Origin of the sequence: Flavobacterium sp. 9, assembly GCF_002754195.1 — a bacterium.
GTDB lineage: Bacteria > Bacteroidota > Bacteroidia > Flavobacteriales > Flavobacteriaceae > Flavobacterium.
Window position 1 is genome coordinate 5,073,772 of record NZ_PEEU01000001.1, and the last position, 57,003, is coordinate 5,130,774.

Below are 57,003 nucleotides of genomic sequence, written 5' to 3' on the forward strand. Positions count from 1 at the left end.
GCTTCCGCCAGGATTATTTCCTTCAAGCTTCAGTAAAAGTTTTACGTTTTTATTTTTAACCAAATTGACAGTTTCCATCAATGGAGTATTTCCAATTAGGTTAAGCAATTTCTGTGGACCCATTTTTATTTCTTTTCTTTTATTTTAACTTCAGTTGTAGTAGTATTCAGAACGACAGAATCTTCGGGAATTGATTTGGTAATCCAGGCGTTTCCTCCAACAATGCTGTTTTTTCCAATAATGGTTTCGCCGCCCAAAATCGTTGCATTGGCATAAATGCAAACATTCGCTTCTACCGTTGGATGTCTTTTGGCATTTTTCATTTCTTTGCTTACGCTTAATGCGCCCAAAGTTACACCTTGATAAATTTTGACATGTTTTTTAATCACGCTCGTTTCGCCAATAACGATTCCGGTTGCGTGATCGATAAAAAATGGTGAAGCAATTTTGGCGCCTGCATGAATATCAGTTCCGGTAATTCTATGCGCATATTCGCTCATTAATCTCGAGAATAGTAATAAATCCAGATTATAAAGTTCATGGCTTAATCTGTAAATTGCAATGGCGTAAAAACCGGGATATGCCAAATAAACTTCGTCGATACTGTTTGATGCAGGATCATTTTCCAGAATATAAGCAGCATCTTCATTTAGTTTTTCTAAGACAATTGGTAATTTTTCCAGAAAGCGATCCCAAATAGATTCGCATAAGTTTTCCGGTTTTTTGCAAGCGAGAACAGCAATCTCTTTAAAACGAATTTCGAGTTCGTCGATGCTTTCATCTAAAGCTGCATTCGAATCAAAAAGGGTATAGAAAAGTTTCTCTGTAAAATCTTCTGTTTTGGTTTTGATCCCGTAATTTATGTTTGAATGGCTTTTTAGAGCTTTTATATTTTGTATGATACTGTCTTTAGTCACAATTGTAAAATTGAGTGGATAATTTAAAACGTTAAAAGTAAGGTGTTTTTTGTAAATAAGGGCACGAATTAACTAAAGAAATTTTGCATAGTAAATTCAATTTGTGATAAAAAAAAGAATAATAAAAGCGATTATTTTATATGATTCTTAAGAAGTTAAATGCGTAAATTAGCCAGTAAAATTTATAAAAATGAAAAATAATTCAACTTTTAAGAGCGCTATTTCTAATCTTGAATTTCCGGAAAGTGAGAAAATTTATGGAAAATCGATACACGATCCTATTTTAGGATTAATTATAAAAGATCATCCTTCTTTTTGCGACGATGATTGTATTGGAGTTAAAGAATTAAATGAATATCGTCAGCAATATGTTTCGGGTTATTTGTCTACCGAAATCGGAGCACTTTCGGATCTTGAAAAAAGTGTTATTGCCTCTTTAAAAGAAGATAAATCAATCGTAAGTATTGTAGAAGACGAACAGGAAGCCAGAAGTTTTGGTCAAAGAATAGCGGATCAGGTGGCAGATTTTGGCGGAAGCTGGACGTTTATTATTTCGTTTTTGCTTTTTATAATTGTTTGGATTGGTGCCAATGTTTATATTTTGGTGAATAAAGGTTTTGATCCATATCCGTTTATTTTGCTGAATTTAATTTTGTCTTGTATTGCAGCTTTGCAAGCTCCGGTAATTATGATGAGTCAAAATCGTCAGGAAGAAAAAGACAGAAACAGAGCCAAAAAAGATTATATGATTAACCTGAAATCTGAATTAGAAATTAGAATGATTCATGATAAAATTGATCACATGATTATGCATCAGCAACAAGAATTAATCGAAATTCAGAAAGTGCAAATCGAAATGATGAATGATATTCTGAACCAAATAAAGAAATAGTTTCAGTCAATTTTGATTCGAAAAAAGTTAAAGATAAAAGTGTTTGTAGTAATATCCTCCAAGCATAAAAACGAGATTTACGAGTGCCATATTCCAAACCAATTTTTTGTAATTTCTTGATTTGTCTAAAAAATATAAAGCTACAAAAGCAAAAAATAAAAGGGTAGTAAAGACAGCCGGATACATCTTGAAAGCGGCCAAAAACTCACCTTGAAAAAGTAAGAATAATGCGCGCTGAAAACCACATCCTAAACACTCGAAACCAAAGAGTGTTTTGAATAAGCAAGGGATCATATATTTTTCTAAATGCAAGTCGATTATTTTTTACAATTTTACAAAAAAAATATTTGATAACATTTCAAAAGGAGCGAACTGCTATTTTAAAGTTTTATACTTTTGAACCCTTATACTTTAAAATATGAAAGCGATTAAAATTATAATAATGATTCTTGCTATTTCGGTTGCATTATACGAGCAGGTTTCACCCGAAAAAAATATCTATATCACGGTAATTGCAATTGCAGTTTTCATGTTTGGAATGATGCAGTTGAGCGCAAAAACACCGAGTAAAAATCAAGAAAAAGAGGAGAACGATGTTGACTAAAGGAGATAAGGTTTCGGTTTTGGACGAAGCTATAAACGGAACGGTGATTTCGGTTAAAAACAATGAAGTTTTGATCGAAACTGAGGATGGATTTATGATGACATTTTTTGTCAACGAATTGCTTAAAATTCAGGATTCCAGTAATTTAATGAATTCTATTAAAAGGATTAATTTAGAAGAGATTACAAAAGAGAAAACAGAGCAAAAAGCAAGGAGTTTTGTAAAAGAAAAGAAAGATAAACGCGAAATTGCGGCTCCGGAATTTGATTTGCATATCGAAAAACTGGTTCCAAATAAACGCGGAATGTCTAATTATGATATTCTGACTTTGCAGACTGAAACTGCCAAAAGACACATTGAGTTTGCGATTAGAAATCGCATTCCTAAAATTGTTTTTATTCACGGTGTTGGCGAAGGAATTTTGAAAGCCGAACTTGATTTTTTATTAGGTCGTTACGACGGAATAGATTTTCAGGATGCTAATTATCAAAAATATGGTTTGGGTGCAACCGAAGTTTATTTTAGACAAAACAACAAATAAAACTGCTTTTTTGATCTAAAGCATTTCATTTTAAAACATAAAAAAACGTCTGTTTTTCTTTCTGATTTTATATGTAAATCAGCTTAGAAAAACAGACGTTTTTTTGTAAGAATTAAACAGGTTTTGAAATAGTGTTTTTTAAAGCCTAATTCTTCGATTTAGTTACAGTTCCTAAAACAAAATTATTACCTAATTTGAAACTGCTATTTCCTTTTACTAGTGTAACATTTCTTAGTGTAATTGTATGCATAACGATATTGTTTGTTACTTGCGTAGCAACTTCAACTGTACCATTAGTGCCGTTCCATGTTTCTTTTATGGCAGGGTTTGTTGGAGTCGCAACCCCTTTACAGAAATAATCTTTATTTAAAGCAACACCCGTAAGTGTACGATAAACGACATTGTTTTCCGTTGATGTAATATCTCGTATTCTTGGTTTATCTGCAGGCGTTGCTTCATTTAGAAACAAAGTAGGATCAAAGTTTTGAACCATAATGTAAAATGCAGCGTTAAAATTGTAAACTTGTTTTTGCTCCGGACATTCTCCTGCTTCCTCTGGTTTAGCAAAAGTTATAGGAGTTGGTGTTATTGTAATTTTATAATCACCAAAAACATAATCTTCCTCAACTTGTGGTCCCGTAGGTTTTAAAAAGGTTATATTTTTAAAGATAATACTGTGATTATAACCCGTAACTCTTGTGCTGCCATCAACTTCGCTTGGAGCTGAAGTAATTTGTGTAGTGGTAATTTCTATTTTTCCCTGAGTTCCCACCCATTCTTCTATAACATTTGGTGTTTTAGGAGGAATAATTCCGCAAATGTTTGGTACCCCAACTTTGCCATCATATGCTCTGTAAACAACACGATATTGACTTTCATTGTCTATGTTGTAAATTACTGGTTTTCCTGCTGGTGTTGGGTCATTTATAAGACTGCTTGGAGGTAATTGTAGTAACAATGACTCTCTGTCTTTAAGTTTATAAAGTAAAGTGTTTGTTGTGTCACAGGTTGTTGAGGCAACAGTATCAAAATCTATAGAATCAACTGTTAAATTGCCATCATCGCAACCATTTAAAAGTAGCGCAAATAAAAGAAGGCATGCATATTTTTTCATCGTAAATTTATTTGGGTCAAAAATAGTGAAAAATTTGGCAATTGATATTTAAGATTTCACAATTGATATTTCTTAACTTTGCAGTAATGAAAAAAGTATATCTCGACAACGCCTCTACGACCGCTATGCGCCCTGAAGTTATTCAGGAAATGACTAAAGTTATGACAGAAGATTTTGGAAATCCGTCTTCTACACATAGCTTTGGACGCAATGGAAAAACTGTTTTAGAACTTTCAAGAAAAAGTATTGCCAAGCATTTAAATTGTTCTGCACAGGAAATTATTTTTACTTCGGGAGGAACCGAAGCGGATAACTGGATACTTCGCTCTGCGGTTGAAGATCTTAAGGTAGAGAGAATCATTACTACAAAAATTGAACATCACGCGGTATTGTATGCAACTTTGGCATTACAATCTGATTACAATATTCAGGTTGATTATGTCAAAATTAACCCTGACGGAAGTATCGATTTGACTCATTTGTCTAATTTATTGTCAGATGAAAAAAAGACGATTGTTAGTTTAATGCATGTAAATAACGAAACCGGAACTATTTTAGATTTAGATAGAGTTGCTGTTATTTGCAAGCAATATAATGCTTTGTTTCACTCTGATACGGTGCAATCTGTAGGGAAAACAGAAATCGATTTGCAAAAGACTTCTGTAGACTTTATTGTGGCAAGTGCGCATAAATTTCACGGTCCAAAAGGAGTTGGTTTTGCTTTTGTTCGAAAAAATTCTGGTTTGCAGCCTTTAATTTTTGGAGGAGAGCAGGAAAAAGGACTTCGCGCAGGAACCGAAGCTGTGCATCAAATTGCCGGAATGGCAAAAGCATTGTCGCTATCGTATGAAAATTTAGATAGCGAGAGAAAATACATTACAGACTTAAAAATGTATCTGATTGAGCAATTAGAAATTCATTTTCCTGGTTTTAGAATCAACGGAAAAAAAGACGATTTCTATAATATCATCAATATAATTCTTCCGTTTTCTTCCGATAAAACTTCTATGCTTTTGTTTAGTCTGGATATGAAAGGAATTGCAGTTTCAAGAGGAAGCGCCTGTCAATCCGGAAGTATAAAACCATCGCATGTATTGAAAGAAATGTTATCGGAGACTGATTTAAAATTACCAAATCTCCGAATTTCATTTAGTCATTATAACACAAAAGAGGATATCGATTGGTTGATTGAGAGTCTTAAAAGTGTTTAAAGTTTCAGGTTTCAGGTTTCAAGGAGAACGTGAAACGTGAAACCTGAAACAAAAATTACTTTCTAATAACTTTAACCTGTGAATCGTTTGTTAATTTGATAATTGTCGATGGTTTTCCTCCAATTCTATCCTGATTTAGTTTTACTACGTAATCAACACCTTTTATGATTTCGGGATTAATATCTTTGAAAGCAATTGGTGTAGGTTGTCCTGAAATATTAGCCGAAGTTGAAACTAAAGGTTTTTTCATTCGCTCTAATAATTTAAAGCAAAATGGTTCTTTTACAATACGAACAGCAAGAGAATTATCTGCAGCGATAATGTTTTTGGCTACATTTCTTGGTTCGTCTAAAATTAAAGTCGTTGGTTTTTCAGATAAATCTAAAATTTGCCATGCAACTTCAGGAATGTTTTTGAAAACATTATACATCATTTTTTCCCCGTTCATTAATACAATCATGCTTTGAGTTTCGGCACGTTGTTTCAATTTGTATATTTTGGCAACAGCTTCTGGATTTGTAGCGTCACAGCCAATTCCCCAAACGGTATCAGTAGGATACAGAATGATTCCGCCTTCTTTAATGACTTCGTAAGCGTTATGGATTTCAGTATTTATATCTTGATTCATATGTTTAGAAATATTTGATTAATAACAGAATGAGTTTGATATTATGCTGTTAGCGTATTTATAATTTGAGTTATTTTTTCCAGTGTTTCTTTTGAAAGACCTACATAAAGAGGTAAACAGACTATTCGTGATGCAATAGATTCTGATATTGGCATTTCAGCTCCTTTTACATAGTCGATCGTATTTAAGGAAGGATAAAAGTAACGTCTTGGCAGAATGTTTTCTTTTAATAAAGCCTCCTGAACTTTTAATAAAGTAGCTTCTGAGTTAAAAATTAAAGGATAATAGCTGTAATTCCACTCCGTATTTTCTCTTATTTTTATAGTGCTTACCGTTTTAAAGTTTAAATTTTCACTATAAAAATCAACTACTTTTTTTCTTTCTGTAATAATATGATTCATATAAGGAAAAACTGCAAGACCCATTGCTGATTGAAGCTCAGAAATTTTAGCGTTAATTCCTAATCCATGAAATTCCAAAGGTCCGTTATGTCCAAAATTATGACTGTAAAACAATTGATGATAAATATCGTCATTGTTGCAAAACATTGCACCACCTTCTCCGGTGTGAAATAATTTTGTTGCGTGAAAACTACAGGTGCTGACATCTCCAAAATTAAATACAGACTTGTTGTTGTATTTAACGCCAAAAGAATGTGCGGCATCATAAATCACTTTTAGATTGTATTTTTTAGCAATACTTTCAATAGCTTCAATGTGACATGGATTTCCAAAAACGTGAGTTGCTAATATTGCCGTTGTTTTTGGCGTTATTGCACTTTCAATTTTGGTTTCATCAATAGTTAGATATTCTGAATTAATATCGACAAAAACAGGTGTGCAATTTTCCCACACAATTGCAGCCGAAGTAGCCACATAAGAAAAAGGAGTTGTGATAATTTCTCCGCCTTTACCAAATAGCTTTAAGGCAATTTGAATAGGAATTGTACCGTTATTAGTAATTATAAGGTGAGAAACATCAAGATGTTTTTTTAGCTTATCTTCTAATTCTATTGTAAGTTCGCCACGATTTGTGAGCCAAGCTTTGTCCCAAGCACGTTTTAGAAAAGAATTGTATTCTTCTTGTGGAGGTAAAAAAGTTTTGGTAACGGGAATCATTTAATTATTGATTAGTGAGTTTAATTTCCTTTAAGGGTAAACTATTGTTATATTTGTGGGGTAAAAATAGGAAAAGAAACCTGAATTTTTGCCATAAGACGGCATTATAACAGTATATGCAATAAGATTAATATCTGAGATGTTTGAATGACAACATTTTAAGTTTTGTTTTCTTATCTGTCTAATGAATATTTTCTATTTGACCTTTTGTAAAAATTAATAAAATAATAAACTCAAAATAAAATTAAGAATACTATGGAAATCAACACTTTTTTGCGAAATTTTGCAGATATTTTAGATGATACAGATGCCGCATTAATTAAACAAGAAACTGTTTTTAGAGATTTGGAAGAATGGGATTCATTAACAGCATTATCATTAATTGCTATGGCTGATGAAGAATACTCGGTAAAATTAACGGGAGATGATATTAAATCTTCTACTTCAATAAATGATATCTTCGAAATAATTAAAAATAAAGGATAATTAAATGGCTACTTTTTCAGTAAAGGATATTGCAATAAAAGGTATTTCGTGTTGTGTTCCAAAAGATGTGGAGCGCAACATTGATTTAGATATACTGACGCAGGAAGAAATTCAAAAATTTATTGAAGTAACCGGAGTTGAAGAACGACGCATTGCAACAAAAGAGATTTGTACTTCTGATTTATGCTGTGAAGCTGCTGAAAAATTAATCAAAGATTTAAACTGGCAAAAAGAAGAAATCGAAATTTTAGTTTTTGTGTCACAAACAGGTGATTATATTTTACCTGTTTCGGCAGCGATACTTCAGGAGAGATTAGGTTTGGCAACAAGCTGTATTGCTTTTGATGTGCCTTTGGGCTGTTCCGGTTATGTTTATGGCTTGTCGATTTTGACAAGCATGATGAAAACAACCGGAATTAAAAAAGGATTATTACTTGCCGGAGATACAATCAGTAAAATTATTTCGAAAACAGATAAAAGTACTTTACCTCTTTTTGGAGATGCGGGATCTGCAACAGCATTGGAATTTTCTGAGGGTGCAGAATTTTCATTTGATTTAGGTTCAGATGGATCGGGATATAAAACGATTATTGTTCCTGACGGAGGTTCAAGAAATAGAATCAATAATGACTCTTTACAAATTCAAACAATAGAAAAAGGAATTGAGAGAACTTCATGCGATCTGGTTTTAGATGGGATGGATGTTTTTAGTTTTGGAATAACACAAGGACCTAAAACAGTCAATAAGTTAATTACTGAATTTGAAATTGATAAAGATCAAATTGATTATTTTGTTTTTCATCAGGCAAATATGATGATGAATAAAATGATTGCGAAAAAACTGAAACTTCCTGCAGAGAAAGTACCTTATTCTCTGAAAAATTTCGGAAATACTTCTTCAGCTACAATTCCGCTAACAATTGTTTCGGAGTTAAAAGAAGCCATTTTAAACAAAACATCAAATATAGTTATGTGCGGTTTTGGTGTTGGATTATCATGGGGAACAATGTTAGCAAAAGATTGCAAGATTGAATCATTAGAATTAATTGAATTGTAAATATGATTACATTAAAGGATAAAAATATTTTAGTTACCGGTGCCTCATCAGGAATAGGAAGGCAAATTGCTATAACAGCTTCTGAATTGGGAGCAAAACTTACAATTATCGGAAGAAATGTCGAGAAACTAGAAGAAACATTGACCTTACTAAATGGTGATGGTCATAAAATACAAGTTGTAGATCTTTCTGATTCGGCTAATCTTACAACATTAATTAGTGAAAGTTTGCCTTATGACGGTGTTGTTTTTAATGCTGGTGTGGTCGAATATTTACCGGTTAAATTCTTGAACGAAAGTAAAATAAATTCGGTTTTTGCTACAAATTTTGACAGTAATGTGGTCTTAAGTCAGAAATTGATAAAAAGTAAATTACTAAAAAAGGGAGGATCTCTTGTTTTTGTTTCCTCAATTTCTTCAAAATTAGGTGTTCCGGGAACTGCAATGTACACTGCATCAAAAGCGGCTTTAAGTGCTTTTTCAAAAGTTTTGGCTTCTGAATTAGCTTCTCAGGGAATACGCTCTAATAGTGTAAGTCCGGGAATTATAAAAACGGCAATGACAGATAAGGCCAGTGATGTGGTTTCTGATGAAGAATTAAAAAAAGCAGAATCAGAATATCCGTTAGGATACGGTGAACCATCAGATGTTGCGGGATTAATCATGTATTTATTAAGTGATATTAGTAAATGGATGACGGGTTCGGATTTAATTATTGACGGAGGATTTACATTGAAATAAAAAAATATGAATTCAAATATACCAGCTATTCATTATCATGACAACGACATTTTTACTCAGGAAAATGATATGTTGTTTAGTAAGGTTTGGCATTTTGTGGGATTTAGATCTGATTTTGAAAATGACAACGATTTTGTTACTGCAAAAATTGCGGATACACCAATTGTTATTCAAAATGTAAGAGGAACCATTAAAGCTTTTTTGAATGTTTGCTCACATAGATTTTCTATAATTCAACAAGAAAAATCAGGTAACAGACCTTTAATGTGTCCTTATCATGGCTGGGCGTACGATAAAGAAGGAATTCCGAGTGGTATTCCTAAAAAACCATTATTCAAGAAGTTTACAAAAGAAGAGCTTTGCGAAATGAAACTGAAAGAATTTCAAGTTTCATTTTGTGGTAATTTATGTTTTGTGACTTTAAACAAAAACATTGAACCTCTGGAGGATTTTATAGGCATTTTTTATAATGAATTAAAAGAAATGTCTTTGGCTTTAGGAGATAGAATTGATGTTAATTCGATGGAAATTACAGCAAACTGGAAGGTAATTGTCGAAAATACTTTAGAAAGTTATCACGTTGGTTTGATTCACGCAGAAACACTAGCTAAGTTAGAACCTTCAGGATTAGATTTTGAATTTGATGAGAATAATTCAAGCTGGACTAGTGATTTAAATATTGTAAAAGATAAAGGAGGATATAAAAAAATTAATAATTATTTTTCGCCTAGAGAATATGATATTGAAGGATATAAACACATTTTGATTTTTCCTAATTTATTGATATCAAGCACGCACGGTATATCGTTTAATTATTCTGTAATCGAACCAATTACCTCAGATGTTTCAAGATTTACAAGTCATGTTTTTACCACAAAAACAGAGAACCCTAATGAAAAATCAATTGTAATTAAAGCTTTTGAGGAATCATTGATTAATTTTAACCGACAAGTATTTGATGAAGACAAAGCAGTTTGTCAGTTGGTTCAGCAAGGTGTAAGACATACTAATTTGTCCGGGAAACTTTCTGACGAAGAAGAGCGTGTACATCATTTTCAAAAAACGTATTTAAAATTTTTACAGCATGAAAGCTAATATTAAAGCTATTTCGTATTATTTGCCTGAAGAAATTTTATCTAATGATTTGATAAATCAGGAATTTCCAGAATGGGACATTGAAAAAATTAGTTCTAAAACGGGAATTAATTCAAGACATATAAGTGCCAAAGATGAGTTTTCATCTGATATGGCGGTAAAAGCAGCCGAAAAATTATTCAAGGAACATAATATTGACAGATCAGAAATTGATTTTCTATTGTTTTGTACCCAAAGTCCCGATTATTTTTTGCCAACAACGGCTTGTATTATTCAGGAAAAATTGGGTTTAAATACAACAATTGGAGCTTTAGATTATAATTTAGGATGTTCTGGTTTTGTTTACGGATTAAGCTTGGCAAAAGGTTTAATTGCTGGTGAAATGGCGAAAAACATTTTACTGATTACATCTGAAACGTATTCAAAATTTATACATCCAAAAGATAAAAGTAATAAAACCATTTTTGGAGATGCAGCCGCTGCAACTTTAATATCCAGCGAGAAAGGTTTTTGTTCTATTGGTAATTTTGTTTTTGGAACGGATGGAAAAGGTGCCGAAAACTTAATCGTAAAACAAGGCGGAATGCGTTTTCCGGTTTTAAACGATAATGAAGATATAAGTGATGAGTTTGGAAATGTTCGAAACGATAAAAATTTGTTTATGAACGGAACTGAAATTTTTAATTTTACAGGAGAATTTGTTCCAAAACTTGTTCAGGGAATGTTAGAAAAGGCAAATCTGAGCCAGGATAATATCGATTTATTTGTTTTTCATCAAGCCAATAAATACATGCTGAATCATCTTAGAAAAAAAATAAAAATCCCGGAAGATAAGTTTTATATCAGTATGGCTCACTGTGGGAATACTGTTTCGTCTACAATACCAATTGCTTTGTATGATGCTTTGAAAGAAGGAAAATTAGAAAATTGCAAAAATATAATATTGGCTGGATTTGGAGTTGGATATTCATGGGGAGCTTGTAATTTAAATATCGACTAATGAAAAACTTAATAATAATAGGAGCAAGAGGTTATGGACGTGAGGTTTATAATTTAGCGTTGCAGTGTGAAGGTTATCAAAAAGACTATATTGTAAAAGGTTTTTTAGATGACAAAAAAGATGCGTTAGAGGGTTTTGAGAATTATCCGGAAATTATTGGTAACGTTGAAGACTATGAAATTCAGGAAAATGATATCTTTTGTTGCGCACTTGGAAGTGTAAAATGGAAAAAACATTACGTTGAATTAATTGAGAGCAAAGAAGGGAAGTTTATTAATTTAGTACATCCAACCGTAATTATTCATTCAAATGTAAAATTAGGTATTGGTCTAATTGCTTTTATGTATTCTAATATTAGTAATGATTGTACGTTAGGTGATTTTGTAACCATTCAGGGGTTTGTAGCTATTGGACACGACTCTAAAATAGGCAAGTGGTGTCATATAAATGCATATAGTTTTACGGGCGGATATGCAATATTAGAGGATGAAGTGTGCCTTAATACCAGATCAACCGTTTTGCCTAATATAATTGTTAGAAAAGGGGCGACTGTTGGAGCTGCAAGTTTAGTAATAAAAAATGTAAAAGAAAATACTACTGTTTTTGGAGTTCCTGCTAAAGTATTAAATTTCTAAAACTTAGATATAATAAAAAAAAGAAGCCTATTATCATTAAAATAATAGGCTTCTTTTTTTGTGGAATAATTTTATCGGTAAAAGAAACTTTTTAGCTTGAATAGTTTTTTCTCGAAAAAGGACATGTCTTTTGATTGAATCTTTTGGATCTGACGATTAATTATTTTTTGAATATCATCATCAAAAAAAGTTTTTAAAGTATTTAGAAAATTAATGATAATAGCTCGTTGTTCTTTATCTTTTTTCGAAGACCAATACGAAGCATCATGTATTCTATAAACTGCCAATACCTTGTCGATATATTTAATTTTTCCGTGTTGCGCATTTAACATGTGCAGGAAATAATCTCCAATTGGAGCTTCTGTAAAATATTTTGGAAATTCCTTAATAAGATGATTTCTATATAAAACGCTCGGCGTGTGTATAAAATTATTTTGGGCAAGTTCTTTAATAGTGGAAACTTCTGGAATCTTCTTTTTTCGATTATCTTCCTTCATTCCGCTACTTGTCAATAAACCTACATTGCTAAAGCAAATACTAAAATCAGGATTGTTTTCTAAGAAATCAGCCTGAATTTGTAGTTTATTGTCATCGCACCAATAATCATCACCTTCGCATAAAGCAATATATTTTCCGGTAGCATTACTAAGTGCAGAAACAAAATTAGGCATCATACCAAGATTAGTTTCATGGTTGATATATTTTGCTTTATGTGCATTTGGGTTTTGCGCAAGAGTTTCTCTTATAACCAGATCTGTATCATCTGTAGATTTATCATTTGAAATAATAAGTTCAAATTCAAAATCAGTAACCTGCGATAAAATGCTCTCAATCGCTTGTTTTATATATAAAGAGTGATTATAAGTAATCATTACAACGCTTACAAACATAGTGCTTAAATTAATTTTTATTAAAAAGTTGTTTTACATCTTCAATCATTCTGCTTTTCTCATTCATGACAAATGTTCTGAAAGAGGATAATTCTTCAAAAACTTCTTCATAATTATTCATTACATGATTAATAAGCTCAGTTACTTTTTCGGTTTGTATCTCATCAGCATGTAATTTATATCTTTCAGGGATTCCCAGATCTTCTTTAAATGCAGATGTTCCGTCACGACCGGTTAATAAGCAAACACCTGAGATTAATGCTTCTCTCGGGATTTTATCTCTCCCTGGGAAGTAACCAAAATCTAAATGCAATTTAGTTTTTCGTAAAGTATCTCTCATTTCTTCTCTTGTCATTCCGCTTAACGGTATCCAATTGTATTGAGGAAGAAGATCCATGTATTTTTCTATCTTATCCAATCCTTTTTTAGGATTATAAGTGATAATATTTTCTTTTGGGAAATTGTTTTGTTCCGGTAAATTTTCAAAGAAAAGTTCCGTTACATAATCACACAAATAAGCAATATCATTGTCTAGTTTTTTGGTCTGTAAAAACTCTTTTGTTCTTTGAGATTGATACCAATGTGTAACAGTTTTGTTGGGTTCAAATCGATATTCTGTATGTTTATAAGGGACAAATATTTGTCGAATCCAATTTTTTTTCTTTTCACGGCTGTTCATTAAAACCTCGTAAAAATCAAGACTTAACCACCAAACTTTTTTCTGTGCCAAAGGATATTTAGCAATAAGGTTTGTCATTGATTCAGGTATAATTATTATATCTTCGGCACTATCCTTTATTTTCATAACGTAAGGAACATTATAATTTTTGTAAAAAGGATGTACAGGATCTTTTTTATACTTAGAATATAGCATTTTAGCATTATATCCAAGTGAATTTAAGATGTAACCTAGTTGATGTAGTGCTTCCGGACCTCCAGTCGCTTTCTTAGGTGGACAAACGATGTATATATTTTGAGCCATTATTTTTTTATTAAATTGTAGGAGTATTATAAACAACATTATCAATCCAGCCTTCTAATGTATATTTATAAAAAATATTATCAGGTAATTTTTCATATTCTGATTCAAAAAATGATAATGGAATATCAGGATTTTCCTCATCGATTACCAAAATATTCTTAGGATTGTAAAAATCATAATTTACAATATCCGGATTTGTGGTAATCAGTTTTTTCTGCAATCCTATGCTTTCAAAGACCCTGAATGTTAGTCCAATTTGACCTTTTCGATTTACATCAAGTAAAACCTGAGAACGATTTATATATTCATTTATTTCCGATAACGGAATATGGTTTGTTATAAATTCAATTGTCGAAGTTTTTTGTCTGTATTTTTTATCAAATACAAAAAACTTATGACTGATGTTTTTTGATTTCAAATCACTTGCAATTCTGGAAAGAATTGGCAACCTTCTGTCTTTTGATATAATATTAAAAACTTTATATTCAAATGGTTTTTGAGGTACGTTGCAGCCAGAATTATAGATCCAATTTGTGGCAGATTTTAAGTTGTATTTTTTGCAGTCTTCTTTTTCAAATGAAAAAACTTCATCAAAATGAGGAATAACTCTAATTATTTTTGGACAACGAGAGGTATTATCATTAAAATATGCGATTGTTTTTTTTCCATATTTCTTTAATTCTAACACACTTTTTGGATCAATAAAGTCGCCTTTGATGACTAATATTATATCTTGTGTCTCATTAATTTCTTTTAGGTTTTCAAGTATTTTTTTTCCAAAATATACCGTTTTTAAGTTTTTCTTAAAAAATGTTTTTAGAATAAAATTATGTATTCGGCAAAGAAAATTAGGATACTTATACTCATATTTATTAAAATTAATATGATGCACATTATGCCCCTTATGTCTTAAAGAGATCGCAATGTGATTGTTAAATCCCCAATTATCGTAGCTTACTAAGGTGATTCGCATAAATTGTTTTGTTGTTGAAATGTAATATTTAATATTAAAATTAAGATTGTCTATTAGGTTGGTTATGAATGTTATTTATAATATAAGGTGTTTCTTAAGTTGGCGAAGATATTAAAAAGAATTTATTGTGCTTTTTTTTCAAAAAAATCTTTAAAAAATTAAAGAAAAATGTGTTCCATTTTTTATATGCACAAGTTTTTTATTAAGATGGCAAAAACGGTTAAAGGTTGCGTGATTTTTTTAAGTTTTTTTTCATGTCTTTTTAAATTTTAATACACAGAATGTGTTTTTTATTACAATCAGGTTAAAATTAGCTTTAGCCTTATTAAAAAAAATATTTACTTTTATTATTTAATAACCCTGGTAATTGTTTATTAGTATTAAAATATTTCTTTTTTTAGAAAAATATAAACATTTTGCAGGATTAATATTATGATAAAATACCTTTATAAATTTTTAAATAGTCAGCAGCAGCACTTTTCCAATCAAAAGATGCCGCTCTCTTTTTGAGAAGCATTTCGTTCTTGAGTTTATTTTTTTCATGATGATCCAATCCCTCAAAAAGTATAGTCTTCATATATTCAGGATCAAAATTAGTCCAATAGTTTGCTTCGTCTCCACCAATTTCTGGTAACGAAGTTTTATCAGATAAAAATACAGGTCTGCCAAAACTCATTGCTTCAATTGGAGGTAATCCAAAACCTTCTCTTATCGAAGGGAACAGGAAAGCAGAACAATTTTTCATGTAAAATTGTTTGCCTTCATCGCTAATTCTACCCGTTAAAAAAACTTGATTGGTTAATTTATTTTTCTCAATTAATTTTTTTATTACACCACCATATTCTTTGGTGTCATTTCCGGAAATTATTAAATTATAATCTTTTATTAACTTCATCATATTAATGATTGAAGTATAATTTTTTCTTTCAATAAAATCTCCAATTGTATAAAAAAATGGTTTATCTAAAGGTACATTACCAATAAAGTTTGACGTGTCTAACAAAGTAGATATCGGGTTTCCATTGTAAATTATATGCTCAGGAACATTAGGAACTTTAAAGTAGTCATGTGTCTGTTTCTTTGCAAATTCAGAAATATAAGTGATTGCAGTAGCTCTTTCCAGTTTTTCCTTAAATAAGCAATTTCTTCTGTGATTCATGTCTGAAGATATTTCCTCGACAAAATTTACATCATGAACAGTTAATAAGTACTTTGTGTTTATTCTTGGTTCTAATTTAGAATTTTGGTTTACAGAATGCCATAAATCAAATTTTTCAAAAGACCTAAAAGCTTTGTATCTGTGAAATGGTCTATATTTATGATATTGAAATTTATTCCCAAATTCACTTTTGAGAAATTCAGGCTGCCCGGAATTAAGATGTAATTCTAAATCATCAAAAGAGAGTTGATCTAGTCCTTTAATTAATTCATAATTAAAAGTTCCTAAACCACTTGCTCTATTATTAATATTATGAGTTTCTAAGAAAACTCTCTTTTGATGCGACATTTTTTAATTTTTGACGAAAATACAATATTAATTTGAAGTCTTAAATTGTATATGTATTTTTGTTGATTATAAAAATAAACTGATGAATTTTAAGGTAAATCCAATTTTTGAAAATAGCACTGTATCAATACTTGATAGTATTAAAACGTTTAATAATTCAGGAACTCTTTTTGGAAATGGTGATCGAAATAAAATTAAATTGTTTGAATTCGGCGGAAAAACAATGAATATTAAGTCGTTTAAAATTCCGAACGTCATTAACAAAATAGCTTACAAATATTTTAGAAAATCAAAAGCCAGACGATCGTTTGAATACGCTACAATTTTATTGGAAAAAGGAATTGGAACTCCACAACCGATCGCATTTCTCGAAAATTTTAATACTCTTGGTTTAAAAGATAGTTATTATGCCAGCGAGCATTTGATAACTGATTTAACATATAGAGAATTGGTTGAAATTCCCGATTATCCGGATCATGACAATATTTTAAGACAGTTTACGAAGTTTACTTTTGATTTGCATGAAAAAGGAGTGGAGTTTCTGGATCACTCTCCAGGAAATACGTTAATCAAAAAAGTAGCTGAAAATCAATATGAATTTTTCTTAGTTGATTTAAACCGAATGAATTTTCACGATTTAATGAGTTTCGAGCAACGTATGAATAACTTCAGTCGTTTAACGCCTCAAAAAGGTATGATTGCAATAATGAGCAACGAATATTCGAAGTTTTATACAGCCAAAACCGAAGCTGAAATTTTTGAAAAAATGTGGCAGGCAACCGCTGATTTCCAAGAAGGATTTGCAAAAAAGAAAAGGCTTAAAAAGAAACTGAAATTCTGGAAAAAATCTTAGTTTTTGGTCTTAATTTTTTTAAGTTCCTGAAAACGTACAGCAACACTCAATGCATTTAAATAGCAAATTATAACTCCTTTTTTACCATCCAGAAAACCAAAGCGAACCAAATATTGATTTAGAAATTGATATATGGGACGAATATAAAAATGGAAAAAATTAGGAGATGTTTTTTTTAAGACCTCTTCCTGAGCTTTTAATTGTCCGTAGAAAACCATTTTTTGTTTGTAATCATCATAATTCGAATAGGAATGATGGATAAGCCTATTTTTTAGTTTACCGATTCTTCCGTTTACGATTAATTTTTCGTGAACGATTTTTTTGATGTTATAACTGGCATCTTCTCGTTTAAAAAGACGAATTATTTTATCTGTTTGCCATCCGCTAAAGCGTAATTTTTTGTTTTCAAACATAAAATTTCTACGCATGAAATAAGCAGAATCACTATTTTTTTTATTGATTACAATAGTAATTTCCTGCTGAAGCTCAGGTGTAAGTCTTTCATCTGCATCCATAAAAAGAATCCATGAATTTGAGGCCAGACTTAGGGCATAATTGCGTTGGGAAGCAAAATTATCAAAAGAACGCTGTACGGTTTTTACGTTCTTGAAGGAAGTTGCTATTTCAAAAGTTTTATCTGTGCTGAAAGAATCTACAACAATAATTTCATCGGCGAAAGCCAAATGATCCAGAACGGTTTTTATATTTTGTTCTTCATTATAGGTAATTACCAATGCCGTTAAAAGTTGTTTTTCCTGTAAAATCATTCTGCAGAAGAGCTAAGATTTTGTTTCAAAAACAATTCGATTTTATCCTTAAAAAAATCAGGTTTAAATTCCTCGTACAAAGACAACGATTCTTTCTTGAGGATCTTTTCTGTTTTTTGTTCGAATAAATCCGGACGATAATCTTTTAAATGTACCGAAAGATGATGAATTCCATCCTCAAAAGTAGCCCAGATTTTCTTTTCGATCCAAGGCGAAAAAATAATAAAAGATGGTTTCTCAAGCGCTTTTGCCATATTTATTGCACCGCCATCATTACCAATAATAATATCACATTGATTTACCAAACCAATAAACGAACGCAAATCTCCTCCTAATAAATCAAAATAGATTTTTTCCTGAGTCGAAGGTTTACATGCATCAAATACAGCTTTTGCTTCTTGGATTTGTTTTGGAAAATAATTGAAAAGAATATTTACATTAGCATTGTCAGCAACATAATCAACTACTTTAGCCATGAATTCTAACGGATATGTTTTTAGCTTTTCACTTCCTAAAAGACTAATCATAACCGTTTTTCGGTCTTTTCGAACATTGTGTTTTTCAAAAAGTGCAATAGCTTCCTGATTTTCTTTCTCAGAAACAAATAATTTAGGAATTGGATCTGTTTTTATCTTTAAATCTAAAGGCTCTAATAATGAAAGACGTCTTTCGATCGCCAAACCTAAATTAGTTTTAGGGAAAGGTTCAAACGGAACATTATCTGTATATAAAAAGCTTCTTCCTGGTTTTTTATACGAGATTTTTTGTTTAGCATTACTTAATAAAACCAGAATCCAGCTTTCGAGTTTAGAATAGGCATCAATTAATAAATCGTACTTTTCTTTTCGAATCTGTAATCCAAGATTTAATAGTTCCTTTTTGCTTTTTCTATGTTTTTCTTCAAATAATATAATATTGTCGATACTCGTATTGCCTTCCAAAACTGGAGTTGTCGAGGCATACACCAAATAATCTATTTGAGCATCAGGATAAGCAGTGCGCAAATTGTTACAAATTATGCTGCTGATCAAAACGTCGCCAATCATTTTTTGCTGAATTACAAGTATCTTCATATAGAAAATTAAAGGATATTAAGAGTGTACAAATTGAAGCAAAAAAAAACCAAATTCCAATTGATAAGATTGGAATTTGGAATTTAAAATATTGGAATTTAAAATTTAAACCGCAACGTCATATTCACGAAGCGCATTATTTAATGATGTTTTTAAATCTGTAGATGGTTTACGTGTACCAATAATTAAAGCACATGGAACCTGAAATTCACCAGCAGCGAATTTTTTAGTATAACTTCCAGGAATTACAACTGAACGAGCAGGAACAAAACCTTTCATTTCAACAGGCTCATCACCAGTTACATCGATGATTTTTGTTGAAGCAGTCAAACAAACGTTAGCACCAAGAACAGCTTCTTTACCAACATGAACTCCTTCGACAACAATACAACGAGAACCAATAAAAGCACCGTCTTCAATAATTACCGGAGCAGCTTGCAATGGTTCTAAAACTCCACCAATACCAACACCACCGCTTAAGTGAACATTTTTACCAATTTGAGCACAACTACCAACAGTAGCCCAAGTATCAACCATTGTTCCTTCGTCTACATAAGCACCAATATTTACATAACTTGGCATCAAAATAACACCACTTGAAATATAAGCTCCGTAACGTGCAACAGCATTTGGTACTACACGAATTCCTTTTTCAGCATAACCTCTTTTTAGCAACATTTTGTCGTGATATTCGAAAATACCAGATTCCCATGTTTCCATTTTTTGAATTGGGAAATACATTACAACTGCTTTCTTAACCCATTCGTTTACTTGCCATTTGTCTCCAACTGGTTCAGCACAACGTAATTTTCCAGCATCAACCAATTCGATAACTTCTCTAATAGCATCAGTTGTAGTAGTTTCTTGTAATAAAGCTCTGTTTTCCCAAGCTTGTTCAATTATAGTTTGTAAAGAATTCATAAGTTTTAATTTTTGGCAAAGATAACGTATTTGAGCAAAAGCAAAAAAGTAAAACCTTTGTAAAATGTTACAGATATAACTTTTTGTTTTTAATTTGATAAATAAAAATCGTTGCGCATAATCATAAAGTGCTGAAAAAAGTTCCCCAAAAAGTTTTTTTAATATCAAAATATGACAAAAATCAGATTTTGAATTTTTTCTTCTCTTTAATTTCGCGGCATAATTCCGGAACAACTTAAAACTGGAATTTCAAAATACCATTCCAAAACAAATCACTTAATCAGTATAAAATGAATCAAGAAAATCAGTTGCGAAACCAAGTTACAGTTATCGATAAAGAAGTCTCGTGGGACAAAACTCAGGTAATTATGAGTAAAACAAATGCTTTTGGCATAATTGAATATGCAAATGAGACATTTGTTGATGTTTCGGGTTATGAAGATTACGAATTGATGGGACAGCCGCACAATATTATTCGCCATCCTGATATGCCAAAAGTTATTTTTAAAGTGCTTTGGGAGAATCTTAAAGCGGGAAAAAATTTCCATGCAATTGTAAAAAATCTGGCTAAATCAGGCCGGTATTATTGGGTTATCACTGATTTTGAAATCGCCCAAGATGAAAACGGTGTGATTGTCAATTATTTTGGACGAAGACAATCAGTTCCGCAAGAAGTAATCACGCAACATATTATTCCTTTATATAAGAAACTTTTGCAAATTGAAGCTGCAAGCGGAGTTGAGTTTAGCGAAAAATATTTGATTGGCTTTCTGGAAGAAAAAAAGAGAAGTTATGTCGAATATATTAAGGAGTTGATTTATGAACACGAAAAAGGTCAGGCAAAATTTTCTCAATATGTAGCAGAAGAAGAGGAGGAAGAAGAGGAAAGAGGTTTTTTCAGAAGGTTATTCAATAGGTAATTTTTAATTGTATTTTTTTTTAGTTTCAGATATTTGGGTGAAGTCCGTTTTGAGTTTTCAAAACGGATTTTTTTATTCGAAAGTTAAATCTAAAAACAACAACTATAAAGTCTATATTTGTATGTTAAATGTTGTATTATGGAAGTGATGAGATTGGAATTTGTTCCTGAGATTAAAGAAGAATTATTAAAAATTTTAGGTTCTTTTTCTCCTGATGAATTGAAAATAACTTTTGAAGATTCTCTTTTTGAAAAAGACAAAAAAAGACTTCAGGCTTCTGATGATAAAATTTTAGATCAAGAATTTCCTTTGTAATGAGTTTAGGCGAGATTTATTTTTACGTTTTAACAGGCTTAATATGCTTTTTTAGCTTTTTTATTGGTATGTCTGTTGAAGATATAAAGTTGGTGTCATTTTTTAAAAAAGCATTAATTGTTTGTTTTTTGATATTAATTTTGGGATTGCTATTTATTACATTCAATTTAAGTTATTTGTCCGTTAATAAGACTATATATCTTTATTCTCTTCCAATACTTTTTTTATTAATAAACCGGATTCTATTTTGGATAAATAATAGATTTTTTGGCGAACCTTTCATTTATGCTAAAGGAAGAGGATTCTTAGAAGGATTTTGGTATGATAAAGTAGTAGATGAAAAAAATGTAACTTTGATTAATAAAATTTATTATTTTTTTTATTCAGCTTTGCATATGTTTAAATTATGTTTGACTATTATTATATTTAAAGAACTATAAAATGCCAAGAATTCTCTCTATAGACTACGGACAAAAACGTACCGGAATTGCCGTTACAGATGAAATGCAAATTATAGCTTCGGGTTTGACAACGATTCCTACAGCAACTGTAATCGATTTTCTGAAAGATTATTTTGCTAAAGAAAAAGTCGAGACAGTTTTAATTGGTGAACCTAAACAAATGAATGGCGAACCTTCACAAAGTGCTTCAATCATTAAAGGCTTTGTGACTCATTTTTCTAATATTTTTCCAGATATGAAAGTTGTTCGTGTAGATGAACGCTTTACTTCAAAGATGGCTTTTCAGACTATGATCGATAGCGGACTGAGTAAAAAGCAACGTCAAAATAAAGGATTAATTGACGAAATTTCGGCTACAATAATGCTTCAGGATTATCTTTCTTCCAAGCGTTTTTAATTTTTTTAACTTTCAAAATAGTAGTCTTTTAATTTTTAGAAAAACATAACTTTTATCATGTAATTTTAGTTTTTTTTTGCAATTATAAAAAGTACCTTTGCACTTTAAAAACAAATTACTGTTATGCCTGACAATACAATACGTTCCAATAGTGAAGTAGTGCTTATTGGAGCTGGAATTATGAGCGCAACCCTTGGATTAATTTTGAAAGAGTTGCAACCGGATATTAAAATTGAAATTTATGAACGTTTAGATGTCGCTGCCGCAGAAAGTTCTGATGCTTGGAATAATGCAGGAACAGGACATTCAGCTTTTTGTGAATTAAATTACACCCCAGAGAAGGCTGATGGAAGTATTGATCCAAAAAAAGCAATAAGTATAGCAGAATCTTTTGAGATTTCTCGTCAATTCTGGTCTTATCTAGTTCAGGAAAATAAAGTACCATCTCCAGATAATTTTATTAAAAGTGTTCCTCATATGAGTTTCGTTTGGGGAGAAAAAAATGTTGAGTATCTTAAAAAGAGATTCGAAGCGTTGCAAAGCAATCCTATTTTTTCTCAAATGGAATTTAGTTCTGATTTCGAAAAACTGAAAGAGTGGATGCCGCTTGTAATGGAAGGTAGAGAAACTACTGAAAAACTTGCAGCGACACACATGGAAATTGGTACCGATGTTAATTTTGGAGCCTTGACCAGAAGCATGTTTGGTTATTTAGAAAAACTAGATGGTGTTTCTATATATTACAATCATGAAGTTGAAAAGTTAAAACAACGCGAGGATAAAAGGTGGAGAATTAAAATAGTAGATCTTTCTACAGGCGAAAAAAGAAAAGCTTACACTAAATTTGTTTTCATTGGTGCTGGTGGAGGTTCATTGCCTTTATTAGAAAAAGCTAACGTTCCAGAAGGAAATGGTTACGGAGGTTTCCCAGTAAGCGGACAATGGTTGAAATGCACAAATCCGGAAGTTATTGCTAAACATCAGGCAAAAGTTTACGGAAAAGCAAGTGTTGGAGCTCCTCCAATGTCTGTTCCTCATATTGATACTCGTGTAATTGATGGAGAAAAAGCGTTGCTTTTTGGACCTTTTGCAGGATTTTCGACTCGTTTCTTAAAAAATGGTTCTTATTTAGATTTACCATTATCTATAAAAGCAAACAATTTAATTCCGATGTTATCAGCGGGATTCCATAATATTCCATTGACTAAATATTTAATTGAGCAAGTACGTCAATCTCCAAAAGACAGAATGAAAGCTTTACGCGAATATTTACCATCGGCACGTTCTAAAGACTGGAAATTAGAAAAAGCAGGACAACGTGTTCAGGTAATCAAGAAAGATGAAAAAGAAGGTGGAGTTTTAGAATTTGGTACAGAAGTTATCAATACGCATGATGGAACTTTGGCAGTATTATTAGGAGCTTCTCCTGGAGCATCAACTGCAGTTGCAATTATGATTGATTTGGTAAGCAGATGTTTTACAGACCAAATTAAAACACCGGAATGGGAAGCAAAAATGAAAAATATGATTCCTTCTTACGGACAAACTTTAAATGATAAACCAGAGCTCTTAGCAGAACTTAGAAAACATACTTCTGAAGTTTTGAAATTAAGAAATTACTAAACTCAGGTTCTATAATAAATAACAAATCCAGATGAATTAATCTGGATTTGTTGCTTTTATCTCTTTTGTAATTTTCAGAATTTTTTCGGCAAGATTACTCATCCAAATCAATTGCTCAATAACCATTTGAGCTTCCTGCATTTTAGCCTGACGTGTTTCTTTGTCGAGTTCGTCATCTGCAGCCAAACGTTTAAAATTAACACGTTTTAGTTCTTCAAATTGTAGCGTGACATCTTCCTTGTCAAAAAAAGTATCTGTTATAACTGCTTCATTTCTTAGAATAGAAATAGAATGATCTAAATTAGATAATATTGTTTTTATAATATAATTAAATGATTCTGAGGCTGATGTTGTTTGGTGTGACTGAATGTAAGTCGATAATGAAGCCAAAGCTGATAATATCGAATGATTTAAAACAACCAATTTATTAACCAGAGGCAAAGTTTTTTGCTTAGATTTTGGTTCCTGCATCATTCGTTGAAAAGAAGTCATTAAATTACCAATTTCAACAAAAGCATTTTTTCGGGCCAATCGGTAAGAGGTTGGGATTTCTCCTTTTTTATTATAGAAATCAGCAATTTCTTTGAGATAATTTCTATTTGCACGAATCGTATTTTCGATATGAATAGGAGTATTTATAAATTCCCAGGCTGGCCATAAAAACTGATTTGCGATAAAGGCTAAAACTGCTCCGGCGAGTGTATCTAAAACTCTAAACTGAATAACTTCAACGACATTAGGTGTTAGGATTCCGTATATAAAAACAACGTACATCGTTACAAAAGTGGCACTTATTTTATAGTTGATTTGTGTAAACGAAATTCCCAGAAGCATACAAATAATAGATAATATACTTAGTGCAACGTGGTTTTGAATAAAAGAAACGATTCCAAAAGCCAATAATCCTCCCAGAATAGTTCCAAAAATTCTATTGTAAGAACGCTCTTTGGTTAATCCATAACCAGGTCGCATAATTACGACGATCGTCAATAAAATCCAATATACGTTTTGAAAGGGTAAAAGCTGTCCAATGAGAAAACCAATCAATATAGTAATCGTAAGACGTAAAGAATGTCTGAAAATAGAAGAGGAAAGACTTAGATTTTCAGTTAATGTACGTAATGGGTAATATTGTGGCGTTAGGAATTTTTCAAGTTCTTTGTCTTTGTCTTTGAGTTTGAAAGATTGCATTGCAAGTGAAAAAGCGCGCTGAATAATTTTGATTTTTCCAACTTGGTTTTTAGCATATTTCAGCATATTGGTTAACATCAAAACACCTTCGGCAGCTTCTTCTTTACCTAATGTTTTTTCGTAATCGAAAATGGCAAATTCAAGAGCATCTAGTTCATTTTTTAAATCATTTTTGTCAACATAAACGGCAATATGATGTACGTTTTTAGATAACTTCTTTAAAGTTGAAGCCAGTTTGTAAGCGACATTTTGATACGTTCTTAAAACGTCAGGATGTTTGGCAAATTTTTCGTGAAGCTTGCTGTGATCAAATGAAGTATAAAGTGCCAGTTCCTGAATTTCGACTAACGTAATAAAAACAAGAAGCATTTTACGATTTTGACTTGTAGTTCCTGATGCATTTTGATTACCAATAAGCATTTTTCTTAAATCTTCATGAATCAGATTCAAATCGACCTGAACAGCCAATTGTTTTTCGATTATAGCTTGTCTGTTAGCTTCAGGACTCCATAAATCACCTCTTAATTTTAAATATTTTGCAGTTAGTTTTATTCCTTCGGCAATTTGTAATTCGACATATTTATAAGGTTGCACAAAATGAAAAATAAGAGATACAACTAAATATAAAATACCACCAATAAATATAAAACCGGAATATTCAAAAGCTTCCCATCCTTCATGTAAATGCCCAAATGATAGAGAAATAGACAATAAAGCCGAAAACGAAACTAATGTTGCACGCTGCCCATAAACTGAAATCATGGAACATAAAAAAAGTAGAAATCCCAGAAACGGATAAAATAGAAATGGATATGGATAAGCAAGATTTACTAACAAATTGACACCAGATACAATAAATGAAGCTACAATAAGCCCTTTGATTTTATGACTTAATGAACTCGGAATATCACTGGGATAAGTATAAAAAGCACCCAAGGCAATTGTAAAGCCAATTTCAAAATGTCCCAAAAAGTTTAAAATCAAAACAGGAACAACAGAAGCAATAGTTACTTTTGAGGCATTTAAGAAAGAAGTACTGTTGGTGAATTTCGAGATACGATCAAGCATATATTGCGGTTTACTAGCAAAGGTAAGAATTGTACGAATTATTTTGGCATAATATTGGATGAGATTTTGCGTGATAAACAAAAAGAAGAGATATTCTATTGTAGAAAATTATTCATTGACTATTTTTTACTATTTTTGCCACCTGAATTAAGGAGGACTAAATTTAGGTTTTTCAGTAGATAATACATTAAAATAATACAAATGATTTTACCAATTGTAGGATATGGTGATCCTGTTTTAAGAAAAGTGGGTGAGGCGATTACGCCAGATTACCCAAACTTAAAAGAAACGATAGCAAACATGTATGAAACCATGTACAACGCTTATGGTGTTGGACTTGCTGCACCGCAAGTAGGTATGGCAATTCGTTTGTTTGTGATTGATACGACTCCTTTTAGCGATGATGAAGATTTACCGTCAGAAGAGCAAGAAGATTTAAAAGGCTTTAAGAAGACTTTTATCAATGCTAAGATAGTTAAAGAAGAAGGTGAGGAGTGGAGTTTTAACGAAGGATGCTTAAGTATTCCGGATGTTCGCGAAGATGTTTATAGAAAACCAACTGTTACGATCGAATATTGTGAAGAAGATTTCGTAATGAAAACAGAGGTTTTTGATGGTTTAATAGCAAGAGTTATTCAGCACGAATATGATCATATCGAAGGCGTTTTATTTACGGATAAAATATCTTCATTGAAAAAACGTTTGATTCAAAAGAAATTGAAAAATATTACTGAAGGTAAGACTTTTCAAGAGTACAGAATGAAATTTGCTGCTGCTAAAAAAGGAAGATAAGTATTCTAAAGTAAGTTTAGAATCGACAAAATATAATAAATCAAATTCTTAATACTAATTTTAATAAACATGAATTTAGAGAAAATTTTAGCCATTTCTGGGAAACCAGGTTTATATGTATTGAAAGTACAAACTCGTACAGGTTTTGTGGCAGAATCATTATTAGATGGAAAAAAAATCACAGTAAACTTAAAAAGTAATGTAAGCTTATTGTCTGAAATTTCAATTTATACACACGATGGCGAGAAACCATTAACTGAAGTAATGCAACGTATTGCAACTAAAGAAAATAAAGGTCAAGCTATTTCGCACAAAGAAGACAATGCTACATTAGCAGCTTATTTCAAAGAAATTTTACCTGATTATGATGAAGAAAGAGTTTATCCTTCTGATATTAAAAAAGTATTAAACTGGTACAATACACTTGAGGCAAAAGGTTTAGTTACTGATGAAGCTCCAGCTGCTGCTGAAACTACTGAGGAAGCTCCAGTTGTTGAAGAGAAACCAAAAAAAGCTCCAGCTGCTAAAAAAGCAAAAGCTAAAAAAGAAGAATAGTAAATTTTTACATTCAAAATATATTAATCCTGTTGAGATGTTTTCTTAACAGGATTTTTTTTGTAAGTATTATTTGTATTTTATTTATGATTTCTGATAGTGTGAAACTAAATTTAAAATTTAATTTTGTAAGAAAATATATCTATTAATTATTGATTTAAAGAAAAGGATTATGTCACGTACATAATTCTTGATTTTAGGAAGTAATTGTAAATCGAGATTATTTTAAATTAAATTTTAAATAAAAAAAATGAAAAGAGTTACCGCAAAAATTTTGTTTGCTTCAGTTCTGATGATGTTTATTGCATGTACAGATAAAAATAATACAAAAGAAGTAGAAAAAAAACATTGGAATTACGAAGGTGAAACCGGACCGGAACATTGGTCAGAAATTGATCAGAATGATTGTGGAGGAAGAGCACAATCGCCGATAGATATAATGGAGACGGAAACTGATAAAACTTTATTGCCAATTGAATTTCATTACAATGAAAAAACAAAAATCCATGATATTATAAATAATGGACATTCTATTCAGGTTGATTTTGAGCCGGACGATTATATTATGGTCGATGGTGATAAATATGAGTTAAAACAATTTCATTTTCACGAACCTGCAGAACATACCATTCGTGGCGTGAGATATCCATTAGTTATTCATATGGTTCATATGAACAAAGAAGGAAAGTATGTCGTACTTGCAATTATGGCTCAGGAAGATAAACAAATCAATGAGGCTTTTGAATTTCTTGATAAATTTTTGCCTCTAAAAGTTAATGAGAGTATAAAAGTAAATGAAGATTTTAATATAAATAAAGTACTGCCGGAAAATCAAGCATATTACACGTATACAGGCTCGCTTACTACACCACCTTGTACCGAAGGAGTTCAATGGTATATTTTTAAAAACCCTGTAGGTGTTTCTTTAAAAATAATTGAAGACTTAAGAAAGATAATGCCAGTTAATAATTTTAGGAATGTACAGCCTTTAAATGGGCGAATAATTAAGGAATCAATATAATATTTTTATTTAATAAAAAAGAAGGTCATAATAGACCTTCTTTTTTGTTTTTATACATCATTTAATTAATAAAATATTTAATTTTGATTTAACAATAGAAAAAATGAGCAAAGAACTTCAACTTAAGGCCTTCGAAAGATTATTAATTATAATGGATGAGCTTCGTGAGCAATGTCCTTGGGATAAAAAGCAAACTTTGCAGACGCTCAGACATCTTACAATTGAAGAAACTTATGAATTAGGTGATGCCATTTTGGATAATGATCTGAATGAAGTTAAAAAAGAATTAGGTGATTTATTACTACATATTGTTTTTTATGCTAAAATTGGTTCTGAAACCAATGATTTTGATATTGCAGATGTTTGTAATGAGATTTGTGATAAGTTAATCCACCGTCATCCTCATATTTATAGCGATACAGTTGTTAAAGACGAAGAAGAAGTCAAACAAAATTGGGAAAAGTTAAAGCTTAAAGAAGGTAAAAAATCAGTTTTAGAAGGTGTTCCAAGAAGTTTGCCGGCATTAGTAAAAGCAAGCCGAATTCAGGATAAAGTAAAAGGAGTAGGTTTTGACTGGGAAGAACCACATCAGGTTTGGGATAAAGTGCAGGAAGAACTTGAAGAATTACAAGTTGAGGTAGAATCCGGTGATCAGGATAAAATTGAAGCCGAATTTGGAGATGTTTTATTCTCGATGATTAATTATGCACGATTTCTAAATGTAAATCCCGAAGATGCTTTAGAGCGTACAAACAAAAAGTTTATAAAGCGTTTTCAATATCTTGAAAGTAAAGCTGGTGAATTGGGAAAACCTTTGATGGATATGACTTTGGCAGAAATGGACGTGTTTTGGAACGAAGCTAAAAAACTATAACTATTCAGCTAGTTTTTTTAATGCTTTTATGTTTTTAAGGATTATTTTTTTACCTAGTAATTCAATCAATTCCAGTTTATTAAAGTCAGATAACAATCGAATGCAGCTTTCTGTTGCGGTTCCAATCATTCCGGCTAATTCTTCTCTGCTAAGTTGTACTTTTAGAGTTTTATCTGTATTTTCTCCAAATGCATCATACAAGTACAGCAAAGTTTCTGCTAATCGTTGTTTTACGGTTTTTTGAACTAACGCAATTTTTTCGTTTTCAGATTCTTTCAAATCTTCACAGACAGATTGCATCAGGTTCATTGAGAATTGATTGTTAGTATTGAAGAAATGTATGATTTCGCTTTTCGGAATAAAGCAAACTTCCATATCAGCAACAGCTTTTGCAGTCAAATTTGCAGGCTCATTACTAATCATAGAGCGTTGTCCTAAAAGTTCACCTGATTTTACCAGCTTAATAATCTGATCTTTTCCGTTGGCGCTTAATTTAGAAAGTTTTCCAACACCATCTTTTATACAAAAAACACCATTTGTTAATTCGCCTTCTTCAAAAATAGCTTCGCCTTTTTTAATGTTGTAAGTAGATTTGCTATTAGCCAACTTTATAACCTCGTCTTTATTCAGTGCTTTAAGAGAAGATAACTGTCTTACGATACATTGGTCACATTTATTCATAGCAAAAATATTTAATGCAAAATTAACTATTATTAGCTTTCGAAGGTGTTATTATTACTGAAAAATCATATAAAAAGTCTTATGTTGTTATTTACCAGATTTATTTGGTACATTAGAATTCGATTTAAATGCAATATGATAAATGTCATATTTAAATTCGCTTCTTATTTGGAATATTTGTTACACTAAAAAAAACAAATTATGAGTGAGCAGGGTTGCTTTCATTGTGGACTTACCATTCCTAAAAATGAAGAAATCAATTTTGATGAAAAAAAGTTTTGTTGCAACGGTTGTAAAACAGTTTACGAAATTTTTAGTCTTCATGATTTAACCTGTTATTATGATTTTGAAAAATCGCCGGGAGCTACTCCTCAAGATATACAAGGTAAATATGATTTCCTGGATAATGAAGCTATTTTATCAAAAGTATTAGAATTCCAAGAAGGAAACACCGCAATAGTTTCTTTAAATATTCCTCATATTCATTGTAGTTCTTGTATTTGGATTCTTGAAAATCTAAATCGAATTCAATCCGGAATAAGCACTTCTCAGGTTAATTTTCCTGAAAAAAGAGTTCGAATTACTTTCAATTCAGATCTTGTTTCCCTTAAGGATATTGTTAATTTGCTTAGCTCAATCGGTTATGAACCTTATATAAGTTTAGAAAATTACGAGACAGGAAAAAATAGTGTTGATCGTAGTTTAACCTACAAACTTGGTGTTGCCTTTTTTTGTTTTGGAAACATTATGTTGCTTTCTTTTCCGGAATACTTTGAAATCAAAGAGTTCTGGCTTGATAATTATAAACCTTTTTTTAGAATTTTAATCTTTGTTTTGGCATTGCCAAGCTTTTTATATTCAGCAAGCGGTTATTATGTTTCTGCTTATAAAAGTATAAAATCGAGAATGTTAAACATCGATATTCCAATTGCTTTAGGAATTATTGTAATGTTTGTGCGAAGTACGTTTGACATTGTTATGAATTATGGATCCGGTTTTTTTGACAGTTTAACAGGATTGGTATTTTTCATGTTACTCGGAAAAATGTTTCAAATAAAGACTTATAGTTTTTTAAGTTTCGAAAGAGATTTTAAATCTTATTTTCCAATTGCTGTTACTAGAATTAATTCAGATACTTCTGAAGAAAGCGTACCTATTTATGATATTTTAAAAGGTAATCGTCTACTAATAAGAAATCAGGAATTAATTCCAGTTGACGGTATTTTAATAAGTGAAAGTACCGAAATTGATTATAGTTTTGTTACAGGTGAAGCGGTTCCGATAACAAAAAAATCTGGAGACAAGGTATTTGCTGGCGGAAAACAAATAGGTAAAGTTGTAGAGATGGAAGTTTTACATTCTGTTTCGCAAAGCTATCTGACGCAATTATGGAGCAATGAAATTTTTCAGAAAAAGGTATTTCAAAAACACAAAACCATTACAGATGCAATTAGTCGTTATTTCACACCTATATTATTATTAATTGCTTTTGGAGGATTTGGGTATTGGATATTTATTGATGCCAATACCGCTTTCAATGTTTTTACAGCAGTTTTAATTGTAGCTTGTCCTTGTGCATTGGCTCTTACAGCACCGTTTACTTTTGGAAATATTCTTCGAATAATGGGTAAGCAGAAAATGTACCTTAAAAATGCTTTAGTAATTGAACAATTAGCAAGAGTTGATACGATAGTTTTTGATAAAACCGGAACAATTACAACCAACAAAAAATCAAATATTCAATATGAAGGTGATAAATTGAGTGAAGAAGATTTTATACTTATTAAAAATGTTCTTCGCGGCTCAAATCATCCTTTAAGCCGAATGTTATATGATTTTTTACCCGAATCAAAAAGGCTTGCAATAGATGATTTTCAGGAGATAACAGGAAGAGGAATTCAAGCTTTTACAGAAAATAAATTAATTAAAATTGGTTCTGCAGAGTTTGTAGATAGTCCAGTTTCGGATCTTTCAGAAATTGAAAAAACAGGCCTGCATATTAGGATCAATGATACTTATTATGGGAAATTCACATTCCAGAATCAATATCGAGAAGGCTTAGAAAAACTATTTCTCACATTGAGTAAAGACTATCAAATAAAAGTACTTTCGGGAGATAATGATGGAGAACGTTCTAATTTGGAAGCGATTTTGCCAAAAAATACAGAATTGATTTTTAATCAAAAACCAGAACAGAAACTGGAGTTTATCAAAAAACTACAAGAAAGTGGTCAAAATGTGATGATGGTTGGAGACGGTTTAAATGATGCCGGAGCATTAGCGCAGAGTAATGTTGGGATCTCTATTTCTGAAAATGTGAATGTGTTTTCTCCTGCTTGTGATGCGATTTTAGCAGCAAGTGAATTTTCGCGACTGGATTATTTTTTAAGATTATCGCAAAAATCAATTACAATAATAAAGATGAGTTTTGTCTTATCATTACTTTATAATATTGTAGGACTTTCCTTTGCTATTACTGGCAATCTACTTCCTTTAGTTGCGGCGATTATCATGCCTTTAAGTACTATTACGATAGTAAGTTTTGTGACTTTTATGTCTAACTATTTCAGTGCTAGTAATTTAAAACGATTATAAATAATTCAATGTTATTTTTAGTTAAATTTAACTTATCTCCTTATAGTATGATAATTATCATATTTTACCCGCCTCTAACGTATTAATTTTGTTAACATAAATTTATGGTATGAGTGTTATTTATCTATTAATTTCAGTAAGTATTTTCGTCGCAATTGGGTTTTTTATTGCTTTTATTGTGGCTGTTAAATCCGGACAATATGATGACGATTATACTCCTTCAGTCAGAATGCTTTTTGACGACGAAACCAAAATTACCCCACAAAATAATAATTCACCAACCGAAGAAAAACAAGTATAATTATGGAAATGGAACAGTTTTACTACGACAACAAAATTGTAAAAAAATTCATTTATGCCACTATCCTTTTTGGAGTAGTAGGTATGTTAGTGGGGCTAACCTTAGCGGTTATGTACCTTTTTCCCAACATAACAGATGGGATTTCATGGCTTAGTTACGGTCGTTTAAGACCATTACATACCAATGCAGTTATTTTTGCCTTTGTCGGAAATGCGTTTTTTGCCGGTATGTATTATTCGCTACAGCGCTTGTTAAAAGCCAGAATGTTCAGTGATTTTTTAAGTAACTTACATTTTTGGGGTTGGCAGCTTATTATTGTAGCGGCAGCTATAACATTACCATTAGGTTATACTTCATCAAAAGAATATGCCGAATTAGAATGGCCAATTGATATTGCGATTGCGCTTATTTGGGTTGTAATGGGAATCAATATGATTGGTACGATGTTACGTCGTAGAGAGCGTCATTTATATGTTGCAATCTGGTTCTATCTTGCAACATTTGTAACAGTTGCTGTTTTGCATATTTTCAATAATATTGAGCTTCCGGTTTCAGCTTTAAAAAGTTATTCTGTTTATGCGGGAGTTCAGGATGCTTTGGTACAATGGTGGTACGGTCATAATGCGGTTGCATTTTTCTTAACGACACCATTTTTAGGATTAATGTATTACTTCATCCCTAAAGTAGCTAATCGTCCTATTTACTCGTATCGTTTATCAATTATTCACTTTTGGTCTTTGATATTTATTTATATCTGGGCGGGACCACACCATCTATTATACTCAGCTTTACCAAACTGGGCTCAGAATTTAGGAGTTGCATTTTCAGTAATGTTAATTGCTCCTTCTTGGGGAGGAATGATCAACGGATTATTGACATTAAGAGGTGCTTGGGACAAGGTTCGTGAAGAACCAGTTTTGAAATTCTTTGTAGTAGCAATTACAGGTTACGGAATGGCGACTTTTGAAGGTCCTATGCTTTCTTTAAAAAATGTAAATGCGATAGCGCATTACACAGATTGGATTATTGCACACGTTCACGTAGGAGCATTAGCATGGAATGGATTTATGTCATTTGGTATCATTTACTGGTTGATTCCCCGAATGACGAAAAGCACATTATTCTCTAAGAAGTTAGCCAATTTCCATTTCTGGATTGGGACTTTAGGAATTATTTTATACGCTTTACCAATGTATGTAGCTGGTTTTCAACAAGCATCAATGTGGAAACAATTTAATCCAGACGGGACATTAACGTATGGTAATTTCCTTGAGACTGTTACAGCTATTATGCCATTATATTGGATGAGAGCAATTGGAGGTAGTTTGTATTTAATTGGTATGCTAACGCTGGTTTATAATATAATAATGACCGTTAGAGCTGGTCATACTATCGAAGATGAATTAGCTCAGGCTCCAGCTTTACAAAGAATAAGCAGTAATAGATTAAGTGGAGAAAAATTCCATACCTGGTTAGAAAGAAAGCCAATTCAATTAACCATTTTGGCTACAATAGCTATTCTGATTGGTGGTATTATTCAAATCGTACCAACAATTATGGTTAAATCAAATATACCAACAATTTCTAGTGTTAAACCATATTCACCTTTAGAGCTTGAAGGTCGTGATCTATATATCAGAGAAGGTTGTGTAGGTTGTCACTCACAGTCAGTTCGTCCTTTTAGAAGTGAAGTAGAACGTTATGGACCACAATCAAAAGCGGGAGAGTTTGTATATGATCATCCATTCCTTTGGGGATCAAAACGTACAGGTCCTGATTTGTTAAGAGTAGGAGGCAAGTATAATGATAACTGGCATTTTAATCACTTCTGGAATCCGCAAAGTATTTCTGCAGGTTCAATTATGCCGGGTTATAAGTGGTTGTTTGATAATGAGCCAATGGATATTTCCCTAACTCAAAAGAAAATGCAAGCCATGGTTACACTTGGAGTTCCTTATACAGAAGCAGAGGTTGCAAATGCACAAAAAACGTTAAGAACTCAGGCACTTGCAATAGAGAAAAGCTTAGAAAACGATCCGGATTATGTAAAAAGTTACGAGGAGAGCAAGAAAAAAGCAGCTGCAAAAGGCGAAAAATTTGTTCCTATGAATGAAAGAGAAATCGTTGCGATGATTGCTTATATACAAAGACTTGGAACTGATATAAAAGTAAAAGAGACATCTAAATAACAGCATTATGTTTGAACAGATAAAACACAATATGGAGACTATTTCGGGTATTGCCATTTACCCGATACTTTCTCTCTTGATATTTTTCTTCTTTTTTGTTGGCTTAGGCTTTTGGGTGTTCTCCTATAAAAAAGAAAAAATCCAGGAAATGAGTGAAATACCTTTGGATGAAGGATATGGTATAATTTCAAAAGATATTTAATATGAAAAAATTTTTCCCAGTATATGTAAGAGTACCGCTGATTTTCTTCATCGTCTTTGGATTGATGGAATATTTTATAGATTCAGGCGATAAACCGGCTTTTATAAAATATCCAATGGTTTCTGTCTTTTTACTTGTCTTTTTATTTATACTGATAGCAATCGAGATTACATTAAGTGCTGTCAATCGTGTCATGTATCAATTGATGTCACCGGAAGAAAAGGCGAAATTGGAACATGAAAATAGTTTGAGCTTAACAGAAAGTACTTGGTATAAAGATTTAATGCTTAAGCTTACCCAAACACAGCCTATTGAAAAAGAAGGTGACTTGCTAATGGATCATGATTATGATGGAATTAAAGAGTTAGACAATAATTTACCGCCATGGTGGGTATATTTATTTTATATCTGTATTGTTTTTGGAGTAATCTATGTAGCGCGTTATGAACTTTTTGGAGGAGACGATCAGGAAACAGAACTTAAAAAAGAAATGGCTCAGGCAAAAATAGATGTAGACGAATATCTTAAAACTGCTCCGGATTTAATGGATGAAAAAACAGTTGTTTTACTTACCGATCCGGAAAATTTAGCAATTGGAAAAGAAATATTCACAACCAATTGTGCTGCTTGTCACCGTGCTGATGCTGGTGGGCAAATTGGACCAAACTTAACGGATGATCGTTGGATTCTAGGAGGAGGAATTAAAAATCTTTTTCATACTATAACAAATGGAGGTCGAGATGGTAAAGGAATGATTGCCTGGAAAGGAACCTTAAAACCTAAGGAAATTCAAAAAGTAGCAAGTTACATTCTTTCCTTACAAGGAAGTAATCCAAAAGACCCAAAAGAAGCAGAAGGAGAAGTTTGGGTAGATGATAGTGCTCCAGCAAAAGATACCACAGCAAGTACAGCAAAAGATAGTACTGAAGTTAAAAAATAATTATAATAGATCATGTCAAATTTACCAGACGAAGCTTTTAGAGATACCATCGGAACTATTGATGAAGGGGGTAATCGAAAATTTATTTTCCCTAAAAAACCGTCTGGTAAATTCTATGAATACAGGAAAATAGTTAGTTATGTTTTGCTGGCTATTTTAGTTGCCAATCCGTTTATAAAAGTAAATGGAAACCAATTTATGATGTTCAATGTTATGGAACGTCGATTTAATATTTTTGGATTTCCATTTTGGCCGCAGGATTTTTATCTCTTTGTAATTTCAATGCTTGTTGGAATTGTATTTATTATCTTGTTTACAGTTGTATTTGGCAGAATTTTTTGCGGTTGGATTTGTCCACAAACTATTTTTCTTGAAATGGTTTTTCGCCGAATTGAATATTGGATTGATGGTGATCGCGGTGCTCAATTGCGATTATCAAGACAAGAATGGAACGCAGAAAAAATACGAAAGAGATCGATCAAATGGATCATTTTTTTCTTGATTTCATTTGGCATCGCCAATGTTTTTCTTGCTTATTTGGTAGGAAGTGATCAACTATTTTTGATGGTTAAGGAAGGACCAATTAAACAAGCAAGTAATTTTATTGCCTTATTGATCTTTACCGGAGTTTTCTATTTTGTTTTTGTTTGGTTTCGTGAACAGGTTTGTATTATTGCTTGTCCATACGGAAGATTGCAAGGTGTACTTTTAGACGATAAATCGATTAATGTAGCCTACGATTTTGTACGAGGTGAAAAAGAAGTTGGGCGCGCAAAATTCAATAAAAAAGAAGATAGGATTGCAACCGGAAAAGGTGATTGTATTGATTGTCATCAATGTGTACACGTTTGTCCAATGGGAATCGACATTAGAAACGGAACGCAATTAGAATGTACCAATTGTACCGCTTGTATTGACGAATGCGATACAATTATGGAAAGTGTTGGTTTGCCTAAAGGACTTATTAGATATGCATCTGAAGATGAAATTGTAAAAAAAGCACCTTTCAAGTTTACTGCAAGAATGAAAGGCTACACGGCTGTTTTATTTATTTTGCTAAGTGTTTTTGTTGGAATGCTATTTTTAAGAACAGATGTTCAGGCGATTGTTTTACGTTTACCAGGGCAGTTATTTCAGCACAAAGGAGATAAAATTAGCAATGTATATACTTATAAGATTGTTAATAAGACAATGAAAGATTATCACGACATTCATTTCGAATTAATTGACCAAAAAGGAACTATTAAAAATGTCGGAAATCAACATTTTAAAGTTTTAAAAGAAGGGATTTCGCAAGGAACCTTATTTATAGAAATTGATCAGGCTCTTTTGGAAAGTGATAAAACCAAAGTTGAAATTGGAGTTTACAACGGCAAAGAGTTGATTGAAACTACCACAACTAATTTTTTAGGACCAAGAAGTTTTAATTAAAAACATACTAAGATGAAAATAAATTGGGGAACAGGAATTGTCATTGCATTCGCATTGTTTATGACTTTTATTTTATATTTTGTTTTTGAAGTACAATCAAATAATAAATACGACAATGACTTAGTTGTCGAAGAATATTACAAACATGATTCTCATTTTCAGGACGAAATGGCTCGAATTCAAAATGCTCATGATTTACAGCAAAAACCTTCGATTACTTATACTGAAAGCGGTGTAAAAATTGCTTTTCCTGCCACTTTTGAAAATGATAAAGTAAAAGGAAATGTATTATTGTACAGACCTTCAAACAAGAAATTTGATTTTGATACCCAAATAGCTTTGACCAATTCAGCTTTGCTTATTCCGCAAAAGAAGTTGATTAAAGGACGTTGGGATGTTAATATGGAATGGGAATATAAAGGAACAAAATACCTTTCGAAAGAAGTGATTTATGTGAATTAAATAGATTCTTTTTAAACAGTTTTTTTAATCTAATTTAATCTGTGGCAAAAAGAAAAATATATAGCAAATGTTGTACTCAACTTTTATATTAGGATTAATTAGTAGTTTGCACTGCATAGGAATGTGTGGTCCAATTGCTATGATGTTACCGGTAGATAGACAAAATGAAGCTAAGCGAGTAACTCAAATTATAACCTATCATTTAGGTCGTTTGACAGCTTATGCAACAATAGGTTTGATTTTTGGTTTATTAGGAAGAGGTTTTTTTCTGGCGGGGTTGCAACAAAAAATGTCCATTTTTATTGGTGTAGCAATGATAATCGTGGTTTTAATTCCGGAGAGAGTTTTTTCTAAGTATAATTTCTCAAAACCTATTTACAAAATCATCTCAAAAATAAAATCAAGCTTAGGAAATCAATTTAAAAAGAAAACTTATAAATCTCTTTTTACAATTGGATTATTAAATGGCTTTTTGCCTTGCGGAATGGTATATGTAGCTTTGTTTGGCGCTATTGCCATGCAAAGTGCCAGTTTTGGAGTTTTGTATATGATCTTATTCGGCTTGGGAACAATGCCGCTTATGACAATTGTAGTGTATGTCAATTCGTTGATAAAACTTCCTTTTAGAAATAAAATTCAAAAAGCAATTCCCTATGTTGCTGTTATTATTGGAGTACTATTCATCCTTAGAGGACTTGGTTTAGGAATTCCTTATATTTCTCCATCAAATATGAGTTTGTTTGTACAAGGAACTCCTAATTGTCATTAAACCGTCATTGAAAACAAATTAGTTTCCGGTGATTTTCTTTTTAGATGCAAATCAAATGCCATACAAATATTTCGAACGAATGGTTTTCCAGCTTCTGTGATTTTAATCTTATTTTCTTCAATTATAATTAATTGATCTTTTTCTATTTCTTTTAAATCTAATAAAACACTTGGAAGTTCTTGGAAGTATAATGATTCATTAGACCAGGAAGTTTCAAATTCACAAGTTAAGTTCAAAATATGTTTTCGAATAATTAAATCTTCATTATCTAAGATATGACCTTTAACAATTGGAAGTTTATCCCATTCTAATAACTGGTAATAATCTTCCAGATTTTTTGTGTTTTGAGCAAAACTATACCAACTGTCACTAATAGAAGAAACTCCTAAACCAATCATCAATTGAGTTTTTGAAGCACTATATCCCATAAAATTTCGATGTAGCTTTTTGTTTTGTGTTGCTTTATGTAAACTATCAGATTCTAAAGCAAAATGGTCCATTCCAATTTCGTCATAGCCATTTTTAGAAAGTAGTTGTTTTCCAACTTCGTATAATTGTCTTTTTTCGGCATCTTTTGGAAGGTTTTCATCATTGAAACCACGTTGTCCGTTTCCTTTTATCCAAGGCACATGAGCATAACTGTAAAATGCCAGACGATCTGGTTTAAGAGAATTTGTTTTTTCGATCGTATCGATAACATCTTCAATAGTTTGAAAAGGTAATCCAAATATAATATCGTGACCGATAGAAGTATAGCCAATTTCTTTTGCCCAAAAAGTCACTTTGGCAACATTATGAAAAGGTTGGATTCGGTGTATTGCTTTTTGTACTTTTTCGGAATAATCCTGAACACCAAAACTTACTCGGCGAAAGCCTAAATCGTATAGTTTTTTGAGTTGTTCGTAAGTGGTATTATTAGGATGACCTTCAAAACTGAATTCATAGTTTTCGGCCTTATTGGCAAAACTGAAAATGCCATTTATAAGATGTTCTAAATTATTTTTTGAAAAAAAAGTTGGAGTTCCTCCGCCTAAATGTATTTCTTTTATAATTGGCTTTTCGGGTAATAATTTACAATATAAGCTCCATTCTTTTAAAAGTGCTTTTATATAGGTTTCTTCTACAGAATGGTTTTTTGTAATTCGTTTATTGCAACCGCAAAAAGTACACATGCTTTCGCAGAATGGTAAATGAATATATAAACTTATTCCGCTTTGTGAATTGCTTTCTGTGAATGCTTTTTGAAAAGATTCTATCCATTTTTCTGTTGTAAAACAGGCTTCATTCCAATACGGAACCGTTGGATAACTCGTATATCTAGGACCTGGGACATTGTATTTTTGGGTCAGTGAGATTTTCATAAAAGACGGATTTTGTGTCTTTCAAAATTAGAGTTTAACTTCAAGGGATAAAATGACAAATGTCATGTAATTAACAAAAAAAAGAGACTCATAATGAGCCTCTTTTCTGAATTAAATAACTAACGTGAAATAGAATCTTGGATGATTTTAAGCCATTTTTTAGCAAACATATGATCCTGATAAGCGCTTATTTGTTTGATGCGATCATCGTCAAAATCATAGAATGGAATTGTAATTTTTTTAGAAGTTTCCTTTTCCTGAAATTCAAAATCAATTTTCAGGATTGTATCTGAATTTCCATCATTGGTTAAAACTATTTTACAAGAAGAAACACTTTTTAAATCTAAATAAGTTGATTCCTGTTGATTTGGATTAAAGTTCATTAAAATAAAACGTCTGTTCTTTTGATCTATTGTAAGTGTTTTGTTGCTTTGAGATTCTGTTAAATCAAAATCCTCTGGATGAGTTGGGTTGAACTTCTTTTTTATGTTTAAAATCTTTGATTTGTTTGCAGCGCTCGATCGAGCAGAAAAATATACAGGTACGGCTACTATGATAGCAATCACGAGACCAATTATGGTTACACTTGTTTCCATTTTTGTTTTTAAAATTTGATAAATAATATGAAATGATAAATTGTTTTCAGAAAGAAAATAATCTACTTAGTTTAGAAGAAATAGTTTCTTCTGATTAGAATTTCATGTATTTGTCTACCAAAAAAAATGGAAAGGATAGAGCATAAGTAAGACCTTTTTGCTCTGAGTCAGAAATTGATTTGCAAAGTTTGATGTTGATTTTACTGCTTTGTGCTGCGGAATCACCATCAATACAGTATCAAACCATTTATTTAGAATAGATGGATTTGTTTTTAAATTTGCTGCAAATTGATAACTGGTTTGTGGCTGAATAAAAGCCAAAGAATCTGAAGAATCAATAGAGAAATTGGAATCCGTTTTTTGATTTTCGGTTTCTTGATAGTCACTTTTTTGCACAGCCAATTCGTTTGCTTGACAAGCAAAGAAGGCAATGATCACAAGTGATACAAAAATAACGCTTTTACGAATCCAATTCATGGTGGCGAATTTAACTCATAAATGACAATTAAAGAAATTTTAAAGAATTAATTAACTTTAAAAGTAAGGTTATTATTTTATCCTCAAGATTTTACTAGTACCATTGAGGATAAAATAAGGTTATTGTTGCATTTTGAAATAATAATCAGCTGAACGTTTTCCACTTCCATAGAACAAGAAAAATACGCAAATTAATAAAACTACAATTGCCAGAATTAAGTTTTCTGAGTGCATATGTCCCATGAAATTTATTAGAATTGCTCCAAAAAGTATTGGAAGCTGAGCTGCAATTGCCCATCTGGTGAGTAAACCCAAAACAATCATAATACCTCCAATCATGTGAGCCGGCGCGATATAATGTAGTAAAAACATTCCGCCTCCGAATCTATCAATTGGAGAAATTAAATCATGCAGATATTGAACGTTTGTTACAAATGAAACTCCTTTCATAAATAAAAAAACACCCAATACAATACGTACTAAATCTACAGGTAAATAAGTGTGCGCATTTGCCCATTTATTCAAACTTTTTACATTTTCCATGATACTACGTGATTAAAAATTATAAATAAAGTTACTAATTTTTAATGATATATTTATTTTTAAGTACCTGAAAATAAGTTTTTTACTTTTTATTTAACGTATTTTGATATTATCTGAAAATCTAAACTTGTATAACGCCCAAATTAAATGGTTTTTGAATAGGAGCGTGGTTAGCAGCTTCGATTCCCATAGAAATCCATGTTCTGGTATCTAAAGGATCAATAATAGCATCTGTCCATAATCTTGAAGCTGCATAATAAGGTGAAGTTTGCTCATCGTAGCGTGCTTTAATTTTATTGAAAAGCTCAGTTTCTTTGGCTTCGTCTACAATTTCTCCTTTTGCTTTAAGCGAAGAAGCCTCGATTTGTGCCAAAACTTTTGCAGCCTGAGTTCCTCCCATAACGGCAAGTTCTGCACTTGGCCACGCAAAAATTAATCTTGGATCATAAGCTTTACCGCACATTGCATAATTTCCTGCTCCGTATGAATTTCCAACGATTACAGTAAATTTTGGTACAACTGAATTACTTACTGCATTTACCATTTTTGCACCGTCTTTTATAATTCCGCCTTGCTCAGATTTCGATCCAACCATGAAACCTGTAACGTCTTGTAGAAATACTAATGGAATTTTCTTTTGGTTACAATTAGCAATAAAACGAGTTGCTTTATCGGCGCTATCTGAGTAGATCACGCCACCAAATTGCATTTCGCCTTTTTTGGTTTTTACGACTTTTCGTTGATTGGCAACAATTCCAACTGCCCAACCGTCGATTCTCGCATAACCGGTAATTATAGTTTGACCATAACCATCTTTGTAAGGTTCAAATTCTGAATTATCGACCAAACGATTGATGATTTCCATCATGTCGTATTGTTCGTTTCTTGCTTTTGGCAAGATTCCATAAATATCTTTAGGCTCAAGCGTTGGTTTTTCTGCTTTTATTCGGCTATAGCCGGCTTTGTCAAAATCACCAATTTTATCAACTATATTTTTTATTTTATCCAGAGCGTCTTTGTCGTCTTTTGCTTTATAATCTGTCACGCCTGAGATTTCGCAATGTGTCGTTGCACCGCCTAAAGTTTCATTGTCGATTGTTTCTCCAATTGCAGCTTTAACCAAATAACTTCCGGCAAGGAAAATACTTCCGGTTTTATCTACAATTAGAGCTTCATCGCTCATAATTGGCAAATAGGCACCTCCGGCAACACAACTTCCCATAACGGCCGCAATTTGGGTAATTCCCATGCTGCTCATTTGGGCATTATTTCTAAAAATACGTCCAAAGTGTTCTTTATCCGGAAAAATTTCATCCTGAAGCGGTAAATAAACGCCTGCGCTATCAACTAAATAAATAATTGGTAATCTATTTTCCATTGCAATTTCTTGTGCACGCAGATTTTTCTTTCCTGTGATCGGAAACCACGCTCCGGCTTTAACAGTTGCATCATTAGCAACAACAATGCATTGTTTACCTTTTATGTATCCTATTTTTATAACAACACCACCAGATGGACATCCGCCGTGTTCTGCGTACATTCCTTCGCCAACGAAACCTCCAATTTCTATACTTTTAGAATTTTCATCTAATAAATACTCTATACGTTCGCGAGCAGTCATTTTACCTTCGGCATGTAGCTTTTCAATGCGTTTTTCACCTCCGCCTAATTTTACTTTGGCAAATTTTTGTTTTAGTTCAGAAAGTAATAGTTTATTGTGATCTTCGTTTTTATTGAAGTTTAAATCCATAATATATTGATGTTTTTACAAAATAGTGTTGGCTAATTTACAAAATCAATTGAAACTGACATCATAAAATATATTCTTCGGATGAAATAAAACTGAGTTTCTGATATTAAAAAAACGAATAATTTATGCGGGAAAGCCAAATAGAGAATAAGTCGTTTTTTTTATCTTAATTTGTTGTTTCATACTAATTAGTATCTTTTATGTCAAAAGCAGCAAATACAAGACTTACAATTCTCCAGAAAGCATTTGAATTGATTTATTCGAAAGGATATCAAACCACGAGCATTGATGAAATTATTGCGACAACTCAAGTAACAAAAGGTGCTTTTTATTACCATTTTAAAACAAAAGATGAAATGGGAGTTGCTATTATTGAAGAGATTTTGAAACCTACAATGCTGGGAAGCTTTATAAAACCAATAGAAAATTCAGAAAACCCAATTGAGGATTTTTATAATATGATTTATTATTTGTTGCTTGAAGATCCTTTATTGGAAGTAAAATATGGTTGCCCAGTTGGAAATCTGACTCAGGAAATGACGCCTTGGAACAATCAATTTAGTCTGGCTTTGTCAGAATTGGTAAATCAATGGATGATGACAATAGAAAAAGCAATTGTAAGAGCACAAACTTTAGGATTAGTCAGAAAAGAAGTAAATGGTGAACAAGTAGCTTTTTTTGTCATGTCCGGCTATTGGGGAATACGTAATTTTGGAAAACTACAGGATAGTAATTTATGTTATATTGTTTATTTAAAGGAGTTTAGGAATTATCTAAATAGCTTAAAATAAATTCACATTCAAAAACATACTAGTTAGTATGTTTTTGAATATATTTGCATTGTCTTAATCAAAAAACAATGTATCAATCACTTTTATTTTGCCATTCTGCTTTGCGATGGTTTGTGTTAATAAGCTTAATATACTCCATTTTTCGAGCTTATAAAGGTTATAACTTAAAACAACCTTTTACTAAAACTGATAATTCGGTCCGACATTGGACTGCTACAATCGCACATATTCAGCTTACTTTCGGAATTCTTATTTATGTACAAAGTCCGATAGTGAAATACTTTTGGAAAAACTTTAGAGAAGGAATAAAAAATACTGATGCCGCTTTTTTTGGAATTCTCCATATTCTCTTAATGCTGTCCGCAATTGTTTTGATCACGATTGGTTCGGCTTTAGCCAAAAGAAAACAAAATGACAGTGATAAGTTTAGAACCATGTTAATTTGGTTTTCTATCGCTTTACTGATCATTTTTATTGCAATTCCATGGCCATTTTCTCCTTTAGCAAACAGACCTTATTTTAGATAACATTTTATGAAAAATTTACTGCAAACAAATACCGGAAGATTACGAATTATTGGATTTCTGGAAGGAACATCTTTATTGATATTATTATTTATAGCTGTTCCGCTGAAATATATTTTTGGAATGCCGTTTTTAACAAGACCCGTTGGTACAGTTCATGGCGCTTTATTTTTACTCTTTGTTTTTAATACTTTAAGCGTAGGAGTAGAACAAAATTGGAGATTTGCAACGACGACCTGGAAAGTGCTTTTGGCTTGTATTATTCCGTTTGGAACCTTTTATATTGATCATAAAATTTTAAGTAAAATAAAGATAAAATCTGAAAATTAAATCAACTCAAAAGAATTCAAAAGATGGTTTTAGTATTTAAAACAAATGTAGATTCTGTTTCGAAAGTGAAAAGAATTGCTCCAAAACTAAATAAGTTATTTCCAAAAACAAAGTGGAATTTTGATCTTGAAGATTGTGATCGTATTTTACGACTTGAATCGGATAATGATATTATAAAAGAGATTATTGTTCTAATGAAAGTACTAGGTTTTAACTGTGAAGCTTTGTAAATAGTCTTTTTTAGAATCAATACAAAAACTTGTAGAGCTATAAAAATTAAGGACGAATTTAACCGCAAAGCGCGCAAAGGTTTTTATCCCATAAATATACATAGTAAAGTAAAGTTCGCAAAGCTTTGTGTTGATAAAGCTTTGCGAACTTTGTGTTTGTATAAAACCACGTAATAAAAAAAACTTTGCGCGCTTTGCGGTTAAAATAATTAGTCAATACAAAATGTTTTATGTTTCTGCACAGGTTGATCCCTTTTTATAATTGTGAAATAAGCATAAAAAAACCAGAAGATAGCTTCTGGTTTTATATATAAATATTATTTAGATTATTTTTTAGAATCGCAAACCATTCGTTTTAAAATCGCCCATTGTTTTAGAGCATCACGAGCTTCAACAGCTGGATAACCCAACATGGTTTTTCCTGCAGGAACATCACCAACAACACCTGAACCAGCTCCAACAATTGCTCCATCACCAATAGTTGTATGATCTTTTATAGAAGCGCTTCCGCCAATAATAACACCATTTCCTAAAGTTACAGAACCTGCTAAACCACTATTTCCGGCCATAATACAAAATTTACCTAATTTACTATTATGTCCAATTTGTACTAAATTGTCGATTTTGCAACCGTCACCAAGAACGGTAGAACTAAATTTACCACGGTCAACACAAGTGTTAGCGCCAATTTCAACTCCGTTTCCGATAATTACATTTCCGATTTGTGGAATTTTCACCAAACCTTTTTCGCTACAAGGACGGAATCCAAAACCATCTGCTCCAATTGTTGCATTTGGATGAATAATACAATCGGTACCAATATGACAACGTTCACGAACTACTGTTCCTGACCAAATGATTGTGTTTTTACCAATAGTACATTCGTCCAGAATAGTTACGTTTGGATAAATAGTAGCAAAAGCACCAATTTCAACTTTTGGACCAATATAACAACCGGCACCAATTCTTGCACCTTCGCCAATAATTGCAGTTTCGTCTACAACTGCTGTTCTGTGAATGTCATTGTGGAATAAAGGAGTAGGAGGGGCAAAAAGGGCCAAAATTTGAGACATTGCTAAATCGGCATTTTTTACTTTTATAAAAGCGCGATTTTCTCCCGGTTCTATCGAAATATCTTCGTTAACTACAGCAATAGATGCATTTGAAGCAGACCAAAATTTTTCGTATTTTTTGTTTCCTATAAATGAAATTTCTGAAGTTGTAGCTTTTTCTAATTGCTCTGTTGCAGTAATGCTTTGTGAAGTATTGCCGTAAATTACGCCATTTATAACTTCATTGATTTCTTGAATTGAATAGGATTTCATTGAGTGAATTTAATTGACTTAGGGTTAATTTTTGCCAAATAAAATCAATTAGATTCTAATTACCTAATATTTTTTTTGTGTTTGTTAAAAAGTGTTTAAAATAATGCTCCAAATATTACAAATTTAACATTAAATCTATCAATTTATTAATTGTTTTCCAGTTTCTGGTGGTTGCTTTTACTTTCAGTTTACTCTCGATTATGCTATTTGTAAGTTTTGAATTTCCTGTTGGATTAGGGTAAAAAATATACATTACTTTGTTGATTGTTATGTGTTTATCTTCTTTGAAATCGATTGATTTAAAAAGGTCAAGATCTGTAATTGCTGGTTCTTTTGATAAAAAAGTAACATATGGCTGCGTCGGATCATTTATTTTATCATCAGAATATGGATTTTGTTGTGCACATTTTTGTAATTCCTCCAGAGTCAAAATTAACACAGGAACCTGATAGCCAAAATGTTTTTCGATACTATTTGCGATCTGATTTTCTAAATCGGAAATATTAGTAAGATTACTAGTAAAAATAATATTTCCGCTCTGAATATAAGTGCTGATGTTTTCAATGGGAAGCTCTGTTAATATGGATCTTAAAGTTTCCATTTTAATAAGTTTTTGTCCACTGACATTAATACCACGCAAAAAAGCAATATAGGTTTGCATTGTTTTTGAAACTTAGATTAAAATAAAAAAAGCGATTCACTTTTGATAAAAGGAATCGCTTTTTTTTAAATATTTATTCTGTTATTTTGGATAACGAAATAGCATTAATGCAATATCGCAAACCGCTTGGCTCTGGTCCATCAGGAAAAACATGTCCCAGATGTGCGTCACAAGTATTACAAACTACTTCAACGCGAATCATTCCGTATGATTTATCGGCATGATAAGCGATTGCATTTTCTTTTAAAGGTTGTGTAAAAGAAGGCCAGCCTGTTCCTGATTCAAACTTTTCTGAAGCATCAAAAAGCAAAGTTCCACAACATTTACACTCGTAGATTCCGGGATCAAACAAACTGCAAAGCTCAGAACTAAAAGACCTTTCGGTACCTTTTAAGCGTGTTACCTGAAATTCTTCGGGTGTTAAGATCTGTTTCCATTCTTCAGGTGTTTTTTCAACTCTTTTCTCCGGAACCGGATTTCCTTTATTTGTATAACGAATTATGTCTGCCCATTTTATCATAACTTTTTCTTTTAGTTTGAGGTTTCACGTTTCAGGTTTACTTTGACTGAACACTAAAAACTGAATACTGACATTTTATCTATTCTTCTTCTTTTTGCCCCATCATCATCAGGAATGCTTTCAGGAATGGGTCAATATTTCCGTTCATAACGCCATCAACATCGCTGGTTTCGTAACCGGTGCGAACGTCTTTTACTAATTTATAAGGCTGCATTACATAATTACGTATTTGCGAACCCCATTCGATTTTCATTTTTCCGGCTTCAATATCGGCACGTTGTGCTTGTTGTTTTTTCAATTCGATTTCATACAATTGAGAACGTAGCATTTGCATGGCACGCTGTCTGTTGTCTTGCTGTGATCTGGTTTCAGAACACTGAATCTGAATTCCGGTAGGTTTGTGTACTAATTGTACTTTGGTCTCTACCTTATTTACGTTTTGTCCTCCGGCTCCACTAGAGCGAGAAGTTGTAATTTCGATATCGGCAGGATTAATGTCAATTTCGATACTATCATCAACAAGCGGATAAACATAAACTGAAGCAAATGAAGTGTGACGTTTCGCATTACTATCAAAAGGTGAGATTCTGACTAAACGGTGTACACCATTTTCTCCTTTTAAATATCCAAAAGAATAATCTCCTTCAAACTCGAGCGTTACGGTTTTGATACCGGCAACCTCACCAGCCTGAAAGTTCAGTTCTTTTATTTTGTAGCCGTAACTTTCTCCCCACATCATATACATACGCATCAGCATTCCGGCCCAATCACAACTTTCAGTTCCTCCGGCGCCGGCAGTAATTTGAACTACGGCACTTAAACTGTCACCTTCGTCAGAAAGCATGTTTTTGAACTCAATGTTTTCGATATGAGTTTGTGTAATCTTGTAATGTTCGTCTAATTCTTCTGCAGAAAGTTCTCCTTCTTTATAAAAATCATGCGCCAGTTGCAATTCGTCTGTAAGTTCAATGGCTTTGTTGTAATCTTCGATCCATTTTTTCTTGTTTCGAAGGTTTTTTACAATGACTTCAGCTTCTTTTGCATTGTTCCAAAAGTCGGGTGCGAACGTTTTTTCTTCTTCGTTGGCAATTTCGATTAGCTTGGCATCAACGTCAAAGATACCTCCTCAACGCACCAAGGCGCTCCACAATACCTTTTATTTGTTCGGTAGTTGTCATAAATTAATAGTAGTTTTTTAGGTTTTTTATAAATATTACGTAATTATTTAAAAGCTGAATTTTGATCAAATTGAACGATTTGTAAATACGTAATTTTGTTGTACAAAAATAAGATATAGTTTTCAGAATATTGAAAATATTTTAACATAAGAAGAAAGTATATTCAAAAGTATTAAGTGATGAATAATATTGTTGCTTTCATAAGCAAATTCAACTTATGTAGAGATGATTTGGTTTAAGAATATGAGAAGATACCATGTTACTTATAAAAATATCCAGGTCAATGAGACTATATAGTATTGTGTATGTGTGAAGTAGATTTATTATTTTGGTAAACAAAATAGTTTCTAAAATTATAAGTTAGATTTAGAATATTATATTAGTTTTATATGTTTTTTGCAAATATTACGTTAATTTGGTTTTATAGTATGTCACAAGTTAAATTTTAGTAAAACTTGCCAAGAATAACTATTAGTAATACGTAATTTTGCTGCACAAAAAAGATACACTTTTTAGAATATGGAAATAAATTTAATTAGCGATACCATTACCAAACCAACATACGAAATGTTGCAGTATATGTTTAACGCTCATGTTGGCGATGACGTATACAGGCAAGATCCTACAGTTATTGAGTTGGAGACTAAAGTTGCTGAATTTTTTGGAATGGAGGCCGGACTTTTTTTTCCGTCAGGAACTATGGCAAACCAAACCGCTATTAAATTACACACACAACCAGGAGAGCAATTAATTGCCGATAAATATGCACACGTTTATCATTATGAAGGAGGAGGAGTTTCTTTTAACAGTGGCGTTTCATGCTGCTTGTTAGACGGACATCGCGGAATGATAAATGCAGCTCAGGTTGCAGCAGCGATTAATGATCCTGAGTTTTACCACAGTCCGTTGACGAGTTTAGTTTGTGTAGAAAACACGACAAATAAAGGCGGTGGAGCTTGTTATGAATTAGAAGATTTAAAAGAGATAAAAAAGGTTTGTGATGCCAATAATCTGAAGTTTCATTTAGATGGAGCCAGAATTTGGAATGCATTGGTTGCGAAGAGACAAAACCCGAAAGAATTTGGAGCAATTTTCGATACCATTTCGGTTTGTTTGTCAAAAGGATTAGGTGCGCCAATTGGTTCTATTTTGCTTGGGACTAAAGATGATATTCGCAGGGCGTTGAGAATCAGGAAGATATTAGGCGGAGGAATGCGTCAAGTTGGATATTTGGCTGCAGCTGGATTGTTTGCTTTGGCTAATAATATCGAAAGACTTGCAGAAGATCATAGAAGAGCCAAAGAAATTGCAGCAATTTTAAGCACAAAACCGTGGGTATCTCATATTGAGCCAGTTGAAACCAATATTTTGATTTTCTCATTGGCCGAAGGTTATAGCGATCAGCTTTTGATTGAAAAATTAAAACTCAAGAACATTTTAATAAGTTCAATGGGACACAATAAACTAAGAATTGTGACGCATTTAGATTATAAAGAAGTAATGCATACGTATGTAATTGAAACGCTTCAGAAGTTTTAAAAAAAGGTTCTGAGGTACTAAGATTCTAAGGTTCTGAGTTTTTTCCAATTGGAGACTTAGCGCCTTAGAATCTTAGTTTCTTAGGATCTTATTTAAACAAATTATCCATCCCTGGAATCATTGGCATATCCATTTTTGCAACAGCGTCAAGTTCTTGCTCGTTAACGCTTGTAGCTCTTTCTATTGCTTTATTTAGCGTTACTACAAGGTAATCTTCCAATTGTTCTTTGTCTTCAAGTAAAGAGTCGTCGATAGAGATTGTTTTTACTTTTCTATTTGCAGTAAGCGTTACTTTTAATAATCCATCAGCGCTTTGTTCGTCAATTAAAACTGTATCTAAACGCTTTTTTGTATCTTCAATTTTTTGTTGGGTTTCTTTAAGTTTACCCATCATTCCCATTAAATCCATTTTTTGTTGATTTTTAAATTATTTCATACAAAATTAGTATATTGCTGTATTATATCAATAGAATATTTTATGAAAAAATTAATTCTGTTCTATTGTGATTGTAGTATTTTTGCAACTCCGAATTTACAAACCAATGCTTAATCAATGCAAAACGATATAATGGCTCCAAAGGCCAAAGAAATTCCTAAAACACTAAAAAAACATAAAGAAGCCCGAATAGATAATTATTTTTGGCTTAACGATCGCGAAAATCCTGAGGTTATCGATTATTTAAATCAGGAAAATGCGTACTACCAAAGCATGACAACGCATACAAAAAATCTTCAGGGAGATTTGTATGAAGAAATGAAAGGCAGAATCAAAGAAGACGATTCGTCTGTTCCTTATTTTTATAATGGATATTTCTATATCACCCGTTTCGAAACAGGAAAAGATTATCCAATTTTCGCCAGAAAAAAAGGAAGCCTTTCGGCAGAAGAAGAAATTATGTTCAACTGTAATGAATTGTCAGTGGGACACGCTTATTTTAAATTAGGCGGTTTGAGTATAAGTCCAGATAACAAATTTGCCAGTTTTGGTGTTGATATTGTTGGAAGAAGAATTTATACCATTCAGTTTAAAAACTTAGAAACAGGAGAAATTCTGTCAGATAAAATCGAAAATGCTACAGGCGCATCTGTTTGGGCAAACGATAATAAAACGGTTTTTTATACCAAACAAGACGAAGTTACTTTAAGAGCTGATAAAATTTTCAAGCATAAATTAAACACAGATTCAGTAAATGATGTTTTGGTTTTTGATGAAACCGATGATACTTTTAATGTTTCTGTAGGGAAAGAAAAATCCAGAAAATATATTGTTATTAGTTCAGGAAGTACTTTGACGACTGAATATAGAATTTTGAACTCAGATAATCCTGATGGAGAATTCGAAGTGTTTCAGAAACGTGTTCGTGGTTTAGAATATAGTATTTCGCATTTTGAAGATTCGTTTTATGTCTTGACTAATAAAGATAAGGCGACTAACTTTAAGTTGATGAAAACGCCTGAGAATAAAACAGGAAAGAAAAATTGGGTAGATCTTATTCCGCATCGTGAAGATGTTTTGTTAGAAGATATCGAAATCTTTAAAAACTATTTAGTTGTTGAAGAACGCTCAAACGGATTAAATCATATTCGTATAATGCCGTGGAATGGTGAACCTGACTATTATCTTCCGTTTGGCAGCGAAACTTACAATGCTTTTACGACTTCGAATATTGATTTTGATACAGATGTTTTACGTTATAGTTATCAATCTCTTGCAACGCCATCGTCTGTAATTGATTTTAATATGAAAACTAAAACCAAAGAAATCTTAAAGGAACAACAGGTTTTAGGTGGTAAATTTGATAAAGAAAATTACGTCGAAGAACGCGTTTGGGCAACAGCGAGAGATGGAGTAAAAGTGCCGATTTCGATGATTTATCGCAAAGGATTGAATAAAGATGGTAAAAATCCGTTATTGCTTTACGCATATGGTTCATACGGAATCACAATGGATACTTATTTTTCATCAACAAGACTTTCATTGTTAGACCGCGGATTTGTTTATGCAATTGCCCATATTCGAGGAGGAGAAGATTTAGGAAGACAATGGTATGAAGACGGAAAACTGTTAAAAAAGAAAAATACCTTTACAGATTTCATCGATTGCTCTAAATTTGTAATTAACGAAAAATATACTTCTTCGAAACATTTGTATGCAGAAGGAGGATCAGCAGGAGGACTTTTAATGGGAGTTATCATAAATGAAGCTCCTGAATTATACAACGGAGTTATCGCTCAGGTGCCTTTTGTTGATGTTATTACAACAATGTTAGACGATAGCATTCCGTTGACAACTGGAGAATACGACGAATGGGGAAACCCAAACAAGAAAGAATATTATGATTATATGTTATCGTATTCACCTTACGATAACGTAAAAGCGCAAAATTATCCAAATATGTATGTATCAACCGGATTGCACGATTCGCAGGTACAATATTGGGAGCCAGCCAAATGGGTAGCCAAATTGAGAAATGTAAAAACAAATAATAATCTTTTGTTTTTAGATACCAATATGGATGCTGGACATGGTGGAGCTTCAGGACGTTTTGAGGCTTTAAAAGACTTAGCAAAAGAATTTAGTTTTTTATTAGATTTAGAAAAAATTAAAAGCTAATTAGAAATTTTTTGTTAAATTTGCAACCTATCAAGGTTATTTTAAAATGCCTTTGATTAACTATTTTTTTATGAAAGAAGAAATAAACGCTTATAATAATGTTTTAGAATTAATAGGTAACACCCCACTTATTAAACTAAATAAAATTACCGACGACTTAGAAGGAAATTTCTACGCAAAGGTGGAAGCTTTTAATCCAGGACATTCCTCAAAAGATAGAATAGCGTTATATATTATTGAAGAAGCCGAGAAAAAGGGAATTCTGTCACCGGGAGACACCATTATAGAAACAACATCTGGTAATACAGGTTTTAGTCTGGCAATGGTAAGCATTATTAAAGGTTACAATTGTATTTTGGCAGTAAGTTCAAAATCATCGAAAGACAAGATTGACATGTTGAGAAGTTTGGGAGCAAAGGTATATGTTTGTCCGGCGCACGTTTCTGCAGATGATGAAAGATCATACTATAACGTAGCCAAACGTTTACACGAAGAAACAAAAGGCTCAGTTTATATTAATCAATATTTTAACCAATTAAATATTGATGCACATTATAACACTACCGGTCCTGAAATTTGGGAACAGACAAAAGGACAAATTACACACCTTGTTGCTTGTAGCGGAACAGGAGGAACTATCTCAGGAACTGCGAAATTCTTAAAAGAGCAAAATCCAAATATTAGAATTTTAGGAGTAGATGCTTTTGGATCAGTATTGAAGAAATACCACGAAACAAAAGAATTCGATAACAAAGAAATTTATCCTTATCGTATAGAAGGTTTGGGTAAAAACCTGATACCATCGGCTACGGATTTTGATATTATAGATAAATTCATGAAAGTAACCGATGAAGAAAGTGCTCACTCAGCAAGAGAGATCACCAGAAAAGAAGGTTTATTTGTTGGATATACTTCTGGAGCTGTAATGCAAGCGATCAGACAATATGCAGAAGAAGGAGAGTTTACAAAAGATAGTAATATTATTGCAATCTTCCCTGATCACGGATCACGCTATATGAGTAAAGTATTTAGCGATGATTGGATGAATGAACAAGGATTCTTTGATAGTATCAATGAAGAAGAAGTTCAAAAAATTGAATTCGTAAAGTAGTAAATAAATTACTTTAAAAATATAGAACTCCATTTGTTTCGGCAAATGGAGTTTTTTTTGTAAAAATGTTTTTACAAAAAAGAGGTCTAAATTGTGTTTTATTGCTACAAAATTTTATTTTTATGAGAATACTGTATTTAAATTTAAATAACGTTTGTTAAGTTGAATAAAATTTATAGTTTTAACAAATTTTACAATTGTATAAGTAAATTTAATCGAAAATTTTAAAGCATCAATTTTGATTATTTGAGTTCGTTGCTGAATAAATCTCGACTAGATATATTATAATAGTATTATTAAATAAACGCCGTTTTAAATGCCTCTAAAATCTGTCAATATGAATAAATTATTACTGACATTAATGTTTGTAAGTTTCTTTAATGTGAATGCTCAAAATCCCGTTCAGCAATTTGATTTCGACGGAAACACAAGTAATAGCGATAAAACAATTTCTTTTTTAGGATCTTCGACTTTTGCTAATGACAGAAATGGAGTTGCTAACGGCGCCATCCGACTTACAAATAAGTTTTTGCAGACGGTTGTTGGCGACCTTCCACAGGATAATAAACCAAGATCAATTTCAGTTTGGGTAAAATTTAATGCAATTGCTACAGTAAATTATATTTTTGGTTATGGAAGTCCGGTAAATGGACAATATTTTGGTTTGGTACAACAAGCTACAACTGGATCAACATCTGATTTAAGTTTAGCAGGTTGGGGAACCACTAATAATGTAATAGTTGCAACGCCACTTGCAAAAGGTGTTTGGTATCAATATAGTGTTACTTATGACGGAACCACATCTAAAATATATCGTAATGGTGAATTATTAAAATCATCAGATGCAATTGCACGCTCAACAAAAGGATATATTCTTAAGTTAGGACAAATGAATACTGCACTTGGTATTAATGCTGATATAGACGATCTTAAAATTTATAATGTTGCAATGACAGACGAGCAGGTTATGGAATCTTATACCAGTTCGAAGCCATCAGAGGTTGCGGCTGAAAAGGTTGCAACAGTAAAAAAAGGAAATGTAGATACAAAAACAGACCTTAAAAATGCACCTGAAGGTAATGTTGTTGCAAAAAAGGTTGAGGTTTTCTCACAAGGAAAGAAAATAATCAGAAACAATACTACTAATATTAGTGACTTACCGGAAGGCACTTATTTGTTGAAAATAACAAATGGGCAAAACTAAGAATTGCCATTTATAAGAAACTAATAATAAATATTGCTTTCTAAAATATATAGCTCCATTCGTTTCTGCGAATGGAGTTTTTTTTGAAGTATTACTGAACTTCCACAGAATTGGTATGTATTTAATATTCAGATATTTTTGATTTTAAGCGAATGTTAAATTTTCTGATTTAATTGTAAATAACGTATTTATACGTAAGATTATTTGGTTTTGATTGAAGTAATATTATTATTTTAATATTATTAGTGAAAGTATAAATAAATGCAATTAAGCGTTTAAAATCATCAATTTTGGTTATTTAAACGATTATTTAGGTTAGTTATCGAAAAAATTTTCGCTCAAATGCATAATAATATAGTTTAGCAGTGTTAAAATGACACAGAGTTTTTTAATACCCTAAATCTACTATTATGAAAAAATTACTACTCACATTAATGTTTGTAAGTTATTTGAATGTTAATGCACAAAATCCAATTCAGGAGTTTAATTTCAATGGTACTTTAAATAATACCAATAATACAACTTCATTCATGGGAACGAATAATTTCGTGAACGATAGAGCAGGAGTTGTAAAAGGAGCACAACGACTAAGCAATAAAGCGCTTGAAGCTGTAATTGATAATCTTCCTCAGGAAAATAGTGCAAGAACTGTAAGTATCTGGGTTAAGCTAAATGATATTTCGTCAGCGAACTATATTTGGGGATACGGAACGGCTTATAGTGCTCAATATTGCGGTTTATTGCAGCAAGGAACAGCTTCATCAAACTCAGACTTAAGTTTGGCTGGTTGGGGAGCTACAAATGACGTTATTGTTTCGACGCCGCTTGTAAAAGATACTTGGTACAACTATACAATAGCTTACGATGGTAAAGTTTCGAAGATTTATAGAAATGGACAATTGCTTAAATCTGTTAATGGAATCAGTCGTTCTACTAAAGGAAACATCTTTAGATTAGGCGAAATAAATACAACTGTTGGAATTAATGCTGACATAGACGATTTAAAAATATATGATGTTGCGCTTACAGATAGTCAGGTTGCAGAACTTTATGATAGTTCTAAACCTATAGTAAATATTGTAGAGCCAGTGGTTGCTGCAAAAGCTACTACAGTCGGAAAAGGAAAAACGAGCGCAAAGCCTGTGACATCAAATAGCACTATTATTGCTTCGAGTGATGTAAACGCAGTTGCAAAAAATGTTGAGGTTTTCTCACAAGGACAAAAAATAATAGGTAATAATTCGATGAACATAAGTGATTTACCGGAAGGAACTTATTTGCTAAAAATAACAAATGCTCCATCTAAAAAAATCACTTCAAAATAAGGTTAAGGATAATTTTTAAATAGTTAGTTAGTTTTTTATGTTGTTTAGTAGAGTTAAATTTTTTGGAATAGTGAAAAAGACCTTCTAAAGATCCTCCTTTCAGAAGGTTTTTTTGTACTTACTGCTTTTTTTT

The 57,003-nt window shown here is 32.0% G+C and carries 61 protein-coding genes (1 of these 61 only partly in view); 36 read left to right on the forward strand and 25 right to left on the reverse strand.

Going from position 1 to position 57,003, the window contains the following annotated elements; genetic code table 11:
• Positions 1-123, reverse strand: the start of a protein-coding gene (cysM, locus tag CLU81_RS21130; protein ID WP_099711615.1) for a cysteine synthase CysM. 765 nt of this gene lie to the left of the window's left edge; the window shows 123 of its 888 coding nt (coding positions 1-123); the start codon lies at positions 121-123; the stop codon falls past the left edge of the window.
• 2 nt (positions 124-125) lie between these two features.
• The gene (gene epsC / locus CLU81_RS21135) at positions 126-917 is read right to left on the reverse strand and encodes a serine O-acetyltransferase EpsC (RefSeq protein ID WP_099711616.1); all 792 of its coding nucleotides are present in this window, start codon (positions 915-917) and stop codon (positions 126-128) included.
• A gap of 190 nt (positions 918-1,107) precedes the next feature.
• Here epsC and CLU81_RS21140 point away from each other — a divergent pair, with 190 nt between their 5' ends.
• Entirely contained in the window at positions 1,108-1,809 is a 702-nt protein-coding gene (locus CLU81_RS21140; protein ID WP_099711617.1) for a DUF1003 domain-containing protein, read from the forward strand.
• Positions 1,810-1,836: 27 nt separating this feature from the next.
• Here the strand turns inward: CLU81_RS21140 and CLU81_RS21145 are convergent, their stop codons facing one another.
• Complete coding sequence (locus CLU81_RS21145) at positions 1,837-2,103, reverse strand: DUF2752 domain-containing protein (protein WP_369804819.1); 267 nt, start codon at positions 2,101-2,103, stop codon at positions 1,837-1,839.
• Between the two features lie 124 nt (positions 2,104-2,227).
• Between CLU81_RS21145 and CLU81_RS21150 the strand changes: the two genes are divergently transcribed.
• Together CLU81_RS21150 and CLU81_RS21155 are read left to right on the forward strand one after the other, a co-directional pair.
• Complete coding sequence (locus CLU81_RS21150) at positions 2,228-2,413, forward strand: hypothetical protein (RefSeq protein ID WP_099711619.1); 186 nt, start codon at positions 2,228-2,230, stop codon at positions 2,411-2,413.
• The gene (locus CLU81_RS21155; protein ID WP_099711620.1) at positions 2,403-2,954 is read left to right on the forward strand and encodes a Smr/MutS family protein; all 552 of its coding nucleotides are present in this window, start codon (positions 2,403-2,405) and stop codon (positions 2,952-2,954) included. The genes CLU81_RS21150 and CLU81_RS21155 overlap by 11 nt, the downstream gene beginning before the upstream one ends.
• A gap of 145 nt (positions 2,955-3,099) precedes the next feature.
• On the opposite strand, the gene CLU81_RS21160 is transcribed toward CLU81_RS21155, so the two are convergent.
• Positions 3,100-4,068: a hypothetical protein gene (locus CLU81_RS21160; RefSeq protein WP_099711621.1), complete on the reverse strand. Its 969-nt coding sequence runs from the start codon at positions 4,066-4,068 to the stop codon at positions 3,100-3,102.
• Positions 4,069-4,154: 86 nt separating this feature from the next.
• Here CLU81_RS21160 and CLU81_RS21165 point away from each other — a divergent pair, with 86 nt between their 5' ends.
• Positions 4,155-5,279 (forward strand): cysteine desulfurase family protein, encoded by a 1,125-nt coding sequence (locus CLU81_RS21165; RefSeq protein ID WP_099711622.1) that lies wholly within the window; start codon positions 4,155-4,157, stop codon positions 5,277-5,279.
• A gap of 55 nt (positions 5,280-5,334) precedes the next feature.
• Here CLU81_RS21165 and CLU81_RS21170 read toward each other — a convergent pair whose 3' ends face one another.
• Complete coding sequence (locus CLU81_RS21170; RefSeq protein WP_099711623.1) at positions 5,335-5,907, reverse strand: L-threonylcarbamoyladenylate synthase; 573 nt, start codon at positions 5,905-5,907, stop codon at positions 5,335-5,337.
• A gap of 41 nt (positions 5,908-5,948) precedes the next feature.
• Positions 5,949-7,025, reverse strand: a complete 1,077-nt coding sequence (locus tag CLU81_RS21175) for a DegT/DnrJ/EryC1/StrS aminotransferase family protein (protein WP_099711624.1) — start codon at positions 7,023-7,025, stop codon at positions 5,949-5,951.
• Between the two features lie 255 nt (positions 7,026-7,280).
• On the opposite strand from CLU81_RS21175, the gene CLU81_RS21180 reads away from it, so the two are divergent.
• Genes CLU81_RS21180 through CLU81_RS21205 form a run of 6 tightly spaced genes read left to right on the forward strand, consistent with a single transcriptional unit; the run spans position 7,281 to position 12,038 of the window.
• A complete protein-coding gene (locus CLU81_RS21180) occupies positions 7,281-7,511 on the forward strand; it encodes a phosphopantetheine-binding protein (protein ID WP_099711625.1) in 231 nt (76 codons plus the stop codon).
• A gap of 4 nt (positions 7,512-7,515) precedes the next feature.
• Positions 7,516-8,568: a 3-oxoacyl-ACP synthase III family protein gene (locus CLU81_RS21185; protein ID WP_099711626.1), complete on the forward strand. Its 1,053-nt coding sequence runs from the start codon at positions 7,516-7,518 to the stop codon at positions 8,566-8,568.
• Between the two features lie 2 nt (positions 8,569-8,570).
• A complete protein-coding gene (locus tag CLU81_RS21190) occupies positions 8,571-9,308 on the forward strand; it encodes an SDR family NAD(P)-dependent oxidoreductase (RefSeq protein ID WP_099711627.1) in 738 nt (245 codons plus the stop codon).
• A 6-nt stretch (positions 9,309-9,314) separates the two neighbouring features.
• Positions 9,315-10,403: an aromatic ring-hydroxylating dioxygenase subunit alpha gene (locus CLU81_RS21195; RefSeq protein WP_099711628.1), complete on the forward strand. Its 1,089-nt coding sequence runs from the start codon at positions 9,315-9,317 to the stop codon at positions 10,401-10,403.
• The gene (locus CLU81_RS21200; protein ID WP_099711629.1) at positions 10,393-11,403 is read left to right on the forward strand and encodes a 3-oxoacyl-ACP synthase III family protein; all 1,011 of its coding nucleotides are present in this window, start codon (positions 10,393-10,395) and stop codon (positions 11,401-11,403) included. The genes CLU81_RS21195 and CLU81_RS21200 overlap by 11 nt, the downstream gene beginning before the upstream one ends.
• Positions 11,403-12,038 (forward strand): sialic acid O-acetyltransferase, encoded by a 636-nt coding sequence (locus tag CLU81_RS21205; RefSeq protein ID WP_099711630.1) that lies wholly within the window; start codon positions 11,403-11,405, stop codon positions 12,036-12,038. Before CLU81_RS21200 ends, CLU81_RS21205 begins: the two co-directional genes overlap by 1 nt.
• Positions 12,039-12,109: 71 nt before the next feature.
• Here CLU81_RS21205 and CLU81_RS21210 read toward each other — a convergent pair whose 3' ends face one another.
• The 4 genes from CLU81_RS21210 to CLU81_RS21225 all read right to left on the reverse strand — a co-directional run bounded on the left by CLU81_RS21210 (position 12,110) and on the right by CLU81_RS21225 (position 16,390).
• The gene (locus CLU81_RS21210; RefSeq protein WP_099711631.1) at positions 12,110-12,928 is read right to left on the reverse strand and encodes a glycosyltransferase; all 819 of its coding nucleotides are present in this window, start codon (positions 12,926-12,928) and stop codon (positions 12,110-12,112) included.
• A 10-nt stretch (positions 12,929-12,938) separates the two neighbouring features.
• Positions 12,939-13,910 carry a hypothetical protein gene (locus tag CLU81_RS21215; RefSeq protein ID WP_144444535.1) on the reverse strand — a complete coding sequence of 324 codons (972 nt, stop codon included), beginning with the start codon at positions 13,908-13,910 and terminating at the stop codon, positions 12,939-12,941.
• 10 nt (positions 13,911-13,920) lie between these two features.
• The gene (locus CLU81_RS21220; protein ID WP_099711633.1) at positions 13,921-14,883 is read right to left on the reverse strand and encodes a hypothetical protein; all 963 of its coding nucleotides are present in this window, start codon (positions 14,881-14,883) and stop codon (positions 13,921-13,923) included.
• Positions 14,884-15,313: 430 nt separating this feature from the next.
• The gene (locus CLU81_RS21225) at positions 15,314-16,390 is read right to left on the reverse strand and encodes a glycosyltransferase family 1 protein (RefSeq protein ID WP_099711634.1); all 1,077 of its coding nucleotides are present in this window, start codon (positions 16,388-16,390) and stop codon (positions 15,314-15,316) included.
• Positions 16,391-16,472: 82 nt separating this feature from the next.
• Between CLU81_RS21225 and CLU81_RS21230 the strand changes: the two genes are divergently transcribed.
• Positions 16,473-17,243 (forward strand): Kdo domain containing protein, encoded by a 771-nt coding sequence (locus tag CLU81_RS21230; protein ID WP_099711635.1) that lies wholly within the window; start codon positions 16,473-16,475, stop codon positions 17,241-17,243.
• Here CLU81_RS21230 and CLU81_RS21235 read toward each other — a convergent pair.
• The 3 genes from CLU81_RS21235 to CLU81_RS21245 all read right to left on the reverse strand — a co-directional run bounded on the left by CLU81_RS21235 (position 17,240) and on the right by CLU81_RS21245 (position 20,004).
• Complete coding sequence (locus tag CLU81_RS21235; protein ID WP_099711636.1) at positions 17,240-18,010, reverse strand: glycosyltransferase family 2 protein; 771 nt, start codon at positions 18,008-18,010, stop codon at positions 17,240-17,242. The genes CLU81_RS21230 and CLU81_RS21235 overlap by 4 nt on opposite strands.
• Positions 18,007-19,083, reverse strand: coding sequence for a glycosyltransferase family 9 protein (locus tag CLU81_RS21240; RefSeq protein WP_099711637.1), 1,077 nt, complete (start codon positions 19,081-19,083; stop codon positions 18,007-18,009). The genes CLU81_RS21235 and CLU81_RS21240 overlap by 4 nt, the downstream gene beginning before the upstream one ends.
• A 105-nt stretch (positions 19,084-19,188) precedes the next feature.
• Positions 19,189-20,004, reverse strand: coding sequence for a 2,3,4,5-tetrahydropyridine-2,6-dicarboxylate N-succinyltransferase (locus CLU81_RS21245; RefSeq protein WP_026982140.1), 816 nt, complete (start codon positions 20,002-20,004; stop codon positions 19,189-19,191).
• Positions 20,005-20,294: 290 nt separating this feature from the next.
• On the opposite strand from CLU81_RS21245, the gene CLU81_RS21250 reads away from it, so the two are divergent.
• From CLU81_RS21250 to CLU81_RS21265, 4 genes are all read left to right on the forward strand, one after another.
• Positions 20,295-20,924 (forward strand): PAS domain-containing protein, encoded by a 630-nt coding sequence (locus CLU81_RS21250; RefSeq protein WP_099711638.1) that lies wholly within the window; start codon positions 20,295-20,297, stop codon positions 20,922-20,924.
• A gap of 138 nt (positions 20,925-21,062) precedes the next feature.
• Complete coding sequence (locus CLU81_RS26875; protein WP_158235355.1) at positions 21,063-21,239, forward strand: hypothetical protein; 177 nt, start codon at positions 21,063-21,065, stop codon at positions 21,237-21,239.
• A 441-nt stretch (positions 21,240-21,680) separates the two neighbouring features.
• Complete coding sequence (gene ruvX / locus CLU81_RS21260; protein ID WP_099711640.1) at positions 21,681-22,097, forward strand: Holliday junction resolvase RuvX; 417 nt, start codon at positions 21,681-21,683, stop codon at positions 22,095-22,097.
• Positions 22,098-22,220: 123 nt separating this feature from the next.
• Positions 22,221-23,720 (forward strand): malate:quinone oxidoreductase, encoded by a 1,500-nt coding sequence (locus tag CLU81_RS21265; RefSeq protein ID WP_099711641.1) that lies wholly within the window; start codon positions 22,221-22,223, stop codon positions 23,718-23,720.
• 36 nt (positions 23,721-23,756) lie between these two features.
• On the opposite strand, the gene CLU81_RS21270 is transcribed toward CLU81_RS21265, so the two are convergent.
• Entirely contained in the window at positions 23,757-25,979 is a 2,223-nt protein-coding gene (locus CLU81_RS21270; RefSeq protein WP_099711642.1) for an FUSC family membrane protein, read from the reverse strand.
• Positions 25,980-26,180: 201 nt separating this feature from the next.
• Here CLU81_RS21270 and def point away from each other — a divergent pair, with 201 nt between their 5' ends.
• The 4 genes from def (at position 26,181) to mazG (ending at position 29,221) form a co-directional block, all read left to right on the forward strand.
• Positions 26,181-26,771 (forward strand): peptide deformylase, encoded by a 591-nt coding sequence (gene def, locus CLU81_RS21275; protein ID WP_099711643.1) that lies wholly within the window; start codon positions 26,181-26,183, stop codon positions 26,769-26,771.
• Between the two features lie 69 nt (positions 26,772-26,840).
• Complete coding sequence (locus CLU81_RS21280) at positions 26,841-27,326, forward strand: DUF5606 domain-containing protein (protein WP_099711644.1); 486 nt, start codon at positions 26,841-26,843, stop codon at positions 27,324-27,326.
• Positions 27,327-27,576: 250 nt separating this feature from the next.
• Positions 27,577-28,347, forward strand: coding sequence for a carbonic anhydrase (locus tag CLU81_RS21285; RefSeq protein ID WP_099711645.1), 771 nt, complete (start codon positions 27,577-27,579; stop codon positions 28,345-28,347).
• Positions 28,348-28,450: 103 nt separating this feature from the next.
• Complete coding sequence (mazG, locus tag CLU81_RS21290; RefSeq protein WP_099711646.1) at positions 28,451-29,221, forward strand: nucleoside triphosphate pyrophosphohydrolase; 771 nt, start codon at positions 28,451-28,453, stop codon at positions 29,219-29,221.
• Here the strand turns inward: mazG and CLU81_RS21295 are convergent, their stop codons facing one another.
• Positions 29,222-29,902: a Crp/Fnr family transcriptional regulator gene (locus CLU81_RS21295; RefSeq protein WP_099711647.1), complete on the reverse strand. Its 681-nt coding sequence runs from the start codon at positions 29,900-29,902 to the stop codon at positions 29,222-29,224.
• Between the two features lie 201 nt (positions 29,903-30,103).
• Here CLU81_RS21295 and CLU81_RS21300 point away from each other — a divergent pair, with 201 nt between their 5' ends.
• From CLU81_RS21300 to CLU81_RS21335, 8 genes are all read left to right on the forward strand, one after another.
• Positions 30,104-32,497: a heavy metal translocating P-type ATPase metal-binding domain-containing protein gene (locus CLU81_RS21300; protein ID WP_099711648.1), complete on the forward strand. Its 2,394-nt coding sequence runs from the start codon at positions 30,104-30,106 to the stop codon at positions 32,495-32,497.
• Positions 32,498-32,606: 109 nt separating this feature from the next.
• Positions 32,607-32,798 (forward strand): cbb3-type cytochrome oxidase assembly protein CcoS, encoded by a 192-nt coding sequence (gene ccoS, locus CLU81_RS21305; protein ID WP_041517968.1) that lies wholly within the window; start codon positions 32,607-32,609, stop codon positions 32,796-32,798.
• Between the two features lie 2 nt (positions 32,799-32,800).
• Positions 32,801-34,987, forward strand: a complete 2,187-nt coding sequence (gene ccoN, locus CLU81_RS21310; protein ID WP_099711649.1) for a cytochrome-c oxidase, cbb3-type subunit I — start codon at positions 32,801-32,803, stop codon at positions 34,985-34,987.
• Positions 34,988-34,994: 7 nt separating this feature from the next.
• Complete coding sequence (locus CLU81_RS21315; RefSeq protein WP_099711650.1) at positions 34,995-35,189, forward strand: CcoQ/FixQ family Cbb3-type cytochrome c oxidase assembly chaperone; 195 nt, start codon at positions 34,995-34,997, stop codon at positions 35,187-35,189.
• 1 nt (position 35,190) lies between these two features.
• Positions 35,191-36,129: a cbb3-type cytochrome c oxidase N-terminal domain-containing protein gene (locus CLU81_RS21320; RefSeq protein ID WP_099711651.1), complete on the forward strand. Its 939-nt coding sequence runs from the start codon at positions 35,191-35,193 to the stop codon at positions 36,127-36,129.
• Positions 36,130-36,141: 12 nt separating this feature from the next.
• Complete coding sequence (gene ccoG / locus CLU81_RS21325) at positions 36,142-37,560, forward strand: cytochrome c oxidase accessory protein CcoG (RefSeq protein ID WP_099711652.1); 1,419 nt, start codon at positions 36,142-36,144, stop codon at positions 37,558-37,560.
• Between the two features lie 12 nt (positions 37,561-37,572).
• Complete coding sequence (locus tag CLU81_RS21330) at positions 37,573-38,022, forward strand: FixH family protein (protein ID WP_099711653.1); 450 nt, start codon at positions 37,573-37,575, stop codon at positions 38,020-38,022.
• Positions 38,023-38,089: 67 nt separating this feature from the next.
• Positions 38,090-38,791 (forward strand): sulfite exporter TauE/SafE family protein, encoded by a 702-nt coding sequence (locus CLU81_RS21335; protein ID WP_099711654.1) that lies wholly within the window; start codon positions 38,090-38,092, stop codon positions 38,789-38,791.
• On the opposite strand, the gene hemN is transcribed toward CLU81_RS21335, so the two are convergent.
• The 5 genes from hemN to CLU81_RS21360 form a co-directional block, all read right to left on the reverse strand.
• Positions 38,788-40,152 carry an oxygen-independent coproporphyrinogen III oxidase gene (gene hemN / locus CLU81_RS21340; RefSeq protein WP_099711655.1) on the reverse strand — a complete coding sequence of 455 codons (1,365 nt, stop codon included), beginning with the start codon at positions 40,150-40,152 and terminating at the stop codon, positions 38,788-38,790. The two genes, CLU81_RS21335 and hemN, sit on opposite strands and share 4 nt — an antisense overlap.
• A gap of 119 nt (positions 40,153-40,271) precedes the next feature.
• On the reverse strand, positions 40,272-40,748 hold the full coding sequence (locus CLU81_RS21345; protein ID WP_099711656.1) for a hypothetical protein: 477 nt from the start codon (positions 40,746-40,748) through the stop codon (positions 40,272-40,274).
• 114 nt (positions 40,749-40,862) lie between these two features.
• A complete protein-coding gene (locus CLU81_RS21350) occupies positions 40,863-41,225 on the reverse strand; it encodes a hypothetical protein (RefSeq protein WP_099711657.1) in 363 nt (120 codons plus the stop codon).
• A gap of 120 nt (positions 41,226-41,345) precedes the next feature.
• Positions 41,346-41,768, reverse strand: coding sequence for a DoxX family protein (locus CLU81_RS21355; RefSeq protein ID WP_099711658.1), 423 nt, complete (start codon positions 41,766-41,768; stop codon positions 41,346-41,348).
• A gap of 121 nt (positions 41,769-41,889) precedes the next feature.
• Complete coding sequence (locus tag CLU81_RS21360; protein ID WP_099711659.1) at positions 41,890-43,518, reverse strand: acyl-CoA carboxylase subunit beta; 1,629 nt, start codon at positions 43,516-43,518, stop codon at positions 41,890-41,892.
• Positions 43,519-43,718: 200 nt separating this feature from the next.
• Between CLU81_RS21360 and CLU81_RS21365 the strand changes: the two genes are divergently transcribed.
• From CLU81_RS21365 to CLU81_RS21380, 4 genes are all read left to right on the forward strand, one after another.
• A complete protein-coding gene (locus CLU81_RS21365) occupies positions 43,719-44,309 on the forward strand; it encodes a TetR/AcrR family transcriptional regulator (RefSeq protein ID WP_099711660.1) in 591 nt (196 codons plus the stop codon).
• A gap of 68 nt (positions 44,310-44,377) precedes the next feature.
• Positions 44,378-44,836, forward strand: a complete 459-nt coding sequence (locus CLU81_RS21370) for a hypothetical protein (protein WP_099711661.1) — start codon at positions 44,378-44,380, stop codon at positions 44,834-44,836.
• Between the two features lie 6 nt (positions 44,837-44,842).
• Positions 44,843-45,163: a DUF3817 domain-containing protein gene (locus CLU81_RS21375; RefSeq protein WP_099711662.1), complete on the forward strand. Its 321-nt coding sequence runs from the start codon at positions 44,843-44,845 to the stop codon at positions 45,161-45,163.
• A gap of 23 nt (positions 45,164-45,186) precedes the next feature.
• Positions 45,187-45,393, forward strand: a complete 207-nt coding sequence (locus CLU81_RS21380) for a hypothetical protein (protein ID WP_099711663.1) — start codon at positions 45,187-45,189, stop codon at positions 45,391-45,393.
• A gap of 326 nt (positions 45,394-45,719) precedes the next feature.
• On the opposite strand, the gene lpxD is transcribed toward CLU81_RS21380, so the two are convergent.
• From lpxD to prfB, 4 genes are all read right to left on the reverse strand, one after another.
• Positions 45,720-46,718: a UDP-3-O-(3-hydroxymyristoyl)glucosamine N-acyltransferase gene (gene lpxD / locus CLU81_RS21385; protein ID WP_099711664.1), complete on the reverse strand. Its 999-nt coding sequence runs from the start codon at positions 46,716-46,718 to the stop codon at positions 45,720-45,722.
• A gap of 115 nt (positions 46,719-46,833) precedes the next feature.
• Entirely contained in the window at positions 46,834-47,379 is a 546-nt protein-coding gene (locus tag CLU81_RS21390; protein WP_099711665.1) for a DUF1697 domain-containing protein, read from the reverse strand.
• Positions 47,380-47,452: 73 nt separating this feature from the next.
• A complete protein-coding gene (gene msrB / locus CLU81_RS21395; protein ID WP_099711666.1) occupies positions 47,453-47,899 on the reverse strand; it encodes a peptide-methionine (R)-S-oxide reductase MsrB in 447 nt (148 codons plus the stop codon).
• A 79-nt stretch (positions 47,900-47,978) separates the two neighbouring features.
• A protein-coding gene (gene prfB, locus CLU81_RS21400; RefSeq protein WP_144444536.1) for a peptide chain release factor 2 occupies positions 47,979-49,077 on the reverse strand; the annotation gives its coding sequence in 2 pieces (ribosomal slippage) (positions 47,979-49,013 and positions 49,015-49,077; 1,098 coding nt in all).
• Positions 49,078-49,596: 519 nt separating this feature from the next.
• Here prfB and CLU81_RS21405 point away from each other — a divergent pair.
• Entirely contained in the window at positions 49,597-50,616 is a 1,020-nt protein-coding gene (locus CLU81_RS21405) for a low specificity L-threonine aldolase (protein ID WP_099711668.1), read from the forward strand.
• 88 nt (positions 50,617-50,704) lie between these two features.
• Here the strand turns inward: CLU81_RS21405 and CLU81_RS21410 are convergent, their stop codons facing one another.
• Positions 50,705-51,025, reverse strand: a complete 321-nt coding sequence (locus tag CLU81_RS21410) for a YbaB/EbfC family nucleoid-associated protein (RefSeq protein WP_099711669.1) — start codon at positions 51,023-51,025, stop codon at positions 50,705-50,707.
• Positions 51,026-51,169: 144 nt separating this feature from the next.
• Here CLU81_RS21410 and CLU81_RS21415 point away from each other — a divergent pair, with 144 nt between their 5' ends.
• The 4 genes from CLU81_RS21415 (at position 51,170) to CLU81_RS21430 (ending at position 56,870) form a co-directional block, all read left to right on the forward strand.
• Positions 51,170-53,230, forward strand: a complete 2,061-nt coding sequence (locus CLU81_RS21415) for a S9 family peptidase (protein ID WP_099711670.1) — start codon at positions 51,170-51,172, stop codon at positions 53,228-53,230.
• Positions 53,231-53,300: 70 nt separating this feature from the next.
• Entirely contained in the window at positions 53,301-54,341 is a 1,041-nt protein-coding gene (locus CLU81_RS21420; protein WP_099712826.1) for a PLP-dependent cysteine synthase family protein, read from the forward strand.
• A 337-nt stretch (positions 54,342-54,678) separates the two neighbouring features.
• Positions 54,679-55,545, forward strand: a complete 867-nt coding sequence (locus CLU81_RS21425) for a LamG domain-containing protein (RefSeq protein WP_099711671.1) — start codon at positions 54,679-54,681, stop codon at positions 55,543-55,545.
• Positions 55,546-55,955: 410 nt separating this feature from the next.
• Entirely contained in the window at positions 55,956-56,870 is a 915-nt protein-coding gene (locus CLU81_RS21430) for a LamG domain-containing protein (protein WP_099711672.1), read from the forward strand.
• The last annotated feature ends 133 nt before the right edge of the window (positions 56,871-57,003 follow it).

Bases quoted from the DNA above. Each gene is read 5' to 3' on its own strand.
- CLU81_RS21360 (WP_099711659.1), bottom strand. From the start codon at position 43,518: ATGGATTTAAACTTCAATAAAAACGAAGATCACAATAAACTATTACTT.
- CLU81_RS21425 (WP_099711671.1), top strand. From the start codon at position 54,679: ATGAATAAATTATTACTGACATTAATGTTTGTAAGTTTCTTTAATGTG.
- CLU81_RS21300 (WP_099711648.1), top strand. From the start codon at position 30,104: ATGAGTGAGCAGGGTTGCTTTCATTGTGGACTTACCATTCCTAAAAAT.
- CLU81_RS21415 (WP_099711670.1), top strand. From the start codon at position 51,170: ATGCAAAACGATATAATGGCTCCAAAGGCCAAAGAAATTCCTAAAACA.
- CLU81_RS21375 (WP_099711662.1), top strand. From the start codon at position 44,843: ATGAAAAATTTACTGCAAACAAATACCGGAAGATTACGAATTATTGGA.
- CLU81_RS21420 (WP_099712826.1), top strand. From the start codon at position 53,301: ATGAAAGAAGAAATAAACGCTTATAATAATGTTTTAGAATTAATAGGT.
- mazG (WP_099711646.1), top strand. From the start codon at position 28,451: ATGAGCAAAGAACTTCAACTTAAGGCCTTCGAAAGATTATTAATTATA.
- CLU81_RS21355 (WP_099711658.1), bottom strand. From the start codon at position 41,768: ATGGAAAATGTAAAAAGTTTGAATAAATGGGCAAATGCGCACACTTAT.
- CLU81_RS21365 (WP_099711660.1), top strand. From the start codon at position 43,719: ATGTCAAAAGCAGCAAATACAAGACTTACAATTCTCCAGAAAGCATTT.
- CLU81_RS21195 (WP_099711628.1), top strand. From the start codon at position 9,315: ATGAATTCAAATATACCAGCTATTCATTATCATGACAACGACATTTTT.
- CLU81_RS21205 (WP_099711630.1), top strand. From the start codon at position 11,403: ATGAAAAACTTAATAATAATAGGAGCAAGAGGTTATGGACGTGAGGTT.
- ruvX (WP_099711640.1), top strand. From the start codon at position 21,681: ATGCCAAGAATTCTCTCTATAGACTACGGACAAAAACGTACCGGAATT.
- CLU81_RS21180 (WP_099711625.1), top strand. From the start codon at position 7,281: ATGGAAATCAACACTTTTTTGCGAAATTTTGCAGATATTTTAGATGAT.
- CLU81_RS21345 (WP_099711656.1), bottom strand. From the start codon at position 40,748: ATGGAAACAAGTGTAACCATAATTGGTCTCGTGATTGCTATCATAGTA.
- CLU81_RS21245 (WP_026982140.1), bottom strand. From the start codon at position 20,004: ATGAATTCTTTACAAACTATAATTGAACAAGCTTGGGAAAACAGAGCT.
- def (WP_099711643.1), top strand. From the start codon at position 26,181: ATGATTTTACCAATTGTAGGATATGGTGATCCTGTTTTAAGAAAAGTG.
- CLU81_RS21280 (WP_099711644.1), top strand. From the start codon at position 26,841: ATGAATTTAGAGAAAATTTTAGCCATTTCTGGGAAACCAGGTTTATAT.
- msrB (WP_099711666.1), bottom strand. From the start codon at position 47,899: ATGATAAAATGGGCAGACATAATTCGTTATACAAATAAAGGAAATCCG.
- CLU81_RS21215 (WP_144444535.1), bottom strand. From the start codon at position 13,910: ATGGCTCAAAATATATACATCGTTTGTCCACCTAAGAAAGCGACTGGA.
- CLU81_RS26875 (WP_158235355.1), top strand. From the start codon at position 21,063: ATGGAAGTGATGAGATTGGAATTTGTTCCTGAGATTAAAGAAGAATTA.
- CLU81_RS21165 (WP_099711622.1), top strand. From the start codon at position 4,155: ATGAAAAAAGTATATCTCGACAACGCCTCTACGACCGCTATGCGCCCT.
- CLU81_RS21390 (WP_099711665.1), bottom strand. From the start codon at position 47,379: ATGCAAACCTATATTGCTTTTTTGCGTGGTATTAATGTCAGTGGACAA.
- CLU81_RS21210 (WP_099711631.1), bottom strand. From the start codon at position 12,928: ATGTTTGTAAGCGTTGTAATGATTACTTATAATCACTCTTTATATATA.
- CLU81_RS21330 (WP_099711653.1), top strand. From the start codon at position 37,573: ATGAAAATAAATTGGGGAACAGGAATTGTCATTGCATTCGCATTGTTT.
- CLU81_RS21230 (WP_099711635.1), top strand. From the start codon at position 16,473: ATGAATTTTAAGGTAAATCCAATTTTTGAAAATAGCACTGTATCAATA.
- CLU81_RS21170 (WP_099711623.1), bottom strand. From the start codon at position 5,907: ATGAATCAAGATATAAATACTGAAATCCATAACGCTTACGAAGTCATT.
- CLU81_RS21265 (WP_099711641.1), top strand. From the start codon at position 22,221: ATGCCTGACAATACAATACGTTCCAATAGTGAAGTAGTGCTTATTGGA.
- CLU81_RS21145 (WP_369804819.1), bottom strand. From the start codon at position 2,103: ATGATCCCTTGCTTATTCAAAACACTCTTTGGTTTCGAGTGTTTAGGA.
- CLU81_RS21240 (WP_099711637.1), bottom strand. From the start codon at position 19,083: ATGAAGATACTTGTAATTCAGCAAAAAATGATTGGCGACGTTTTGATC.
- CLU81_RS21350 (WP_099711657.1), bottom strand. From the start codon at position 41,225: ATGAATTGGATTCGTAAAAGCGTTATTTTTGTATCACTTGTGATCATT.
- CLU81_RS21235 (WP_099711636.1), bottom strand. From the start codon at position 18,010: ATGATTTTACAGGAAAAACAACTTTTAACGGCATTGGTAATTACCTAT.
- CLU81_RS21295 (WP_099711647.1), bottom strand. From the start codon at position 29,902: ATGAATAAATGTGACCAATGTATCGTAAGACAGTTATCTTCTCTTAAA.
- CLU81_RS21410 (WP_099711669.1), bottom strand. From the start codon at position 51,025: ATGGATTTAATGGGAATGATGGGTAAACTTAAAGAAACCCAACAAAAA.
- CLU81_RS21315 (WP_099711650.1), top strand. From the start codon at position 34,995: ATGTTTGAACAGATAAAACACAATATGGAGACTATTTCGGGTATTGCC.
- CLU81_RS21175 (WP_099711624.1), bottom strand. From the start codon at position 7,025: ATGATTCCCGTTACCAAAACTTTTTTACCTCCACAAGAAGAATACAAT.
- ccoN (WP_099711649.1), top strand. From the start codon at position 32,801: ATGGAAATGGAACAGTTTTACTACGACAACAAAATTGTAAAAAAATTC.
- CLU81_RS21200 (WP_099711629.1), top strand. From the start codon at position 10,393: ATGAAAGCTAATATTAAAGCTATTTCGTATTATTTGCCTGAAGAAATT.
- CLU81_RS21380 (WP_099711663.1), top strand. From the start codon at position 45,187: ATGGTTTTAGTATTTAAAACAAATGTAGATTCTGTTTCGAAAGTGAAA.
- CLU81_RS21225 (WP_099711634.1), bottom strand. From the start codon at position 16,390: ATGTCGCATCAAAAGAGAGTTTTCTTAGAAACTCATAATATTAATAAT.
- CLU81_RS21430 (WP_099711672.1), top strand. From the start codon at position 55,956: ATGAAAAAATTACTACTCACATTAATGTTTGTAAGTTATTTGAATGTT.
- CLU81_RS21190 (WP_099711627.1), top strand. From the start codon at position 8,571: ATGATTACATTAAAGGATAAAAATATTTTAGTTACCGGTGCCTCATCA.
- CLU81_RS21150 (WP_099711619.1), top strand. From the start codon at position 2,228: ATGAAAGCGATTAAAATTATAATAATGATTCTTGCTATTTCGGTTGCA.
- CLU81_RS21220 (WP_099711633.1), bottom strand. From the start codon at position 14,883: ATGCGAATCACCTTAGTAAGCTACGATAATTGGGGATTTAACAATCAC.
- CLU81_RS21285 (WP_099711645.1), top strand. From the start codon at position 27,577: ATGAAAAGAGTTACCGCAAAAATTTTGTTTGCTTCAGTTCTGATGATG.
- CLU81_RS21155 (WP_099711620.1), top strand. From the start codon at position 2,403: ATGTTGACTAAAGGAGATAAGGTTTCGGTTTTGGACGAAGCTATAAAC.
- ccoS (WP_041517968.1), top strand. From the start codon at position 32,607: ATGAGTGTTATTTATCTATTAATTTCAGTAAGTATTTTCGTCGCAATT.
- lpxD (WP_099711664.1), bottom strand. From the start codon at position 46,718: ATGAAATCCTATTCAATTCAAGAAATCAATGAAGTTATAAATGGCGTA.
- CLU81_RS21335 (WP_099711654.1), top strand. From the start codon at position 38,090: ATGTTGTACTCAACTTTTATATTAGGATTAATTAGTAGTTTGCACTGC.
- hemN (WP_099711655.1), bottom strand. From the start codon at position 40,152: ATGAAAATCTCACTGACCCAAAAATACAATGTCCCAGGTCCTAGATAT.
- CLU81_RS21405 (WP_099711668.1), top strand. From the start codon at position 49,597: ATGGAAATAAATTTAATTAGCGATACCATTACCAAACCAACATACGAA.
- CLU81_RS21370 (WP_099711661.1), top strand. From the start codon at position 44,378: ATGTATCAATCACTTTTATTTTGCCATTCTGCTTTGCGATGGTTTGTG.
- CLU81_RS21250 (WP_099711638.1), top strand. From the start codon at position 20,295: ATGAATCAAGAAAATCAGTTGCGAAACCAAGTTACAGTTATCGATAAA.
- CLU81_RS21185 (WP_099711626.1), top strand. From the start codon at position 7,516: ATGGCTACTTTTTCAGTAAAGGATATTGCAATAAAAGGTATTTCGTGT.
- CLU81_RS21320 (WP_099711651.1), top strand. From the start codon at position 35,191: ATGAAAAAATTTTTCCCAGTATATGTAAGAGTACCGCTGATTTTCTTC.
- CLU81_RS21160 (WP_099711621.1), bottom strand. From the start codon at position 4,068: ATGAAAAAATATGCATGCCTTCTTTTATTTGCGCTACTTTTAAATGGT.
- CLU81_RS21270 (WP_099711642.1), bottom strand. From the start codon at position 25,979: ATGCTTGATCGTATCTCGAAATTCACCAACAGTACTTCTTTCTTAAAT.
- CLU81_RS21140 (WP_099711617.1), top strand. From the start codon at position 1,108: ATGAAAAATAATTCAACTTTTAAGAGCGCTATTTCTAATCTTGAATTT.
- ccoG (WP_099711652.1), top strand. From the start codon at position 36,142: ATGTCAAATTTACCAGACGAAGCTTTTAGAGATACCATCGGAACTATT.